We start from the raw sequence: 57671 nt of genomic DNA, 5'->3' as shown, positions 1-57671 counted from the left end.
TAATTTCTATGCGGCCCCAATGGTGGGGGATACTGGGTTTAATTGGCTGGGCCTATTTTGGGAATGCCGTCATCTGTCTTTTCTTTCATCGAAACACAATTGTACTTATTGGTGCATGGATTTTCTTTTTATTTTATAACATCATTTGTTCCGCTGGCTGGTTTATTCCCGGTTTTGCTCCGGTCAGTAATGGTTTATTGATTGGCTATGGAGCTTTTCATGCTTTTGTTGCGGCGGGCGTTGTAGCTTCGCAAATGCTGGAACAAACGGCAATGAATAAACGATTTAGCCGAGTCGCCTTACAATTTGTTTCCATTGGTGTTTTGTTGATCGGGATAGGTATTTTTCTTCGAGGCTTCTTCATCATTTCAAAAATAAAAGCTACCCCACCCTGGATCTTTATTTGCAGCGGAATCGGTTTTCTGCTGTTCGTGCTGATTTATTTTCTGACGGATATAAAGCAAAAATCATCATGGTTTTCATTTATAAAAGCTGCAGGAACAGCAACATTAACCTGCTATCTTTTACCTTATTTGTTTTATGCTGTGGATGGTTTGACAGGCATTTCATTACCTGAATTTGTAAAGACAAGTTGGATCGGTTTGTTGAAATCAATACTTTTTTCCTGGTTGATTATTTATATCACCAGCGGGTTGATCAGGATTGGGATCAGGGTCAGATTGTGATGAAGGAGTTGCTTAAATGTTTTAGCCACCATTTCATATTTTTTGTGTTATAAGCAGCGAAAACTGGTACAAACGGGTCTCAACAAAAAGGCCCCGGATTTGAACGATTTGGTAATTTTTACACATTCAGCGATTAGTTATCAAATTTTTGCAGTGGAATTAATTGTTTCAAAAGTTTTTTTCAAAAAAATTAATCAAAAATTAAAACGTTAAATTTATTCACCTATTTTTAACATCTTAAAAACCAGAAAATAGTTCCCCTTTAACTATTAACCAACTCTTAACTGTGTTGTCGTATGAAACAAAAACTCCTCCATGGGGTTGGGAAGGCATTCCCAATACTCCTATTGGCCCTGCTATTCTCTGCAGGAGCTTATGCGCAGAAAACGGTTACAGGTAAAGTCACAGGTGGTGCAGCAGCAACTCCTGTTGTCGGTGCGACTGTATCGGTAAAAGGCACCCAGGTAGCAACTACCACAGACAATGATGGAAATTTTTCGATCAACGTACCGGCAGGACGAAGTATCCTGGCTATTTCCTTTGTTGGTTTTACCACACAGGAAGTAAATGTTGCTAACCTTACAACTGTCACCGTAGGGCTGGTAGAAGCAGCCGGCAGTCTTGGTGAAGTTGTGGTGACAGGTTATACCAGTCAAAAGAAAAAGGACATCGTTGGTGCCGTAGCTGTCGTAAATGTGGCAGATATGAAAACAACGCCGTCTGCTAACATTGGCGCACAGCTTCAGGGTCGTGCAACCGGTGTTACTGTGAGTGGAAACGGTGCTCCGGGTTCTCCGGCCATCGTAAGGATTCGCGGTTTCCAATCTGGTGGTAACAATGAACCCCTCTACGTAATTGACGGGGTTCCGACTCAGGATGCATCCAACATCAATCCTGACGATGTATCTTCTCTTCAGGTACTGAAAGACGGTACAGCCTCTGCGATTTATGGAACACGTGCTGCAAATGGTGTAGTAATCATTACTACCAAACAGGGTAAAGCTGGTCGCGCCGAAGTAACCTATAATGGTTATGTCGGTTGGCAGAAAGTGACCGACAATATGATTCCTGATATGCTCGACAACCAGGAATACATCCAATACCTGAACAGGAGCGGAGCCGGCAGCCATCCGGTTTTTGGAGCTCCCGGCAGTTTTAAGGTGCCAGATTATATTATCAACAGTGGCGCCTTTAAGGGCGGCGTTGCCGCAGGCGATCCAAGAGCTAATCCGGATTTATATTCGCTCAGTCCATTATACCAGATTATGCAGGCTTCTCCCCAGGGAACTGACTGGTTTAAGTCAATCCTGCAGACCGGATTTATGCAGAATCACCAGCTCACAGCGTCAGGCGGGACTGATAAGGCGACCTATGCTATGGGCTTGAACTATTTCGATCAGGATGGTACAGTCATCAAGACGAATTACAAACGTTTTCTCGCCCGCTTTAACTCTTCATTCAAACCTACTAACTGGTTAAGAATAGGGGAAAATATGCAGGCGAGCCAGACCAATACATTGGGTGGTCAGCAAAGAGGTGAAGGCGGTGCCTGGTCATGGGCTTACCGTATGGTACCATATATTCCTGTATATGATATTGCAGGTGGTTTTGGTGGTAACGGTGTCGGACAATCCGGTAACGGTTCCAACCCTGTTGCGAACCTGACCCGCGATTCAGACGATAAGAACCTTACCACGCGAATTTTCGGAAACGTGTTTGCTGAAATTTTACCTGTAAAATGGGCAACTCTCCGCACTTCGTTTGGTGTGGATCTTTCTGACAACTTTGTAAAAGATATCTCCCGCAAAACTTATGAGCGTTCTGAAAACCAGGGTACAACTCAGTTGACTGAATGGACCAACAGGGCTCTTGACTGGACCTGGACCAATACGCTGACTATGCAGCAGACTTTTGCCCGGGACCATGATGTAAAATTGTTGCTGGGTACAGAAGCCATCAGACGTTACTTTAAACAGACCAATGCTTTTGGTCAGAATTTTGACCTCGACAATGCAGATTTTATTTCGTTGAGTAATGCCGGTACTGCATCCGGTGACCGAAATGTATCTTCACCAGTCGAAAGCATCATCACTATCTTCTCATTATTTGGTCGTGTAGATTACGCTTTCAAAAACAAATACCTGCTTAACGCCACATTGCGTCGTGACGAGGCATCTGTTTTCGGTCCAGCAAATCGCGTAGGTTATTTCCCTTCCTTTGGTTTGGGATGGAGGATATCTGAGGAGAACTTCATGAAAAATATCAGCTGGATCAACGACCTGAAACTTAGAGGTGGTTATGGAGAAGTGGGTAGTATTTCCAACAACGGGGCGTTTAACCCATACTCCACATTCAGGACCGGTCCTGGCTTCGGTAACTATGATCTGAGCGGTTCAAATACATCAGCAATGCTTGGCTATCGCCAGGGTACTTTGGGTAACGATTCAACCAAATGGGAAACAACAGCTTCCATGAACCTCGGATTTGATCTTACCATCTTCAGTGGTAAATGGACATTCGATTTCAACGTTTATCAGAACGATACCCGTGACTTGTTGATTCCGCGCAACAGGATCAATACAGAGCCTACCGTTAACCAGCCAAACGAGAATATCGGTACCATGAGAAACAAGGGTATCGAGTTGGGAATAACCAACAGGGGTACCATTACCCGTGACCTCACATACGAGGTTACTGTTAACTTCTCACATTATAAAAATGAGATGGTCAAACTGAACGCAGCAGGAAACGCTGTGTATTATGGACTTGATCGTTTCTCCAATGCGATTAAAATCGATCAGGGTTTACCACTTTCAACCTATTGGGGTTATCAGGTTACCGGATTTTATAATAATGCTGATGACGTAAATAAAGGCGCCAAACTTTCCGGTCAGCCAGGAGTAATTGGTTCATGGACATATCTGGACAGAAATAATGATGGTAACATCAATTCGCTGGACGCAGGTGTAATTGGAAGTCCCCATCCTGATTTCCAGATGGGTTTCAATATCAGCTTAAACTGGAAACAGTTTGATTTCATGACCTTCCTGTTCTGGAACCAGGGTAATGACATCTATAACTATACCAAATGGTATACTGATATGAGAGGTTTCGTGGGTGGTGTAAGTGACCGCGTATTATATGATTCATGGACTCCGGACAATAACAATGCAAAACTTCCGCTGCTGCAGGCCGGATTTAATGTTCCTGGTCAGTTTGTAACCGGCGAATCCAACTCTTATTATGTAGAAGATGGTTCCTACTTCCGTTGTAAAACAATTCAGTTAGGTTATTCACTTCCCAGCAGTCTGATGAGCAAAGTCAAAATGACCAATGCCCGGTTTTATGTTCAGGCGCAGAACCTGTTTACGTTCACAAAGTATACTGGAGCAGATCCTGACCTGAACGTTCAGCGTGCTCAACGTAACGCCGGTACAGCGGGTGATTATATCCTGGGTATCGATCAAAGTGGATTCCCCAACCCCAAAGTATTCCTGTTTGGATTAAACCTAACCTTCTGATTTTTAAATAACGAAAACTATGAAGTTTCAAAAAATAATCAGCATATCTGCCATTGTATTGATGGTGGTTGCTCTCGCAGCATGTAAAAAATTCCTTGATCCCCCGCTGAAAGGTGTTTATGACCTCAATCAGCTAAAAAACAAGAAAGGGATCAGTGGCCTGCTAGTAACGGCCTATTCTACCCTAGATGGTCGCGAAGGCTCTATTTCAGAAGGAGCCAGTAACTGGGAATGGGGAAGCATGGCCGGTGGTGATGCTTATAAAGGCACGGAGTTTACTGATCGTGTTGACGACAACCCGATCATGCGTTTTGAACTGACTCCGGCCAATCCGCTGGTCAACGCTAAATGGGACGCTACTTTTGACGGCATAGGCCAGGCAAACAATGTTCTGAAGCTCCTTCCGGACGTAACTGATATGACGGAAACGGAAAAGAAAGTGGCAGAAGCCCAGGCTCGCCTGATTCGATCACATCATCATTTCGAAGGTGTGAAGATGTGGGGTAAAATTCCCTTCATCGATGAGACAACTACTGACTATAAAGGCGGTACCAACTCAGCACCTATCTGGCCAAACATCGAAGCGGATTTCCAGTTTGCTTACGATAATCTACCTGAAATTACTCAATACAAAGGTCAGGCAAATAAATGGGCCGCTGCCGCTTATCTGGCAAAAGCTTATATGTTCCAGAAGAAATTCGCTGAAGCTAAAGCGCTATTAACGACCATTATAGCAAACGGTAAAAACTCACAGGGAGTTAAGTATGCATTGACAGACAATTACCAGGACAACTTTATTGTAACCAAGGAAAACAATTCCGAAACTGTTTTCGCCATTCAGTTTTCTTACGGTGATGGTTCCACTTCAAATGGGAATTCTGACAACCTGTTGAATTTCCCGCACGGTGGTGGAAGCAAACCCGGTGGTTGCTGTGGATTCTTCCAGCCCTCACAGGCATTGGTTAATGCTTACAAAACAGAGGGTGGGTTACCGTTGCTGGATACCTGGAATGATGTTAGTGTCCCTTCTGACGAAGCGGTTTTGTCTAACCAGCCATTTACTCCTTATGCAGGACCTCTGGATCCCAGACTTGACTGGACAATAGGAAGACGTGCCGTCCCTTACCATGACTGGGGTACACACCCGGGTCGTGACTGGATTCGCGATGTTACCTATGGTGGTCCATACAGTCCAAAAAAGAATACCTATTTCAAAGGAGATTTAGGTGCCACTGCGGGTGTGGTAGGCTGGGGTTTCGGCTCAACTGCACTGAATTATACCATCATTCGCTATGCGGACATATTACTTTTAGCCGCTGAAGCTGAAGTGGAAGTTGGCAGTCTTGCTACTGCAACTGAATATGTAAATCTGGTTAGAGCGCGTGCAGCAAAATATGCTCCGTCTAATACAGCACCATATTATCAGCCTGCTTCTGCAGCAACTTATGCCAATTACAATGTTGGCCTGTATCCAACATTCGCCAGCCAGGATTTCGGACGTAAAGCGGTTCGTTTTGAGAGGAAAATCGAGTTGGGCATGGAAGGGCATCGTTTCTTTGACCTCGTACGTTGGGGAATCGCTGCTGCTGACATGAATGCATACCTGGCTAAGGAAGGGGTGAGAAGACCAACCACCCTTCAAGGTACCAACTTCACTGCCGGTAAACACGAGGTATATCCTATTCCACAGTCTGTAGTAACCAATATTCCTGGCATTGTCCAGAATCCTGGCTACTAAGCTGCTCGGAACAAGTGATACTGTTATTGATAAAATGCAAAGAACCATCACCAGATGGTTCTTTGCATTTTAATCAAGTCGTTATATTTGAAATTGCCGATTTCAATGGGACATGAAAATGAAATTTATTATACTGATTGCATTCGTTGGTTTGCTAACCTCCTGCAGCGACAATACACTTTTTAAGAAAATCGATTCGTCTCACTCCGGAATCGACTTTACCAATACGGTGCTTGACAATGACACGCTGAATATCCTGGATGTAGAAAATATATATAATGGGGCAGGAGTAGGTGTCGGCGATTTCAATGGCGACGGATGGCAGGATTTGTTTTTCGCCGCCAATACGACTCCGTGTAAGATGTATCTGAATAAAAGAGATTTCAAATTTGAAGATATCACCGGCGTCGCAAAAGTGGATGGTCAGGGTAAATGGATCAGGGGAGTTACAGTCGTTGACATAAATGCTGATGGTCGCCAGGATATTTACCTCTGCGCAACCATTTGGGATGAAGCATTAAGAAGAAAAAATATTCTCTACATCAATAAAGGAAACAATGAATCGGGTATCCCGGTTTTTGAGGACCAGGCCGAGGCCTATGGTCTCGCAGATGATAGTCATTCAACGATGGCCGCTTTTTTTGACTATGACAGGGATGGTGACCTGGACATGTACCTGGTGGTTAATGAAATTCTGAAGAACCGTTATCCAAATACCTTCCGCGCTGAGATCAACGACGGAACACACCCTGCCACCGATCGGCTGTACCAGGCTGACTGGAATGACAGTCTTGGTCATCCCGTATACGTCAATGTGTCCACGGAGGCAGGTATTCTCCATGAAGGCTACGGCCATGGAGTGAACATTACGGATATCAACCAGGATGGCTGGCCTGATGTATTTGTAACGAACGATTTCCTTTCTAACAATTCGCTTTATATCAATCAGCAAAATGGAAAGTTTAGTAATGAAATCAGGTCTTATTTCAAGCACACGGCTGAGAATGCCATGGGCCAGGACGTGACGGATATCAATAATGACGGGCTGGATGATGTTATAGAACTGGACATGAATCCAGAAGACAATTTCAGGAAAAAAATGATGCTCAACCCACTGACCTATGCGCGTTACATCAACAACGACCAATATCAATACCAGTACCAGTATGTCCGCAATATGCTGCACCTGAATCAGGGTATGCGTATCCGTGAGGATTCGACAGTAGTTCCGGTTTTCAGTGAAATTGGCTTTTTGTCCGGAATTGCGGAAACCGACTGGAGCTGGGCGCCGGTGGTAACCGATTTTGACCATGACGGGTATCGTGACCTGGTGGTAACAAACGGGTTCCCCAAAGATGTTACGGATCATGATTTTATCGCATACAGGCAAAAAGCGAGCGGGCTGATGTCTAAAAGAGATTTGCTTGACATCATGCCTGTTGTAAAAATTTCCAATTACGGCTACAGGAACAATGGTGACCTCACATTCACAAATAAAACCAGCGAATGGGGACTTGATCAGCCGACCTTTTCATCTGGTGCCGCTTATGCGGACCTGGACAATGACGGCGATATGGACCTGGTGATCAGCAATATCAATGACCCTGCTCTGCTGTATCAAAACAAACTTTCTGCAGATAAGAATGCATCACACTATCTGAACATTCATCTGGAAGGAGATGCTAAAAATCCTGCGGCCCTCGGTGCGGAAATACGGCTATACTATTCCGGTAGTACGCAGCATTATACAAATTCACCCTACAGGGGCTATTTATCAACATACCAATCCATCGCTCATTTCGGTTTGGGACCTGTTGCGCAGGTTGATTCAGTGACTATAACCTGGCCGGATGGAACATTGCAGGTTTTGAAGAATGTTGGTGCTGACCAGTTGCTTTCAATAAAAAAAGCAGTCGATAAAAAAGATCTGTTCAGCCACGCAAATGTATATAATGAGCAAAGTATTTTTCGTGATATAACTTCTTCTTCAGGTATTCGATACCGTCATCGGGAGCTGGACTTTGTTGACTTTAATATTCAGCGTTTATTGCCGCATAAACTTTCAGAATATGGTCCGGCTCTTGCAGCGGGAGATATCAATGGTGACGGCCTGGACGACCTGGTAACAGGCGGAGCATTTTCCTATATGGCGCAGGTGTTCCTGCAGCAAAAAGACGGACGCTTTATTCAGCAATCGCTGGTAGGAAAAACGGACAGCGTAGCAGAAAAGAAAACAGAGGATCATGGTTTACTGCTTTTCGACTCGGATGGCGACGGTGACCTTGATCTGTACATTGCAAGCGGCGGATTTGAGGGCAAGTCAGGTACAAGTGATTACCAGGATAAACTTTATCTTAATGATGGAATTGGAAAATTCAGCCTGGATACCGCCGCACTTCCATACCTTCCTGTGAGCAAATCATGCGTAAGGTCTGCCGACATTGATCGGGATGGGGATCTCGATTTATTTGTTTCAGGACGGGTTGATCCATGGAAATATCCCAACCCGGTACAGAGTTTTATTCTTAGAAATGACCTGGTTAATGGTAAGCCGAAATTCACTGACATCACGAAAGCTGCCGTTCAGGACTGGGTACCTGCTGGAATGATTTGTGATGCCTTATTTACTGACTTTAACAACGATGGCTGGCCCGACCTGGTGTTAGCCGGGGAATGGATGCCGCTGATATTTCTGGAAAACAAGCAGGCGAAATTCAGCCGCCTTAAATTAAGTACCGAACTGGAAACAGCTACCGGTTGGTGGAACTCCATTGCCCCCGGTGATTTTGATAATGATGGTGACATTGACTTTATTGCCGGAAATCTCGGACTGAACAGTTTTTACAGGGCGTCCCAAAAATATCCTGTGTACATCACCGGAAAGGATTTTGATAAGAATGGTCGCTATGAAACCATCCCCTCTGTTTTTCTGCCAGTGTCTGCAGAGGATACTACAAGAAAAGAATTTCCCGCTCACCTGAGAGACGAGATGGTGGAGGGACTACCCGGCACACGTAAGAGATTTCCTGACTACAAATCTTTTGCACTGTCTACATTCCAGGATTTGCTGCCGGAAGAACAACATAAGGATGCGATACGACTCAATGCAAAGTATATGCAGTCAGCATTTATTCAAAATGAAGGGAACGGACAGTTTTCCCTGCATCCATTACCCATCCAGGCGCAGATCTCTGTAGTTTATGGAATGGTTGTGGAAGATTTTGATAACGACGGCCGCCTGGATGTATTGATTAATGGAAATGACTTCGGTACTGATGTGGCTAATGGACGTTACGATGCAATGAATGGTTTGCTTTTGAATGGAAGGGGCGATGGAAGTTTTAAACCGATGAATATCGCCACCTCCGGCATTTATATTCCGGGAAATGGTAAGGCATTGGCAATGTTTAAAGCCCCTGACGGACAGTTACGAATTGCAGCAACAGAGAACAGGGGGCCGCTACGGATATTTCAACTGGGAAACACCAATCGTACATTAATACCCGGACCTGATGAAACTGAAGCAATGGTCACTTTTAAGAATGGCAGAAAACAAAAAAGAGAATTCTACCTGGGAAGTTCCTTTTTTTCACAATCATCACAGGTTATGCTCATGTCGGATTCCCTGGCACAGGTTGAATTTAAAAACAATAAAGGGCAGATCAGATTGATAAAACCTTAAACATCACCGGCAATATTCAACACCAGGTGTCAGGCAGTTACTACTCTTATTTGTAAAAAAAGCTATATCGCCACAAGTCGATCCCGAATGCTAATTACTGGCCATTGACCCTGACTATTTCCAACAATGGTGGCAGGTAGTCTTCAGTCAACTACAGTATATAAATACAAGCACCAATTATTCCACATGTTCACGAGAAAGGATTTCTTTAAAGAATAGAACTATTGTCAGAGAAATCGACTTTTGAATTTATCATCAAATCTATGGTAGTGGTTTGTCGATGATTTTTCTTTTGAAATTCTGGGCCATTGAAACAGTGAAAATCAAAATTTACTTTGCTGTAAAGCACGGCTCTATTTGCTCATTTACATTATATTTAAGCCAGGAATACCTGTTTTTATTCATCGCATTTTTTTGTGCCGATGCATATGAAAAATTCAGGTTCATCGCAATAAGTTCTGCCGCGCATATTCGTATACTATTTTTAATCCCACATACTCATCACGCACAAAACGGAAACATGAAAAAATTAACGATTAGCTGCTTTATGATGTTCGCCATTTGTTGCTCGGCTTTAGCCCAGCTGCAAACAGGTGCGGACGTTGCTGTTACTAATACCGACGCAGGTAAAGTAAGAGGTTATATTCACAATGGCATTTATACCTATAAAGGAATCCCATATGCTACAGCCAAACGATTTGAGGCGCCTCAAAAGCCAAAACCATGGTCGGGGATACGCAGCTCTTTAACTTACGGACCAGTGGCGCCGTTGGAAACGCCAACCACCTCTGTGCAGGACGAAAGTGAGTTTGTGTTCCATCACGACTGGGGGTACACCAGCGAAGATTGTATGCGTATCAATGTCTGGACCCCGGGTATAAACGACGGCAAAAAAAGACCAGTACTCTTCTGGATACATGGTGGAGGTTTTACAGCAGGCTCTTCGCAGGAATTACCTTCCTACGATGGAGAGAATCTCGCAAAAAAGGGGGATATAGTAGTTGTTTCCATCAATCATCGCTTAAACATACTTGGCTACCTTGATCTTTCAGCTTATGGCGATAAATATAAAAACTCCGCCAATCTCAGCATTCTTGATATGCGGATAGCTCTTGAATGGGTAAGAGACAACATTGCCAGCTTCGGCGGCGACCCCGGAAATGTTACGATTGCCGGACAATCCGGCGGTGGCGCAAAGGTGAATACATTAATGAGTATGCCATCAGCGAAAGGTCTTTTCCATAAAGCGATCAATCAGAGTGGTGCTTTCCGAACAAACATGCTTGAGAAATCAACTACACAGGCTATTGGCGCTGAAGTATTGAAAGCGCTCAATATTGATGCTGCAGACGTAGATAAATTGCAAACCGTTCCTTATGCAGAACTGGTTAGCGCAGGAAGAAAAGCAATAAGAATCATTGCAGATAAATTGAAAGCCGAAGGTAAACCTGTAACCGGTTTTGGTTTGGGATGGGGGCCAAGTGTTGATGGAGATCTGCTTCCTTACCAGTTATCTTCAAATGAAGCGTATGACCTCTCGAAAAATGTGCCGCTGATGATCGGTACGGTCAAGAATGAATTTATGGCTTCATTATTTACGAACAATTCAAATGCTTCTCTCGATACAGTAATGGCAATCATCAAAAGACAAAGAGGTGATAAAGCAGACGCTTACATAGCCGCTGTAAAAAAAGCGTATCCAAACGATACCAAACCTACTGACCTTATAGATGTGGACGCGATGTTCCGCCCGGGTGCGGTTGCACAGGCAAATCAAAAATCTGCCATCAGTGGCGGAGCCCCTGTCTATATGTATCTTTTTACTTATCAGTCTCCGGTGCTGGATGGGAAGTACAAAGCAATTCATTGTATAGAAATTCCCTTCGCATTCAACAATATCGCACGCTGCGAAGAAATGACCGGAGGAACAAAAGAAGCTTATGCATTGGCCGAAAAAGTAAGCGGCGCCTGGATCAATTTTGTGCGCAATGGCAACCCCAACCATAAAGGTTTACCGAATTGGGATGCTTACACTGCTGCCAATACTGCTACTATGCATTTTGATAATAAATGTGAATTAAAGCCTCAGTTGGATAAGGAATTGTTTGAAATTGTTGCTGCTACGGCCAGGTAGGTGCTGATCAGTCATGTTCGATAATTAAGGGCAAAGAAATTTGTATAAATAGGCTGTTTCAGTAAGAGCAGCCTATTTTGCTTGAGTTCATGAGTCGTAACTTACATTTGAACTTCAATGTTTCGGAGCAGAGATTCAGCATATGAAAATTGTTACCGTCTTTACCTTCCTTTTTCTTTTGTACAGTTGTTCGGAGAAGAAACTGTTGGAGAAAATCAGTATAGAGCATTCAGGTGTAATATTCAGTAACGACATTATCGATAACGATTCACTCAATGTTCTGGATGAAGAGAACATTTACAACGGCGGTGGCGTTGGCATTGGTGATTTCAATAATGACGGTTTGCAGGATCTGTACTTTACAGGAAGTATGGTCAGCAATAAATTGTACCTGAACAAGGGCAATTTCAAATTCGAAGACGTCACAAAGGCTGCAGGCGTCGATGGTGGGGGCAGGTGGTCCAGGGGTGTTTCAGTGGTGGATATAAACAATGATGGACTTGATGACATTTACATAAGCACAACCATTTTACGTCCTGGCAATCTTCGCCAGAACCTGTTTTATATCAATCAAGGTAACAATGAACATGGAGTTCCGGTATTCAGGGATATGGCTGCTGAATATGGATTAAATGATACCTCTCATTCAACAATGGCAGCTTTTTTTGATTACGACAACGATGGCGATCTTGACATGTATATGCTCATCAATGAAATCATTAAAAAAGATTATCCCAATAAATTCCGTCCCATATTATCTAATGGCGAGCATCCGAATACAGATAAGCTTTTTCGCAATGATTTCAATTCTTCGCTCGGGCACCCGGTTTTTACTGACGTTTCCAAAGAAGCAGGAATTACTATTGAAGGGTATGGTCATGGAGTAAATATTGTCGATATTAATCAGGATGGATGGAAGGATATCTATGCAACAAATGATTTTATTCCTGATAATCACCTCTACATCAATAATGGCAACGGCAGTTTCACAGATAAAGCGAAAAGCTATTTCAAGCATACAGCTGCCAATGCTATGGGAACGGACATCGCCGATGTAAATAATGACGGATTGCCGGATATAGTGGAAGCGGATATGAATCCAGAGGATAATTTCCGTAAGAAGATGATGATGAATGCTAACAGTTATCAAAGCCTTCAGAATATTGATTATTTCGGTTACCAGTACCAGTATGTAAGAAATACTTTGCAACTGAATCTCGGTCCACGCCCGGGAATGAATGATTCCATCGGTGACCCCGTTTTTGCAGAAGTCGCATACTACGCCGGCATTTCAGAGACAGATTGGAGCTGGACGACTTTACTTGCTGATATTGATAATGATGGTCACCGTGATCTTTTTATCACCAACGGTTTTCCAAAAGATGTAACAGATCATGATTTTATCGCCTACCGCAATAAGGCGGTGAACATCACAGGGAAAAAAGATCTGCTGGATGAAATACCAGTGGTAAAGATTCCCAATTATGTATATCGTAATACTGGCGATTTAAGATTTCAGGATAAGTCCGCTGACTGGGGGCTGGAAACACCATCATTCTCAAATGGGGCGGTTTATGCAGATCTCGATAATGATGGCGACCTGGATTGGGTTATCAACAATATTAATGATCCTGCTTCTATCCTGAAAAATAATTCCCGGGATTTGAAAGAGAATGCCAGTCATTTTGTCCAGGTGAAACTCAAAGGCGATTCATTGAATAAAAAGGGCATCGGAGCATTGGTAGAATTGTACCTGAGCGGAAATAAAAAACAGGTTTATGAATTTACGCCATACCGCGGGTATCTTTCTTCTGTTCAGGCTTTGGCACATTTCGGGTTGGGCACAGACGCAAAAATTGATTCTATCCGGATCATCTGGCCGGATAAAAAACTGCAGGTATTGAAAGACGTTAGTGCCGATAAACTTATAATTGCTGATAAAAAAGATGCCGGGAATGTGTATGACTTTCAATCGCGTAAATCATTGTCACCGGCTTTGTTTGCAGATATTACCTCAGCAAAGGGAAATATCTATACTCATTCCGAACGTGATTATATCGACTTCAATGTACAACGTTTGTTACCTCACAAACTTTCCGAGTACGGACCTGCACTTGCTGTTGGTGACGTAGATGGAAACGGGACCGATGATATTATTACCGCGGGTGCGTTCCAATACGATGCACAAGTGCTTCTCCAGGGTGTGGATGGAAAATTCCAGCGAAGGAATTTGTCAGCTGCGGAAGAGTATCAGAAGACAAAAACATGGGAGGACATGGGCGTTCTTCTTTTCGATGCGGATAATGATGGTGATCCAGATGTATATATTTCCAGTGGAGGTAATGAAAATAAACCGGGAAATGAAAGCTACCAGGATCATTTTTATATTAATGATGGCAAAGGAAATTTCCTGGCAGATACATCAGCAATTCCGAAAAACCTGGTAAGTAAATCCTGTGTGCGCGCAGCAGATATTGATCGCGATGGTGATCTTGATTTGTTTATTGCGGGCAGAAATGAGCCCGAGTATTATCCCCGCAAAGTGAGTTCTATCCTTCTTCGGAATGACTCAAAACCAGGAACGGTAAAATTCACCGATATAACAAAAGAATCCGCTCCCGGACTGATTGATGTTGGGCTAACCTGCGATATGCTTTTCACAGACTATAACAATGATGGATGGCCGGATATGATACTTGCGGGCGAATGGTCGCCTGTCGTTTTCCTTAAAAACATCAATGGAAAATTTACAAACGAAACAACACAATCGGGAATAAGTAATAAGACAGGCTGGTGGAACAGTATCGCACCCGGAGATTTTGATGAAGACGGAGACATTGATTATATCGTGGGAAATACCGGTAAGAATACTTTTTATCGTGCAACAACGGAAATGCCGGTAGGAGTTCTTGCGAAAGATTTTGACGATAACGGAAGTTATGATGCAATTCCGTTTCTGTATTTGCCAGAGTCGGCGTCAAATAAAACACGAAAGCCTTTTCCTGCGCACACACGTGATGACCTTATCAAACAGATCGTCAGTATGCGTATGAAATTTCCGAATTATAAAACATATGCCGCTGCAACCATCGATCAGCTGTTCACACCTGAACAAATGAAAGGCGCCCAGGAACTTTTTGCCAATACAAACGCATCCGTTTTGATCACAAACAACGGAAACGGAAATTTCACGATGACGGAACTTCCAATGTTTGCACAATTCTCTATGATCAACGGAATGGTAACAGATGATTTTAATGGCGATGGACATGTCGATGTTTTTATCAATACAAACGATTACGGAACGGAAACTTCTGTAGGACGATATGATGCTCTCAATGGACTTGTTTTATTGGGTAATGGAAAAGGAACTTTTACAGTGGCGGGTATGCAAGAAAGTGGTGTGTTTATTCCAGGCAATGGTAAGGCATCAGTAAAATTCAGAGATCCTGCAGGTGCCTATTGCATAGCTGCCAGCCAGAACCGCGGACAGTTGAAAATGTACAACCTGCATAGTCAACTAAGGTCGGTCCCTCTAAACAGGAATGATGTTGCCGTGCAAATTGTGTATAGCAATGGAAAACAAAGAAGAGAAGAATGCTATTTCGGAAATTCCTTTCTGTCTCAATCAGGCAGATTTATTTCTGTGGGAACGGGTGTTAAAGAAATAGACGTTATTTCTTCAGATGGTACAAGGCGAAAAATCAACTTATAAATCTTGATATAAAACAGGCGGTAGCCAATTGATAACTGTGACGAATAAACGATTTCCTGTTGAAATGCTTCTGGTAGTATTCCTAGTGGTTGCTGGCTGTAACAATAACTCATCGGGGCCCGAAACTCCCCGAACACCAGCTGATGCAAAGGGCAAAGAGGTTGTTGCTGCTTATTGTCAATCATGTCATCTGCTTCCGGACCCGGCAATGATTGATAAACAACATTGGCAAACAGGGGTACTTCCGCAAATGGGTCCAAGACTCGGACTATTCAGTTTCCAGGATCACGAGTATCCTTCCTATAACGGCGATCTTTACCTCGAAGATCCAATATATCCAGACAGAGCATTAATTGATTCGACCGGCTGGCAAAAAATACTCGATTATTTTCAGGAAGTTGCTCCAGACAGCCTTAGTCCGCAAAAAAAAGATCAGCTGATTGGCAGGCAACTTGCCAATTTCAGTGTGGCCGTTCCAGAAAGTAATAATTATTCACCGGCTACAATTTGCATCAAGCTTGATACTTCCGAAAACAGATCAAGGGTTTTCCGGTCGGATGCCTTGCAACGTATACTTTACATGTTTGATGAAAAACTTCGTGTAATTGATTCCTTACCATTGCCTGCAGGGATTACCGATATAAGTATCACAGGCAGGAACGAAATTGTCGCCTGTTTTGTCGGACAACTTATGCCCAACATTGGTCGCTCCGGTTTTGTAAAAAAAATATTCATTGATTCTACGACAGGAAAAATGCGACTCGACACCACTGTAATGTTTGAAAGGCTCGCAAGACCTGTCAGGATTGTTGCAACAGATTTGAACAACGATCAGTTGAATGATTACCTGGTTTGCGAATTTGGACACCTGTTCGGATCACTGAGTCTTTTCACTGCAAATCAAAAGGGTGGTTTTGATAAACAGGTGTTACAAAATTCACCAGGTGTAATCGATGTGCGATTGGATGATTTTAATAAAGATGGATTGTTGGATATATGGGCGTTGTTTACCCAAGGGGATGAAAGGATTATACTCTTTACAAACAAGGGTAATGCAAACTTTCAACAGACTACAGTTCTTCGCTTTCAGCCAGCCACTGGATCTTCGGGCTTTGAACTTACAGATATTAACCAGGATGGTTTGAAAGATATCATCCATACTTCCGGAGATAATGGTGATTTTTCACAGGTACTGAAACCATATCATGGTATATATATCTATGTGAATAAAGGGGACAACAAATTTGAGCAGCAGTTCTTCTATCCGATAAATGGTTGTTTTAAATCTGTCACTAGAGACTTTGACCATGACGGAGATATGGATATAGCGTCTATTGCCTATTTTGCGGATTATGCAAAAGCGCCAGAGGAAGGATTTGTTTTTTTTGAAAACCTCGGCCATCTGAAATTCAAAATAAACTCAATTCCAGCTGCAGAGAAAGGTCGATGGCTTTGTATGGATGCAGGTGATCTGGATCGTGATGGAAAGGAAGATCTTCTGTTGGGGAATATGTCGTTGGGGCCGACGGTGGTTCCTTCTGCAACTGATTGGCGCATAGGACCTTCCTTTATGGTGTTGATGAACAAACATTTGAAAACCAAATAGATTTTCATTCCGTTGTATGAATCCGGATGAAAAGACCAAACCAACTGGTAATGAATACGCTTATGAAGTTCCTGGCAATGTTCATCATGTCAGGATTTATTTTTTCCTGCAGCAATGAGTTAACTAAAAAACCTGTTGCTGCGGACCCGCTTGATCCTGAATATCTTCATCGCGCTACCAGGCGTCTGAACGATGTTGTTATTTATGAAATATTTTCACCTCCTGTTTCGAGCAGGATTTATAGTTATGCATCCCTGGCAGCGTATGAATCGATCCGATGGACGGATACTTCCTACCCATCCATCACGGCAAAACTGAATGGATTCCCCTCAATGCCTGTGCCGGAAAAGGGAAAACAATACCAGTTTACAGTTGCAGCAGTAAAGGCTTTATTTGATATCACATTACGTCTCACTTTCACAAAGGATTCGTCCAGGATTACCCAGGACGAAATTCTCGCGGATCTTAAGTCAAGCGGGATAGATAATGAAACTTTTGAAAATTCACTTGTTTTTGGTGAAGCAGTAGCAAATGCGATCTGGAAACGTGCCGCTGCGGATCATTACAAAGAAACCAGGGGAATGCCGCGTTATACACTCAGTGCGGATTCCGGAAAATGGAAAAATACTACACCCGATTATCTCGATGCTGTAGAACCATTCTGGACAAAAATGATTCCATTGGCAATGGATTCGTCTTCTCAGTTTAAACCGGTGCCACCACCGCCTTACGATATGCATAAGGGCAGTCAGTTTCTGACAGAAGTAATGGAGGTTTATGATACCACCAGTCATCTCACTGAAGAGCAGATAAACATCGCACGTTTCTGGGACGATAACGCAGCTGCGGTTGTGCATGTGGGTCATATGATGTACGCAAATAAAAAACCAAGCCCTGGCGGTCACTGGATGAACATTACCGCCATTGCAAATAAAAAAACCAATGCATCAATAGTAGCTTCAGCGCAGTCATATGCCTTGACCGCAATCGCGATGTATGATGGATTTATATCCTGCTGGGATGAAAAATTCAGAAGTGAATATGTACGGCCAGTGACCATCATTAATGATAGAATTGATAAAGCCTGGCAACCACTGTTGCAAACACCTCCGTTCCCGGAATATACCAGCGGGCATAGTGTGGTTTCTTCCGCAATCGCGTCGGTATTAACCGCGCAGTTTGGCGATGGCTTTGCTTTTACTGATGATTACGAACTCCCATATATCGGCATAAAGAGAAGTTTTCCTTCGTTTTACAAAGCTTCAGAAGAGGCATGCATCAGTAGAATGTACGGAGGAATACATTTCAGGTCGTCCATATTTAACGGGAAAAAACAGGGACGTGAAATAGGCGCATTCATTAACCAAAAACTAACGCCGAAGTCAATCAAAGCAAAATCCTGACAAATCAGAAATAAGCCTGCTAAGGTTTTGGCTTTCTGCAAAGCCTGTAATTATACCAGTGCGCTGTGATGATCAATATAACTGCGGGAATTAATAGTGCAAGTTCTCCTGTAATGAATATCTGTTTGCTCATCAGGAGCAGAATCCCTGCCATAAAGATAAGAGATGGCCATGGCTGACGGTGGTGCTTACGGTAGCCATGCCAGAGTGAGATCATTCCCACTACGGCGGCCAGTCCGATCATAAGATATTCAAACCCGGTATGGTCCATAAACTTCGCTCCAAAAACCGGAAGGACCGTAACCATCAGTGGTAAAATGGCGCAATGTATAGCACAGGCTATGCTTATCCCGATTCCCAGCGCGTCGAAATTTATTCTCGTCATGTATCAGTTAATGGGGCAACGAAATTATGGGAAATGCAACAAAGTTGCAAATATTTTCTGCTTTTTGGGATTAGAACGAAAGCGTTTGTAATTTTGTGCCTTAAGCCTGTTATGAAGCGTAAACCGGTATTCTATCTTGTTTTTTTTGCTGTTTTGCTGGCGGGATTTTACCTGGCACTGATGGCAACATCTGATTTCGGGAAAGTTAAACTGCCGGTGCTCAGTACGGTGCATCCCTTCAGTTTTCTGCGCCAGGACAGTATGGTTATCAATGAACATTCAGTAGAAGGGAAAGTGTACCTCGCTGAATATTTTTTCACGACCTGCAAAGGCATCTGTCCCAAAATGAACAGGAATATGGAGGCGATTCACAAGGAGTTCAGCAAGGAGAAAGATTTCCTGATCCTTTCGCATACTGTTGATCCGGAAACAGATTCGCTGGCTGTATTGAGGAAGTATGCGGATAGTATCGGAGCAGATCCATCGGGATGGTGGTTCCTTACAGGTTCAAAAGAAGATCTTTACCGCGCCGCGCGCGAAAGTTATTTGCTGGATGATCCTGAGAATAATACCAAGAACATTAAAGAGCAGTTTTTGCATACGCAATTTTTTGCATTGGTTGACAGGAAGGGAAGAGTGAGAGGAGTGTATGATGGCCTTAAGAAAGACGAGCTGGTGCAATTAAATGCAGATATCGGAAAATTATTAAAGGAGCAATAAAGTGGCAGAAGAACGTGTAACATCGATACTAAAGAAAAGTCAACTGAGCGTGACTGACAGCCGTCGGGTGATACTTGATATATTTCTGCAATCGGGTAATGCACTTGCACATCATGATATTGAAGCACGCACCGGTGAAAAATATGATCGTGTTACTGTCTATCGCACGCTCCAGTCTTTCATGGAAAAAGGCATCATTCACACGATCCCCACCACTGACAACTCAGTAAAGTATGCGCTCTGCCGTGATGAGTGTGAAGAAGGCCATCATCATGATAATCATATTCATTTTATCTGTGAAAGCTGCGGCACCACTACATGTATGGAAGAAATCATCGTGCCATTGATCCAGCTTCCAAAAGGGTACAGGGCATCCCAGATTAATATGGTAGTAAACGGAATGTGCAACAAGTGCAAGTAAGGCTTGAATCCGGCATGTGATACCACCCCATGCGAATAAAAACAAACGCATTGCAAACCGCGGGCAGCAGTTGTGTACTGTTAAATTTACTTCCTCTTAGCGGATAAATACTTCTTAAGGAAATCTGACGGCTTTGTTTCTCAGTGTTAAATCAGGACAAACCGGGATCAGTATATTAGTCACATAATATTTGCGACATGAAAAAGTTCTGGTATTTATTCTCGATGGGTATAATCATCTGTTCTAGTGCAGCAGGTCAGCAAATCCCTGGAGGTGTTCGTATCCAGCCGAGAATTCGCGTGATATCCGACAATGATTTCAGTGGTGACCCCGATGGTTTATTCCAGCTTGCACATCTGCTGCTTTCCCCTTCTGTAGATATCCGTGGTATCATAGGCACACACCTGAGAAAGGGAGACCCATTTGATCCGTCAGAAACCCAGGCAACCAATGCTGCAAAAAAAGCAAAGGAATTAATGGATGTAATGGGGATGCAACAGAACATCCCTGTACTCACAGGATCTAATGTGGCGATGCCAAACGATAGTACACCGGCCAGAAGTGACGGCATCGATTTTATTATACGCGAAGCAAGGCGCACCGACACCAAACAGCCGTTATATGTACTCTGTGGGGCAGGTCTTACAGAAATTGCGTCGGCGCTTCTGAAGGCGCCGGATATTGCGGGAAGGCTGACATTGATTTGGATTGGCGGACAGGAGTATACCGATCTTGCACCGCCTCCACCGAATTATTCAAGTCCGGAATACAATCTGAACATAGACATCGCAGCTGCCCAGGCCGTCTTCAACCGGACACAGGTACCGATATGGCAGGTCCCGCGCAACATGTACAGGCAGGCGATCCTGCCCTACTCACAACTTGTACTGAATGTAAAACCTCATGGTAAAACGGGCGAATATCTTACTAACGTCTTCGAACAACTGATGACACGTATTCAGGGGATTCTGAATATTGGTGAAACCTATATTATGGGGGATAGTCCGTTGGTATTACTCACGGCTTTACAATCGTCATTTGAAGCCGATCCTTCGTCAAGCTTTTATATAGTGCGGCAATCCCCGGCTATAAACGATCGGGGAGACTATATTTACAACCATCGCGGGCGACCGATTCGCGTTTATACAGATCTTGACATCCATTTGATGTTCAATGATTTTTTTGCGAAGCTGGCTTTGCATTACCGCTAGCTGATGATCATCGGTACAATCTTGTTAATATGTATCTGCAAGCGGTCAGTATATGATCCGTACATCACTGATCTGCAGAGTAAATCTTTTTCTGAATCTTGCATTCCCGGAGTTTAATGATTACAATTGTGAGGAAGCGAATAATATCTGAACAACACAATGCCGTGGAAGTTTTTTCGGATAGAGACAAATAAATGTAAAACACCAAAAAATGGATTCTGCTCACAATTTGCAAAACATCATTTTTCCCATAACCGGAAACAAAGTTTCATCCCTGTTTATAGACGAAAACTCAATGAAATTTTCAAGCCAGAAATTTGATGATACATTGACATTCCATGATGCATGGAAAAAGAAACTATCATTGGCAACCAAACTGGAAATTAAATATGATGATATAAGATCAGTCAGAAAGAATGATAATGAAAGCGACATTGTAATCTGGTACAAATCATGGAGCGGCTTAAATATCAGTTGCGTTTTTTCTTTCCTGGATGTGAATGACTACGAAATTTTTTTCACTTATCTGGAAAAGAAACTGTACTACAAAAAAGACCAGATTACACTGACACCGCTGAAAGCTGTTTCCAGTTATCTCATCGGTTTAGTGATGACGATTGCGTTCACTTTATTTGCTTACTACGAGGCGCTGGAAATTGCCAATGGTACAGCTGAGGAGCCGCGCAATGGCAAAGAAATTTTTTTCAATTATGTGATAGGTTTGCTTGGTGATAAAGGTGTGATTGCCGTTGGATTAGTTATTTCCGCGATTATCGTTTATAAAATGCGTCCTCTTTTTTTAAAGCCTCCACAGCAACAGAAATATCAGCCACCTCATGTATAAGGACAGGTTCATTATGACCGATCTGGTATAGCCGATTCCGCCAAACTCGTTTATATTCACCTTTGGAGAATATTAAAAAGTTCTTACAGGAGAGGAGGAGATAATTTTATTTTCTTCGTTCTCCGCCCCGGAGTTCGTTTGTGACTGCCGACCTTGTTACTATTTGCGACAAGTGCCTTAAATTCAGCGACGAGTCAGGTGAACGGGGCCATCGAGATTTTTTAATTTACGATATCTTGTCCTTTCAAAATCTAAAACGACTGCCATGATGAAAAAAATCGGTTTGTATCTAATCGCATTAATAACCTGTAACCTGATGATGGCTCAGGAGATCGGCCAGCAGCGCGGTCCCCAGTTCAGCTCTCCAGAAGTTGCAGCCGATAATAAAGTAACGTTTAAGGTTCATTCACCCAATGCACAGTCAGTAACTATCAATGGAAGCTGGATGGGCTTTGGACAATCTGTTCCATTAAACAAAGGTGCTGATAATGTATGGACAGTTACTATTGACTCACTCCGGCCCAGTATGTATCACTATAATTTTTTCATAGATGGCGTAAGTGCCATCGATCCAAAGAATGCGCTTGCGCTCCGTGATGGTGTGCGCTATGCGAGCATGCTTATCGTGCCAGGAGAAGGTTCAAAACTATTCGAGGTAAATGATGTTGCACATGGTTCCTTGTCGCTTGTCTGGTACAATTCACCGACGCTCAAACTCAACCGCCGGATGTATGTTTACACGCCACCGGGATATGATAACAGTAAAGATAAATACCCTGTACTTTACCTGTTACATGGCGGCGGAGGTGATGAAGACGCCTGGACTTCACTCGGACGGGCAAACTATATACTGGATAACCTTATTGCTCAGGGAAAAGCAAAGCCCATGATAGTAGTGATGACTAATGGAAATTTATTCCAGACATCCTCTTTGCGTACAGCTCCCAACTCACCTGAAATTAACCGCGAAAATTTTATGAAGTACGCCGGCATGTTTGAGAGCAGCCTGGTAAAAGATGTGATTCCCTATATTGAAAAAAACTACCGGGTAAAAGCCGGTAAAGAAAGTCGCGCTATCGCGGGTTTATCCATGGGCGGTATGCAGACAATCAACGCATCAAACGCATATCCGGATGTGTTTGGTTATATAGGTGTATTCAGCAGCGGTATATTTCAACCGGCGCCGGATGATGAAGCAAAATTTATGGCACTGAAAAAAGCAGGTGTTACAAAATACTGGGTTGCCTGCGGCAAAGACGATTTTGTTATGCAATCCAACAAGCGCCTTTTGGAGCTTCTGAACAAAACGGGAATAAAACACGAATATTTTGAAAATGCCGGAGGCCATACGTGGGCGAACTGGCGCACCTACCTCAGCATGTTCGCGCCTATGTTGTTCTGATGATCACTTGTAATAAGGTTTGAGATCAGCATACAAAAGGTCTTACTTTTTGAAATGCGGTTGGTCTTTACCGTTATAATACAAAAGCGATGAAAAAATTCCTTCTGGTTTTATTTCTTGTTGCAGATCTCGGTTTGTATGCTCAGCAATCAGGCAAAGTAGTCAGCTTTATAATCAATGCAAAAACGCTGCAGAATAGTGGTGGAGAAAATCCAAACCGTAAAGTATCAGTGTATTTGCCACCGGGTTACGATCAACCCGGAAAACGTTTCCCGGTAATTTATTACCTGCACGGGTTTATGGGTACCGACAGTATATATCCTCAGATGAAATCCGTTCTGGATCTTGCCATCAACCGGAAAAAGATCCGATCATTCATACTGGTACAACCAAACCAGTACACAGAATTCGAAGGTAGTTTTTACAGCAACTCATCTCTTACTGGCAACTGGGCGGATTTTACAGCAAAGGAACTGGTGGAGTACATAGACAAAAATTTCAGAACAATTGCAAACCGGGATAGTCGTGGAATCAGTGGTCATTCCATGGGCGGTTATGGGGCTATCAAAATCGGGATGCTTTTTCCCGATGTGTTCAGCAGTGTATATGCACTAAGTCCTGGGCTATTGGCATTCGTAAAGGAATTTGGTCCGAATAGCGAATCATTTAAGGAGGTCAGTAAGGTTAAAACAGTTGAAGATCTGAAGAAGACATACTATCCGAAAGTATTGGTTGCGGTTGCGCGCGCATGGTCTCCGAATCCAAATAAACCCCCGTTTTATTGCGATATGCCCTTTAAGTACATCGGTGATAGTATGGTTGTTGATAATGCTGTTCTTCAGAAATGGAATGACAATATGCCGGTATACATGGTGGATAAATATGCAGACAACCTGCGTAGGCTCAAAGCATTGAAAATGGATTGGGGAAGAAATGATTCACAACGGTTTCCTGTGCAAATCGGCATGTTAAGTCAGCGCTTGGAAAACCTCGGTATTGAGCATTATACGGAAGAGTACATCGGTACTCACGGTAATAAAATCTGGACTACCGATGGCCGCGTGCTGAATGATTTGTTGCCTTTTTTCAACGACTATCTGACATTCGATTCCAACTGATCAACAATGCTGGCCCTGCTTGGTTTTGCAACTATCGCGATTTTCCTTACGCTAATCATCACAAAACGGTTATCCGTTCTAACCGCGCTGGTGCTGGTGCCAATTGTTTTTGGGTTGTTAGCAGGCATATCAGTGAAAGACCTTGCCGATATGATGCTGGCAGGGATTAAGCAAGTGGCCCCGACCGGTATACTGCTGATGTTTGCAGTTCTCTATTTCGCCGTAATGCTGGATGCAGGTCTGTTTGATCCCGTAATAGTATTTATTGTGAAACAGGTAAAGGGTGATCCGCTAAAAGTGGTGATCGGTACCGCTTTTCTTACGATGATCGTTCACCTGGATGGAGATGGAACAGCTACATTCATGATTGTGATTTCAGCGTTTCTACCCATCTACAAAATTTTAAAAATGAACCGCCTTGTGCTGGCAGGAATTGTTGCACTGGGCGTTGGTCCATTACACCTGGTACCCTGGTCTGGTACGTCTGCACGAGCGATATCAACGTTGGGCAGTTCAGCGGAACAAATGTTTAATCCGAATGTGCCAGCCATCCTGGGTGGTGTAGTTTGGGTGCTGATTGTTGCGTATATATTCGGAAAAAGAGAGAGAAAAAGACTTGGCATTACGCAATTAAATTATGTGCACCATGATTCGCTGACGGCTGATCAGAAATCATTGCGCAGGCCCCGGCTGATAGTGTTGAATGCTATACTCACGATCAGCCTTATTATTATTCTGACGAATGGATGGATACCCGCAGCTGTATTGTTTGTGATTGCCAGTGCAGTCGCCCTGTTAATTAATTATCCAAAGCTGACCGATCAGCAAAAGATATTGAAAAGTCACGGTGCCAATATCTTTATGGTATCGAGTATGATTTTCGCGGCGGGAATTTTTTCCGGTATACTGCTGGGATCAAAAATGATAGACGCAATGGCTGTTTCGCTGATCAGTTTCATTCCTGAAAATCATGCAGGATTACTACCGGTGCTCACTGCTGTTACAAGTATGCCATCCAGTTTATTATTTACGCCGGATGCCTATTATTTTGGTGTGGTGCCGGTGCTCGCAGAAACAGCACAGCATTTTGGAATTGATAAACTTGAGATCGGACGCGCTGCGTTACTGGGTCAAATGACTGTCGGTTTCCCGCTGAGTCCGTTAACTGCATCGACTTTTCTCCTGGTTGGATTATGCGACGTTGATCTTGGCGATCACCAGAAATTTATTTTTAAGTGGGCGATGGGAACAACATTGGTGATGACTATAATTGCATTGATAACTGGGTCTATTCATCTATGAAAGAAACAATAAGGATCGGATGCGGAGCTGGATTTTCGGGTGACCGGATTGAACCTGCCTTGGTTTTAGTCGAAAAAGGATCTATTGATTTCCTGGTTCTGGAATGCCTGGCTGAGCGAACGATAGCCCTTGCACAAAAACGCAAACTTCAGGATCCCGCAACAGGTTATGATCCTTTGCTGGAACGTCGTATCGAATTACTGATCGAACCCTTAAAAAAGAACAAGGTAAGACTGATCACCAACATGGGTGCTGCGAACCCGCTGATGGCTATGGAAAAAATTCTTGCAATAGCGAAGCGTAAAAATATCTCTATAAAAGTTGCAGCCGTTACAGGAGATGATGTACTGGACAGAATAAATCAGGATGATAACAGCTTGGAGACTGGTGAGGCTATACGCAAAGCAGGCATTGTCGTTTCTGCCAACGCCTACCTGGGCATAGAAGGAATACTGGAAGCATTGAGTTCAGATGCTGACGTTATCATTACTGGTCGTGTGGCAGATCCCTCACTGTTTCTTGCGCCGATGATTGATTCTTTTCAATGGCCAACCGATAATTATGATCTTCTTGGCAAAGCTACCGTGTTGGGTCACCTGATGGAATGTGCAGGACAGGTCACTGGTGGTTATTATGCGGATCCCGGTAAGAAAGAGGTCAGGAATATGGCAAACTTAGGTCATCCGATTCTTGAAGTATCCAGCGATGGAAGCGGGATTATTACTAAGGTTGATGGAACCGGTGGCGAAGTAACTTTAGGTACTGCGAAAGAGCAGCTGTTGTATGAGGTGGTTAATCCATTTGAGTATTACACACCGGATGTAATTGCAGATTTCACTACCGTTTTTTTGACTAAGGCTGGCGACAACAAAGTGCTGGTTACCGGTGGTGGTGGCAAGGAAAAGCCAGGAACGTTAAAAGTCAGTATTGGCTACCAGGCTGGTTATTTAGGCGAAGGCGAAATTACTTATGCTGGCAGCAATGCTGTAGAGCGTGCAAAACTGGCTGGTGAGATTGTTTATGAACGACTCAGGGATAGATTTGAGGAACTGCGTGTCGATCTGATCGGTCTTAACTCCGTTCATGGCTCCGCATTTCACCACACCGATCCTTATGAAGTACGGTTGCGCATTGCTGGAAAAGCTGCTGATTATTCACTGGCCGCCCAGGTAGGTGAAGAAATTGAAGCTCTTTATACTAATGGTCCGGGCGGTGGAGGCGGCGCCCGTAAATATGTACACGAGATGATTGGAATTGTTTCAACACTTATAGATAGAAAAAGAGTTAAGCCACTGGTAACTGTGAAATCAATATGAAACTCTACGAAATTGCTCATAGCCGGGCGGGTGACAAGGGTAATACACTTACACTGTCATTGATTCCTTATAATGAAGAGGCTTACCAACGGTTATGTGAAAAAGTTTCTGCCGAGAAGGTTAAAAAGCATTTGTCTGAATTTGTAAAAGGCGATGTTATAAGATATGAGCTTCCAAATATTTCATCCTTACTTTTTGTTTGTGAACAGGCTTTAAGTACAGGCGTTACAACTTCGTGGGTGATGGATGCCCATGGAAAAACACTTAGTTATGCGCTTCTGGAGTTGGAGATCTGAACACAGGTACATAAACAAACTTCGCAGCCTTCTATTCTGCATTTGTACAAACACATCGGTTCAACGAACAACGCTGCCAGCTCTCACTTAATCAGCAGACCCTAACTAGTTTTTCAATCGCTCCACTTTCGAGACAGAATAAAACGCATTTAAAAAGGTATTTTTCACCTTGACATTTTCATTAAGAAGCTGAAGTTTGAGAAAATAATCTCATGCAGAATTTAAAGCTTCGCACAAAAAATTTTGCACTTGCAGTAATTAAGTTGATGCAAAAAATTCCTGATAACCTAATCACAAAAATTATAAATCGACAACTGTCGCGGTCTGCAACATCTGTGGGAAGCAATTACAGATCTGCTTTGCGAGGTAGAAGCCGAGCCGACTTTATTTCCAAACTGAGTATAGCTTTGGAAGAAGCAGATGAAACTTGTTATTGGCTTGAACTACTACTGTCCGTTTATTCAAACGCCAGGGAAGAAATACAAATTCTACTTTTAGAAGCTAATGAACTTACTGCGATTTTAACTACCAGTTTAAAGCATGCGAAAGAAAATAAAGAGATAAAATAATACAACCGATTGCGAAGAAAACTTTTTAAATTTTTATCAGAACTTCTCACTTCTCACCTCTTCCCATTTACTTAAAAAGAAAGCCCCGATGTGGAAACATCGGGACTTTGGTTAAGGCTCTGATTAGTAGCTATTTTATATCGGAGATATTATTTTTGATTTGATAGAGCAAATATATTGGGATCATTTTATTCCTTCAAGAATTTGATATACCCTAATCGTGGTATTTTCAATATTTGTTTAATTCATTTCTTACAAATGTGATTAAATCATTAATTCTTTCCGGTGAGAAATCAAAAGACAGGCCAGCAGCTGCATACAACTCAGGTAACGTTTTAGTACCACCGAGGTTTAATGCGTGCGTATAATTACTTAGGGCTTTAGCTTTATCTTCTCTGAACTGCTTCCACATTCCAATTGCACCCAATTGCGCGATGCCATATTCGATATAATAAAAAGGAACTTCAAATAAATGCAATTGTCTTTGCCAGCTGATCTGCCTGAACTTGTCGAGCCCTGTAAAATCAACCATTTCAGAGGAAAATTCATTTTGTATTCTTACCCAGTTCGCTGTTCTTTCTTCAATAGTATGTCCGGGATTTTCATACAACCAATGTTGAAATTTATCTACGATTGCTATCCACGGAAATATGGTAATTACTCTTTCCAGCTGATGACGTTTTGCACGACGAAGCTCTTCTTCATTATCAAAAAACACGTCCCAGTAGTCCATGCTGAATAATTCCATTGCCATACTTGCCACTTCTGCCATCTCGGTCGGATATTCTTTGAAAGAAGTTAACTCCAGGTGATGCGCAAGAAAGGAATGAACAGCATGACCACCCTCATGAACCATTGTTGTAACATCGGACATTTGTCCGGATGCATTCATGAAAATAAATGGTGCGCCGCTTTCTGATAACGGCATATTATAACCGCCCGGTGCTTTTCCTTTCCTGCTCGTGAGATCCAGGTGTTTTAACTGGTTCATTTTTTTCAGACATCCGGCAAAAAAAGGATCAAGCTTCTCAAAACATGCAATTGTTTTTTCAAGCAACTCTTCACCGGAAACAAAAGGCTTCAACGGCTGAATTCCTTCCGGTTCCGCATCAAGATCCCATGGTCGCAAATCATCAATTGATAATTTCTTTTTCTTGTATGCATAGATCTCATTCACCAATGGCAATACTTCCTTTCTTACCGATTCATGAAACAGGTAACAATCTGCAGGTGTATAGTCAAAGCGCCCCATCTCCACAAATTTGTAATCACGGTAATTTGAAAAACCAGCGTTTACCGCTACCTGTTGACGCAGTGACAGCAGCCTGGTGAACAAATCGTTTAACTGATCTTTATCCTGCAACCTGCGTTCTGCAATTTTATAGTATACTTTTTCTCTGACCGATCTGTCGGGTTGCTCCAGGAAACGTGTTGCCTGTTGCATCGTGTATTCACGACCATCAATTTCCACAGTCATTTTTCCGGAAATAGCGCCATACTGTTGCTGCAGTACGCTTAATTCAGATTGCAGCGGAATATTAGCGTCCCTGAATAATTCAATATTCTTTTTCACTGAACGCAGGTATGTAAAATATTTTTTCTGATCGAGCTGGCCGGTAAAAGGAGAGTCGATCAGTTTTCGATTCAGCAAATCTGCAAACGGCTGAATCTTTGGTTGTATCTGCGTATAGAAGAAATTGAAAGCGGATTCGAACTCTTTATTCTCTGTATCGCAGGTCATTCTTATCTGCCTCCAGCAGGCATCCTCACTGATCACCGCTTCCACTTCACTTATATCTTTCAACCATTGTTCCAGGTCTGCTTTCGAATTGATCTTCCGATCAGACAGATCTTTAAAGTAAGGTTCAAGTGTTTCCCAATCGGTGACAGCAAAGTTCTCGGGAAGAAAATGGCGCTTGATCTTTTTTATGTCGGCTGAATATTTCATGGCAGGTATTTAATGTAAAACCGATCAGCCGCAGGAAAATGCACACTGACCGGTTTCAAATATGAGAAAAGATTAATCTTCTTTTTTCTTTTTCGCAGTGGCAGCTTTTGTTTTTTTCGGAGCTGCTTCTTCTTTAGGTTCCGCTTTCTTTGAAGCTGATTTTTTTGCAGGCGCCTCCTCTTTTTCCTTTTCCTCTTTATCAGCGGGCGCTGCCTTTTTTGACGCCTTCGGTTTCGCGGCAGCTTTGGGCTCCTCAGCTACTTCCTCGACAACTACTACTTCTTCTTCTTCAACTTCTTCTTGTTCCACCGGAACTTTTATTTCTACACCACTTGCATCAAGCAGACTATACCAACGAATCATTTTCTTCATGTCGTTGTTATATACTCTTGAAAAATCTATCGTGGGAAAAATTTTTTCAAAATATTTTTTTACTGCGTTCGCGTCCTTTTCATCAGGCAGTTTATCACCTGAATTTTTCATTGCTTCAAAAACCTCTGCCAGGTTTACATTATCACCGGTCGTATATACCTCAATACTTTCCAGGTGAGAGAAATTGTGTATCCTGCTGGATACAAATTTTGTGCTCTTATCGTCAAGTGAACGAACGATTGCTCCATCGTTTTTGCTGCTTATCAGCTCATACAAACCCGGCAAACCGGTTACAGAAATGATCTTATTGTATTCCATGGTTAAATTTAAACAGGCTGCAATTTAGGCAATTTTTGTTAGTAAGGAGGCAGGAGTGGGCAGGCAGGAGATTTAGTGAAAAGTTTACAGGATCAGGCATTTATTGGATGGGAGCCTGAATTTTTAGAAAATCACCAGTACTTGAATTCATTCATTATAAAGCCTCCATCATTTTCGGGGGCTTGTTACTATCATCTATATTCTAAGCCTCCTGCCGGCTCACTCCTCACTCCTGCCTCATCTATCCATCCACTCCTTGAACGCCATTACATTTTCCTGGCTGATGATAATTTCTTCTTCAATCGGAGGATCGATTTCCAGCAGTAATTTACTTTTCGGATATGTTCTTATTCTTTTGATAGCATTCATATTTACAAGATACTTTCGGTTGACCCGGTAGAACAATGCTGGATCCACTTGCTTTTCAATTTCGGATAGGGATTGATCGAGTATGAATTTTCTTCCTTCCTTATCAACCAGGCAAATCAGTTTATGGGTGGCGTAGAAATAGGCGATGTCGGAAATTATTACGCTGACATAATCGGAGCCTTTTTTTACCAGCATTCTTTTTTTTAATACGGGCTCTTGTGTATCGCCCCGATATTTCATCAACTGCTGGAAATTGTCGTTGAAATGTCTTTTCAGCTTATCATACTTCTGTAGCGCCGCTTCGAGCTTTTCCTGCTTTAATGGTTTCAACAGGTAGTCGATACTGTTATATTCAAATGCCGTCTGCCAGTAATCATCATATGCTGTAATAAAGATGATCGGACAGGTGATATTTACTTTTTCGAATATTGAAAATGAGTGCCCGTCAGTGAGTTCAATATCCATGAAGATCAGGTCGGGAGCCGGATTTTCAGAGAACCATTGAACTGCCGCATGTACGCTTTGGAGTATGGCAATAACTTCAGGTGCTTTATCAGTTTTCTGAATTGCTTTTTGAAGCTTGTCAGCTGCCGGTGTTTCGTCTTCAATGATCACCACTTTCATTCCGGAAAATTAGGGCTGTTCAGGCGATTTTCAGTATGGGCAGATTGACAGTAAAATTTCTTTCTGCTTCCAGTACAGTAATCGATTTGCTTGTCGTCAGTTTATATCGTTCGTCAAGATTTTGTAATCCGATACGTGATGAAGTTTTTCGCAATAATTTTTTGCTCATATTATTGTTTACAATAAGTTCATTATTCTCCAACCGGACTTCCAGGTGAAGTGGTTGTTTCTCATTGAAGTCGTTGTGTTTGATGGCATTTTCTGCCAGTATCTGCAACGAGATCGGTGGTATCAGGAACTGGTCCATTTCCGATTCAGGAACGAGGAGTGAAAGATGCACTGCGTTTTCAAACCTGATCTGCAACAATGAAAAATAATCGCGAAGAAAGCCAATCTCTTCACTTACCAATACAAGGTCCCTTGTTTTATTATGCAGGATATAACGATAAACATCAGCCAGGTGGTCATTGAACTTACGGGCTTTTGCAGGATCATCTTCAATCAGATGTGAAAGGGTATTGAGTGAATTGAAAATAAAGTGGGGGTCAATCTGTGTTTTTAATGCCGCCAGTTCTGCTTCCGCTTTTGCTTTTTCCGTTCTCGCGCGCAAAACCTTTTCTGATTCAGCTTCTTTTACAAGGAATACGGTTTCATACACATGAACAATAAACAATACTGCAATCATAATGATGAGCGTAGTTGTCCAGACCTGATTCCAGTCGGTATTTCCTTTTTTAAACAGCGCATACCAACCCACCAGCATCAGCACACTGATCGGAATGGTATAGAAGTGTACAGCAATGAGCAGCGCACAGATTTTACGGATAGGCTTATTAAACCAGTCGAAATAACTTCGAAGGGTGAAAAGAAGAAACCGGTTTCCATGCCAAACAACAAATGCAATACCGATCGTGTACAGATAACTCAGTTTAATCTGCCACAAAGTGAAAGATTCGTGATTGACAAGCTTTGTGATTAGCGGAATGATGATTCCGAAAAAAGGGATGAGGATCACACGAAACCCGATGTCATTTAATTTGACTGAACCGTTATTCCATCCTGTCGGATCGGATGTTTGTTTCGTCGCCCCTAATTTCAACTTGATCCGGGTTTGTTTTGACATCCAAAAATTACCAAATAGATTCGGTTTTACATCATTTTTAACCCTCAAACTTAGTGTATGGAAATGGGCTCTATCAATTGGCTGGCCGTTCTCGTAGCCGGTATTTCAGCTTTTGTCGTTGGTGGCGTATGGTATTCGCCTGCTCTTTTTGGCAAAGCCTGGATGAAGGAAAACAACCTCACCGTGGAAGATGTCAAAAAAGGAAACGCTGCGAAAATCTACGGCTGGGCGTTTATTCTCACGCTGATCGCTGCAGCGAATCTCGCCATGTTCCTGGTGGATTCACCGGAAAAGAAAACGGATGTCTCCTGGGGCGCCATTGCCGGATTCCTGGCCTCTGTCTGGGTCTTTTGTTTTGTCGCAGTACACGGATTATTCGAACATAAAACCTGGCGCCTGATCTTTATTAACGGCGGATACAGTATCGTTGCTCTTACGCTCATGGGCGCCATCATTGGGCTATGGAGATGATAGACAGAGGATGTACTTTTCAGAGGAATTGTTTACCTTATTTATAATATTTAAATCAAAAGAACATGGCACCTGACAATGCAATCAGCTGGTTTGAAATACCTACAAAAGACTTAGCCCGGGCTCAGAAATTTTATGAAACGATATTCGGATTTGAACTCCAGGCAATGGATTTTCCAAATATGAAGATGCGCTCATTTCCTATCAGGAATATGATGACAGGAATTGGAGGTGCATTGGTTTATACAGATGGTTTTCATGTGCCATCTGCAACGGACGGACCGTTGATCTATCTGAATGGAAATCCTGATGTTGCTGCAATTCTTGATAAAGTAGAGGGCGCTGGCGGAAAAGTAACTGTCCCCAAAACGCAGATATCACCTGAGATCGGATATATGGGAGTGTTTATTGATACCGAAGGAAATCGAATCGGTCTGCACAGTATTCCACAGTAGGAATTAGGTAGTAAGTATTAAGTTGTAAGAAGGGAACAGCCATATTTTGTTCTGGTTCAGAACCAGTGGCTGTCAACGAACAACGATGAACGAAGAACGATGAACGAAGAACGATGAACGAACAACGCCGAACTCATTTAACTTACAATTATGAATATCGATTGGAGCCAATTCAAAATCCGCATCGACATTAATAAAGATCCGGAAACATTATACAATGCCTGGGCAACCCGTAACGGTATTGAGTATTGGTTCTTAAGAAAATCTGAATACAAGGATCCTTCAGGCCGGATAAGAGGCGGTGACGAGCAGGTATCCGTTGGTGATAGTTACACCTGGTTGTGGCATGGATGGCCGGATGAAACCGTAGAGCACGGTGAAATTCTTGAGGCTAATGGTCGTGACAAATTTTCTTTCCGGTTTGGAAATGCGGGCAGCTGTCATGTCAATATCTATAAAGAAAATGGACTACAGATAGTACAACTAATCCAGGATAATATTCCTTTAACAGAAGAGGGGAAGTTTAATTTTCATGTTGGTTGTAAAGAGGGATGGACATTTCATCTGACGAATATGAAATCGATTTATGAGAATGGGGTTGATCTGAAGAACAAGGACTTAAGTTTTAAAGGTTTAGTAAATCGATAAATATCATTTCTTCTATAAATTATTAGAACAACGGTATTAAAATTCTCTAATCTTATCCAACAATATACCTCTGCCGTGCTGATTGGATCAGAATTCCCACAAAGAATCGGTACTTTCGCGCGATGCGCAAATTCATAGTAGTTTCCTGTTTAGCCATGCTGGTCGCGTTTTCAGTGACCGCAGAAGCCGCGCCGGTACTGCATTTCAGCGCATCGGAAAAATTCGTTCAATCACAGTCTGTTTCCATCGGCTCGGTTTCCATTCGAAACACCGATCAGGGCGATCAACAGGTTGCGTTTCAGTTGAATGGTATTACCGGTAAAGTAAATGCACACCGGCATTTTAATCCGATTGTAAACGCTTCTTCTTCTGCTGAAGTTAAAGCTGGTCACTATCTTAAGAAGATGACTTTGCAACATAGCCAGGCGTGCTATGAATTTATCCAGCAGATTCTTTTCCCGAATCATCATTTCTGGTAGACAGAATTTCATCAGTGTATCTATACAATGCACCCAGTGCGATGAAATTTTATTGTCTAATCAAACCAGAAAGTAATGCAATTTTCATTTGTCATTTTACTCATGGTCGTTGCAGTGATTGTAGTGGCCATATTTATGATCCGTTCACAACGAAACAAGAACAAACAGGCTCTTCGTCAGCATGAAGCTGCCATTCAGCATATTTTACAGGAGAATAACGTATCAGGAGAAACAAGAAATCAACTGATATACCAGAACGTGTTTATCGATCAAAGCTCAGGACAGTTGCTGGTAGTTGACCATCGCCAGGCCAGGTACCATTTTAGCTTGATCAAACTGGACGAAATAAATTCCTGCAAGCTCAAACAAATTGCGGATACTGTATCTGTGGAAGGCGCGAAAGGCAGGACAGAAACGATTACCAGGCAGATCGGTGTCGAAGTCGTTCCGCGGCAGAAACATATCGACTTGCCGGTGCTGGTGTTTTATGATGTGAACCGCCATAACATTTATGTGAAAACAGATATGGAAAACCAGGCCCGTGAGTTTATTTCAAATATCATGTCGCTGAAGAAAACAGCCCTTTCAACTTAAAACAGGTACACAGTGGCACATCTACCGGATCTTATTCGCGACCTGGCGCTGATACTGGCGGCAGCTGCAATCATAACATTATTGTTCAGGAAACTGAAGCAGCCGCTGGTATTGGGCTATATCATTGCAGGGTTTCTGGTCGGTCCATATTTCAAATGGTTACCGACTATTCGCGAGGTTGAAAATATCAGGATATGGGCAGAAATCGGTGTTATATTCCTCCTGTTCAGCCTTGGTCTTGAATTCAGCTTCAAGAAATTACTGCGGGTAGGAGGTTCTGCATCAATCACGGCCATCATCGAAGTAATTGTGATGGTTGCTGTAGGGTATGGAGTTGGACAGATCCTGGACTGGTCCGCGATGGACAGTCTTTTTCTTGGAGGTATTCTTTCTATTTCGTCGACAACTATTATCATTCGTGCATTTGATGAACTCGGTCTGAAAACAAAACATTTCGCATCGCTTGTTTTCGGCGTGTTGATCATTGAAGACCTGGTAGCTATCGTGCTGATGGTATTGCTTTCCACCGTTGCCGTGAGTCGACAATTCGAGGGGGTGGCGATGATATTGTCGATTCTGAAACTGGTTTTCTTTATAGTGATATGGTTTTTGCTCGGCATTTTTTTCATTCCGACTTTTTTGAAAAAAATAAAACAATTGGTGAGCAACGAAATGTTGCTCATCATTTCCATTGCGCTTTGTATGCTGATGGTGTTGTTTGCTGATGCGGTTGGATTTTCCCCGGCATTAGGTGCGTTTGTAATGGGTTCTATCCTTGCGGAAACAACGAAGGCTGAAAAGATCGAACATATACTCACTCCGGTAAAAGATCTCTTTGGCGCGATCTTCTTTGTTTCTGTGGGTATGCTTATCGATCCGGCGATACTTGCACATTACGCGTGGCCGATAGTGATTCTTTGTTTGGCAACGATTTTTGGCAAGATTTTCAGTACATCACTAGGTGCATTGGTATCCGGTCAGACCCTGCAGAATTCTGTTCAGGCAGGTTTTAGTCTTGCACAGATCGGTGAATTTTCATTTATCATCGCTACTCTGGGTCTTACGTTAAAAGTGACCAGTGATTTTCTGTATCCCATTGCCGTTGCTGTTTCGGCAGTTACTACACTGACCACGCCATACCTGATCAGTTCTTCTGGATCCTTCTCACACTGGCTTTCCAGAGTATTGCCGAAAGGATTCACAAAGCGGATTGAGCGGTATAGTTCGGATGCAAAAAAAGCATCCAAAACAGTTCAATGGAAACAGTTTGTTCGTTCAACGGCATTAAATATTTTGTTGTTTTCTGTTCTCGTGGTTGCAATCATCGTTCTTTCATCAGTATATGTTTTACCATGGGTAACATCCAACGGTAATTCAGTCGGACTAAGAATACTGGCAGCTTTGCTCACGCTTGTAGTGTTGTCTCCATTTCTATGGGCATTGTCTTTACGTACGCCAGGAGGTGTGTACGTAAGCATGCGGGCAGGCAATCAATACAGGGGATTAATTTTTCTGACTCGTGTGATCAGATTATCACTAACAGCGCTTTTTGTAGGGATGTTGTTGCATCGTTTTTTTAATCCGTATGCCGGTACCGCATTTTCTGCGCTGACCATTATTCTTCTGTTGTTATTCTCAAAAATAATTCAAATTTTTTACAGCGGGCTTGAAGACAGGTTTTTGAAAAATCTCCACCAGAGAGAAATTGAACAGGATAAAACGAATCGCTCGGAGCTGGCACCATGGAATGCACATATCGCACCAATCGCTGTTCCCGGTGACTCAGTTGCGGTAGGAAAGAAACTGATTGATCTGAAATTGAGAGAGTCTACGGGAGTAAATATCGTCATGATTAAAAGAGGCGACATACATATTCCTGCGCCGGATAAGGACCAGATGATTTTTCCTCATGATGAATTGCTGGTACTGGGTACTGATATTCAGATTCAGAAACTAAAGGTAATTATACGTCCAGCGGCCTCGGAGCATTCTGAAGAAATGGATGATGTTGAGTTGTACGAGTATACTATTCCATCTGAGTCGATCCTGATCGGAGAGAATATCAGAAATAGCGGTATTCGTCAGCAGGCCAATGGATTGGTTGTTGGTATCGAGCGAAACAATGAGCGATTGCTAAATCCGGAATCGGATCTGATTTTATTACCTGAAGATCGGTTGTTTATTGTGGGAAACAGGAAAAAACTGATCAGAATGCTGAGATCTGCGGAACGTGCGAAGCAGGTAAGCACATAAAAGGAATACAAATGATTATTCGAACCCTGATGCAAAACGAGTTTGTCTTTGGGTAAAAGAAAAGCACCGGTTACGGTGCTTTTTCTGTTTTCTGAATGACATTGCATATGGGGAATGAGTCGTTATGCATATATCGGATTTAATGGATATGTCGCCGGTTTCTACGTTTATTAAGATGAATGTAATTATTGGAATACAAATAATTATTGAACTAAAAAGACGTTTATTATTTTTGAAAGATCCTGGAAATTATTATCTGTGCGACCTTACCTGTAAGGTTATTTTTTTGACTAACCGATGAACCACAAACTGCTTCTGTTATTTTTATCCGTGTTTTATGTACTGGTTGTTAAAGCCCAGGTCAATCCCGGTTTTACTGCTGACAGACTGGACGGCTGTGCTCCACTCATTGTCAATTTAAAAAATACCACCACAGGAATATCCGGGCCGGTCGAATTTGAATGGGATTTTGGTAACCTCAACAGATCTTCCCTCTCTGATGCAGCAGCCGTTTATACTGAACCTGGAAATTATCTAATAACACTCCATGTTAAAACAGGAAACAAACAATATCAGACCACACAAACAATAACGGTTTATAAGAAACCTGAAGTAAATTTTGCGGCTTCGAAAATCAAAGGATGTTCGCCGCTGGAGGTAAATTTTATCAGCAGCTCAAAACCCGGCGATGGAGATATTGTTTCGCTTCTGTGGGGTTTTGGTGACGGAAGTGTTGAGACAGGCTATGACAACCAGATGACCCATATTTATACACTGGCTTCGAAGATGGGTGTAAGTCTTACCGTTAGTAATTCATTCGGATGTCAGTCAACCTTGCTTCAAAAAAATATGGTTGAAGTGTTACCAACCCTGATTACCGATTTCCAGGTTAAAGACAGCTTCCTCTGCAGCATAAATGATGCGGCAGAATTTACAAACCTTACAAAAGGCCCGGGTACTCTTTCTTATGAATGGGATTTTGGAGACGGCGAAAGGTCAACCGATTTTTCACCAAAACATTTTTATAAGAAAGCAGGCAGTTATATCGCAACACTAAAAGCAAGCAGTACTGATGGATGTATCCTGAATACCATTAAACAGGTAACAATTAACGTCCAGAATTTTAAAACTGATTTTTCCTATAGTGATACACTTTGTGCCAATGATTACATTTATTTCCGCAATGCATCATTCCCGATACCAACCGCAAGTCGCTGGGAATTTGACAACAGTTATGCAGGTGAAGATATTGAAGGGATTTCCAATTATTATTCCAGTCCTCAGCAAATAAAACTGAAGCTGATCAACCAGTTTGGCGGATGCCAGCAATCAATTACAAAAACAATAGCGATCAAAGGAATTCCGGAAGTCAAATTAGCAGAACCCATTGTTGAGAATATATGCGGAGCTCCGACAATCGTTCGTTTCAGTGATACCACACCTGGTGCTATGGGTTGGCTATGGTCTTTGAGCAATGGGAATAATGATACCTCGACATTGAGAAACCCTGTGTATACATATCACCAGAACCAGACCTACGGTATTGCAATAACGGTTTTTGACAGATACGGTTGTAAAACATACGGTTCGAAGTTTTTCAAGGTTGAAGCACCTGTGGTAACAATTCATTCCGAGATTCCGGTTGTATCGTCTACCATAAGACTTTGTAATAATACTCCTGCGGGATTTTATGCAGAGAGCAAAATAAAAATAACTTCCTACCTGTGGGATTTTGGTGATGGTACTACTTCGACGCAGCCAAACCCCAAACATATTTACAAGCCCGGAACATATAATGTGAGCCTTAAATATAAACTGGAAAATGGCTGCGAAGGTGAATCGGAGCTATGGGGTAACATCGTTGCGGCAATTAACGCCAGGCCTGATTTTAAGGCGGATTCCGTAAATGTTTGCGGCAATACACCCGTAACTTTCACCAATCTTACTCCCAATGATACGTGGACAGCATATGAATGGCATTATGGCGACGGTGAGGTAGACTATCTTGTTTATAATAATTGGCAAAGGCAACATAAATATGAGAAAGATGGCGCATTTGATGTGATGTTAATCGCCTACACTGACGCATGTATTGATACGATAATAAAGAAAGCGTATATAAAAGTTTCTCCTCCCTTTCCTAAAATTGACGGACCGGCTTATACCTGCGAAGGGACGAGAGGAGAAGTGAAAATTTCGCAGAGTTCACGGCAGGCCCAAAGCTGGCATTGGGATTTTGGTGACAGTACAAGTGTATTGCTTACAAAAGATCAGCCTTCGGTTACTCACACTTATCTGTACAGCGGAAGCAAAAAAATTGTGCTGACAACTACCAATGGCGCATGCAGCGTGGCCGACTCCATGGACATACCGGTGCTTATTAAAAAGAAGCCGTTTTTATCCGTAACTGACAGTATCATTTGTACTTCTTCCCTTCCAGGGTCTTTTGAAATTCAAGTCACGGGGCTGGATCGCAATCCACAGTATTATAGAAACGAATACGAAACCATAGAGGCGATATATAAAAAGAATGGAATTCCGTATTCATTAAATTTTAATATAGGGCTGGCGGCTGAGAACGATTATACCTCACCTATCTGGTTCATGCCTGAAGAATTTGCAGGCGCAGACGGATTTCAATTGGTAACGAAGTCCGATTACTTCCATTGCCTGGATACCACCAACTATGTACCTCTTCAATTTGTCGGACCTGTACCGGGATATACAATTCTGCCGAATCCCGATTGTACAAAAGACAAACTGGTTATTTTCAAAGACACGTCAAAATCATACTTCAATGCAAAAATAAAAGAATGGATGTGGGATTTCGGCGAAGGAAGAGAAGAGATTTTTTATACTAACGATCCGGTTTATTATACTTATAAGAACGAAGGAACATATCATCCGAGAGTCACCGTAACTGATCAATATGGTTGCCAGTATGTTTCTCAACAAGAAGTAGTTGTGAAAAACGGAGAAATCAAGGTGGCATTTTCCAATTCATCTACTGCCATTTCACCTGGTACAACTATTCAATTTACAAATCAATCGTCCACCAGTAACCCTGCTCGCACGGAATATATATGGAATTTCGGCGACGGAAAAGCATACAATGGTTTAAACGCATCACATATATATTCGGAGCCCGGAGTTTATAAAGTAACATTGATAGGAAAGAATCTGGATAAAAACTGTTTCGATACGGCAGTAGTGCAAATTGTTGTCAAATTTGTAAATGCTGCTTTTTCGTACACGGAAACTTATGTCGGTGCCGGTACCTGTCCACCCGTCATGGTAAGATTTTCGAACAGCTCGCAAAACATCACCCGCGCTTCGTGGAATTTTGGTGACGGTACCATTCTGGATGGCGTGTTGAATCCGACGCATATTTTTACCCAGCCGGGGAAATATTACATCATATTATCAACCTGGAGCGATAATGGTACGGTTTACACGACCAAAGATTCTATTGTTATCAGGGGATCAAGCGCAACATTCAAAACAGACAAACTGCACAGCTGTACCTCGCAAGAAATTACTCTGACTGCCGGTGTTGAGAATGTGAGTCAGTTCTATTGGGATTTCGGTGATGGCATTGTGGTAAATGCAAGAGATACATTTGCACATCATCAATACACAACTCCGGGAGTATACCATCCGCAACTGGTATATGCTGACCTGGAAGGATGTTTGTCGTCAGTTAAAACACAGGACAAGATCGTCATTGACTCGCTTTATGTCAGCCTCGAAACTTTGCCTGCCGGAGTGTGCAGTCCGAAGGAACTCCTACTTCAACCCAATATACAAAGTATCGCAGGAGATTTGACCCCACAGAATCTTATGTATCACTGGACTTTTGGTACGACAAATCCGGCAGATACTTCCAATACCCGGAACCCGGTATACACATTGGATAAAGCCGGTGAGTTTCAGGTTAAGCTTGTCGTAAAATCAGCCTATGGCTGTGTACAGACGAAATTCAAAACCATTACAGTCCGTGAAGGACTTGGAGGATACATTACGGGACCAACTGACCTGTGTGCAGGATCGAGCGCATCTTTTACGGCTGGAACTTTATTGCCAGGTGACGCAAAATGGAAATGGATTTTACCTGACGGCAGTACTTCTAATCAGCAAAGCCTCTCCGCACTGTCCTTTAATATGGCCGGGAATTTTAACATCAGACTAATAGTTGAAAATAGCGGATGTGCAGATACTGTGCAACATGGGATAGTCGTTCATGCGGTTCCGTTAGTAACGCTGCCACAAAAAAATGAAATTGTATGTAAAGGGTCGACTTTAACATTAACTGCTACAGGTGCATTAACTTATAGCTGGGTCGCTCCCGTATCAAATCAAATCTTCACCGGAGAACAGATCCGGATTATACCAGAGAACGACGGATATTATGTTGTGACTGGAAAAAATCATGCGGGATGCACAGCCAAAGATTCCGTGAAAGTGAGTATTGTACATCCAATGACAGTGCAACTGGATGGAGAAGCAGAAGTCTGTGAAATGAAAACAATCCAGCTGAACGCCGCAGGTGCACACAGCTATCAATGGATCAATGAAGTTTCCACATTAAGCAGTACGAACTCGGCAAGCCCGTTTGCAACACCTGCACGTTCAACAGTATATACCGTTGTGGGAACAGATCAATACAAATGCTTCACCGATACAGCTCATATTACCGTTAATGTAGCACCATTACCTACTGTGAATGCCGGGAGGGACACAATTGTTCTTGTAGGGAACTCTATTCCATTACAACCCATTTATGGAAACAACGTACAAACTTATCAATGGGCGCCCGCGCAATACCTGAATTGCAGCAATTGCGTCAATCCGATAGCCTCCCCTGACGAACCAATCACATACACCATTTCGGTTACGTCAGACAAGGGTTGTGTCGCTTCAGACAATGTATTTATTGATATCCTTTGCGGCGAAAGTAAAATCCATATCCCCAATATGTTTACTCCCAATAATGATGGCACAAACGACGTGTTTGCGATCAGGGGTCAGGGAATAAAAGAGATCAGGTATCTGCGTATTTATAATCGCTTTGGTCAAATCATTTTTGAACAAAAGAGTTTTACAATTAATGATCCCAAAGGCTCCTGGGATGGAATGTTTAAAGGTAAAAGGGTTGACCCGGGCACCTATATTTATATGGCCGAAATGAGCTGTAACGACAAATCTTTTGTAAGGAAAGGAACGGTTACATTAACATATTAAACTAAAGAATGGGAACAGTCATCATTTGGAAGATGAAATGATCCCATTTTGAAACACTTCAATTTTTTGATAAAACATTAATCAGGAAAGCCTGTTTTATCGATGTTGGGAATAATCCTGAGCGCATTTTTATAGTACACTTTTTTCAGAATTTCATCGGAAAGACCCATGCCGTACATACGCCAGAATGCGTGGTATTTTTTGTGATAAGGAAAGTATTCATCGCTTGTCTCCAGCACGCGGAAATAAGTAGCGTATTCTTCAGGTACCCAGGAATCTTTTCCAAACAGAATCCGATCCTGGTATTTTGTAAAAAATGCATTGGCCATTTTGGGCTGACGTCCGAGTTCTGCAATCACAGCACCAAATTCAACAACTACATTCGGCATGGCATCCAGCAGTTCACTAAGTTTTGCCAGGTTGTTGGGATACCATCCAAAATGGGCAGCGATAAAAGTGGTGTTCTTGTGTTTTGTAAAAAGCCGGTGTTGTTCTTCGATTAATTTTTCCCATGGTTCAGGGTTATCATCACCGCGTTTACGATTGGGATGAGTTGCGAGCTCCAGCCAGCGTTCGTTATGTTCATCCATCGGATCCCAGAATGATTTCGGATCAGCCGTGTGGATGATAACAGGAATTTTTAGTTCACCTGCTTTTTTCCAGATAGGATCGAGACGCGGGTCATCGACCGCTACTAATTTTCCATCGATGTCTTTTACAGAGAAACCAAGGCTCTTATAAATCTTCAATCCATTTGCACCATTCTTCACATCCTCTTCCAGTTTTTTTGCAGCTGCTTCTCCCCATCCACTTTCACCGACACCCTTGAAATCAATATTTGCAAAAACAATAAAACGTCCCGGATAATTTTTCCTGATATTGGATATGCTTGATTTGATTTTTTCACCGCTTTCGCCACTGAGGTTCACCATTACCTTCATATTTAGTTTATCCATTTCCCTGATGAGTACTCCCAGGTCCATCGTCGGCATGTTGAACTGATGATTGTGCACATCAATAAATGGATAACGGGATCGGGTGATCGGATTCTCAGGGACTACAAGCGTCGATACAGGTTCATATTTTTCAAAATCCATACTGGCTTTTTGCTGCTGAGCGATTGAGCTCAGCTGGAAAAGAAGTCCGGACAAAATCAGAATGCAATTTTTTCTCATGCAATGTATTTAAGCTGCTAAAGTATAAGTGTATGAATGTACCGGATTACCGGCCATCTTATCTTAACATTTTTTTCAGGAACTTACGTCCGCTTCTCTTTCCTTTAAAACTTTGTCGATAGTAGTTTTCAGACTTTCGTATTCGGTAAAGCCGCGTGACAAAAGATAGAATTTTGTTTCACTTACCTGCATAAATACTGCCGGAAAACCAGTTACCTGCAGCTGTTTCACCATGGAAAATTCCATATAGGCTGCATGCTTGCTTTCTTCGCTGTGTAACTTCCTGTAAAAATCCGCTGCCGGAATATTGTATTTTGCCAGCAGGTGCCGGTAGGCTTCATCGTCTGTAAGGTCGCGGCCTTCAACATGTAGAGCCGTTTGCAGATCCTTTGCAAACTCAACAGATTTTTCAGGATAGTATTCCTTGAATACAACCATGGCAATTGCTGGCTTTTCAGAACTGGGAACCCAGTCGCTCAGATCCGGATTGCGGATATGCCAGAGATAATCCTCGCCGAACCTTATGCCGGTTCTTTCTTCCACGACCTTGTAAGCCTGGTTAATGTATCCGGCCATTTTTCCGATGGGCTGCGCGTATTCGTTCGGAATCATATTTCCTGAAAGCGTTTCAAAAAACAGCCTGTCTTTGTATTCTTCATATATACGAAAGATGACCGTACTAAAGCCAAAACACCATCCGCAGTAAGCATCGTAACAGTAATAGATTGTGGGAGTCATGTTGTGAAACGTGATACGTTGAACGTTCAACGTAAGCCTATGAAGGTAAAGAAAGTACCATATTTAACAAGCCTTGATTCGTTTACGTTCAACGTTACACGTTCAACGTCTTTTGACTTCCTCAAACTTCTGATCATAATCTTTCCTGATCGTTCCCATCAGACGGTCCCAGAATAAAAAGTACAAACCATAGTTACCTTTGAAATGCTGATGGTGCTGGTTATGATTTACAGAAGTGTTGATCCATTTACCGATAAAGCTTTTGCTGAAGCCTTTTGGGTAGAGCTCCCAGCCAAGATGGCCATACACATTGTATATAATGGAAAGGAAAAAGAAAATATAAAAATGAGAAGTATGCATGGGAATCGTAAACAGGAAAATAATGAATATACCTGCTTCAACTACAGCTTCCAACGGATGAAATGCATACGCCGCCCAGGGAGACGGATTGGTTGACTGATGATGCACCAAATGGAAATAAGGAAATATATTCTTATGATGCATGAGTCGGTGAACCCAATAAAAATAAGTGTCGTGCATAACAAACATCAATGGATAGGCGAAGATGTAGTATACCATTCCATAATCAGCAATATTGCGATACATCGTTGTATGCGGAGAAATCACCGGGTTGATCACAAAAATTACCGGTATCAATGAAAAAATACTGATGGTCATTACGGAGTAACCGATTTCTCTTGCGTAATCTTTTATCGCCGGGTATTTGTGCTGAATTTTTTTATTGCGCGCAATTACCCGGAGCAAAATATAAAAAACGATAAATGCGATCCCAGCAACCATAAAATAGCGGCCACCTATATTTTCCCAGTACCTCAGGTATGCGTTCCAGTATTTCATTTTTTCGCAGAAAACGCCCAGATGTCCGACACTTGCAAGTGTCGGACATCTGGCGGCTTTCACAAAGTTTGAAGTTAAAAGGAGAAAAAACAAGTGTTTCTTCCCCTTTTACGAAGTATTTTTCTGTTAAAATTCAGTCAATGCGGATCGCTTCCGGGTTGAAGAGTGCAGGGTGTTTGGCCGTAATATCCTTATAAAATTCGTATATGATTTTCATGTCCTTATCCTTATCTCCGCTGAGATGTATTGGAGGACCAAATCCCGCTAGTTTATTCTTATAGTCGAGAAAGCCAGGCATAACCGGTACGCCTGCCTTAAGTGCTGCGTAATAAAATCCGCTTTTCCAATTGGTTACTGCTTTTCGTGTACCCTCGGCCGGTATCATCATGTACAACTGTTCGGATTCGTTGATGCGTTCCGCCATCTGGTCCACCAGCTTCTGACTGCGATCTCTTTTAACGGGAATGCCGCCGGTGGATTCTAAAATCCATTTGATAGGAAAACGAAAGAGTTCCTGCTTTGCCAGGTAACTGACTTTCAGACCCAGTATCTTAAAAGCTGCAAGCGAATAAACAAAGTCCCATTGGGAAGTATGAGGTGCAGCGATCACTACAGCTTTTCGTATTTCACCCGGAATGGTGCCGTGTACTTTCCAGCCTTTGAGTTTAAACCACCAGACAAATAAAGAAGTAATCATCCGAAAAACCGTGAATAAGTAATTAATGTGCTTCCAGCCAGTTGTGTCCGGTACCAGCTTCTGCAATCACAGGCACTCCATTGGGCAATGGCATAGCAGTTTGCATATTCTCAATTACGAGAGATTTTATTTCATTGATTTCATTTTTGTGTACATCGAATACAAGCTCATCATGTACCTGCAGGATCATCCTGCTTTTGAACCTTTGTTTTTTCATTTCCTGCTGCACTTTTACCATCGCCATCTTGATCATATCCGCAGCAGTGCCCTGTATGGGAGAATTGATCGCATTTCGTTCTGCAAAACCACGCACCGTGAAATTCGATGAATTGATATCCCGTAGCCAGCGTTTTCTGCCCATCAGAGTTTGTACATATCCTCTTTCCCTGGCAAAATTGATAGTATCTTCCATATACGAAGTGATTCCAGCAAACTCTTTCTTGTAATTGTCAATGATCGCTTTTGCTTCCGTACGGCTGATCCCGAGGTTGTCTGCAAGGCCAAATGCGCCCTGGCCATAGATGATGCCGAAATTGACGCTCTTCGCTTTATATCTCATCTCTTTGGTCACTTCATTTTCCGGAACACCATAAACGCGTGCAGCAGTGGCAGTATGAATATCTTTTCCGGAACGGAAAGCTTCACACATGTTCGGATCTGCACTGATGGCAGCAACAATCCTTAATTCTATCTGTGAATAGTCTGCAGAGAGAAGAACATGATCATTGTCTCTGGCAATAAACGCTTTTCGGATCTCCTTCCCTCTGTCTGTTCTTACTGGAATATTCTGAAGATTTGGATTATTACTGGCCAATCTGCCGGTAACAGCTACTGCCTGACCGTAAGTGGTATGTACTCGTCCTGTCTTAGGATTGATCAGTAGGGGAAGTGAGTCAACATAAGTGGACTTAAGTTTTGTCAGCTCGCGATAAGCCAGTATATCTTCAACTATCGGATTCTGATGCGCCAGTTTCTGCAATACATCTTCACCAGTTGCATATTGTCCCGTCTTTGTTTTTTTTGCTTTGGGATCCAGCTGAAGCTTTTCAAAAAGAACCTCACCTAATTGCCTGGGTGAAGAAAGATTGAAACGTACTCCTGCAAGCTGGTACACTTTTTCTTCGGAGTTTTTTGCTTCTCTTTCCAGTTCCTTTGAATAATCTTTCAGAAAGCCTTCATCAATGCGGATACCTTCAAACTCCATATCCGTCAGCACTTTCACCAATGGATTTTCTACCTCATAAAATACTTTCTCCACATCTTTCTCTTTCAACATTGGCAGCAGCACCTTTTGCAGTTGCAAAGTGATGTCTGCATCTTCTACCGCATACTCTTTTATTTTCTCCAGCTCAACATCGCGCATGGTACCCTGGCCCTTTCCCTTCTTGCCAATTAACTCTTCAATATGAATAGGTTCATAACGGAGGAGCTGTTCGCTTAACTGGTCCATCGATCTTTTTCCTTCCGGATCAACTACATAATGTGCGAGCATGGTATCGAAAACTTTTCCCGCCAGGAAACGATCATACCATCGCAGGATCAGCATATCGTATTTGATGTTGTGACCGATCCAGGTTTTTGATGCGTCATTGAAAAGAGGATCAAAAATGGTAAGTATGTTATTGGTTTCTGCTTTATTGGCCGGACAAGGAATATACCATCCTTCTCCGGGCGTCACTGAAAAACTCAATCCAACCAGTTCTGCATTGTTTGCATCGATGCCGGTGGTTTCCGTATCAAAACAGATTTCGGTATGTGATTGCAGGTTTTTCACCAGCGCAGCCATTTCATTCTGATCTGTAACGCTGATATAGTTGTGCGGCGTATTGTTGATATTCCTGTCCGAGGTAAAAGATGCGACTGCGACTTCCAGAACCTCAACGGACACCTCTGCGGCAGGCACAACGTTACCAAAAAGATCCTGCTGAACACCTTGCGGGATGACGGGAGAAGTTGTTTCGACAGGAGCAATATCTTCTCCAAGAATTCTTTTTCCGATTGTTTTGAATTCAAGATCGGCAAACACTTCTCTCAGCAATGGTTTGTTCATCTCTTTCACACAATAATCATCTTCATGAAACTGTACAGGAGCATTGGTAATAATGGTTGCAAGTTTTTTACTCAGCACCGCCATCTCTTTCCCTTTGCGCACCTTTTCACCCAGTGCACCTTTGATATTGTCGGCGTTATGTAGAATGTTTTCGAGCGTTTCATATTCTGCAAGCAATTTTGCAGCGGTCTTTTCACCAACACCGGCAATCCCGGGGATGTTATCAACAGCATCGCCCATCAGACCCAGTACATCAATCACCTGGCTCACTGATCTGATGTTCCATTTTTCACAAACTTCTTTCGGTCCCATGATCTCCACATCGCCGCCCTGGTACGCGGGCTTATAAATTTTTATATGCTCAGTTACAAGCTGACCATAATCTTTATCGGGCGTCACCATATACACCGTGTATCCTTCTTTCTCCGCCTGTTTGGCAAGTGTTCCTATCACATCATCCGCTTCATATCCATCGCTTTCAATTACCGGAACATTAAAACCCTGGATAATTTTTTTGATATCAGGAACAGCAGCAGAAAGGTCTTCAGGTGTTTCCTGCCGGTTCGCTTTGTACTGATCAAAATCTGTGTGACGTTCTGTGGGTGCTGCGGTGTCAAAACAAACGGCCATATGTGTGGGCTTCTGTTTTGTCAGCAACTCGATCAACGTATTTGTGAATCCAAACTGAGCATTCGTATTCCTTCCTTTACTGGTGATGCGCGGCGCACGTATCAGGGCATAATACGCACGAAAGATGAGCGCGTAGGCATCCAGCAGAAACAGCTTTTTTTCCATCGTTCGAAGTTAACGTAAAACGTATAACGTATAACGTTTAACGTCGGAACCCGTTCTTTGGAAATCTTGTTGAATTGGAACCAAATTCATATGCGAGGTTTTACGTTTTACGTTCAACCTCCACTACACATCCTTTGATCTTTCTTCAAAACCTATGTTCCAGAAAGTATGGCAACATGGCTCTCCAGGTATTCCAGTCGTGCGGCCATTCATCGCCCCAGATAGAAAGTTCGTGCGGAATGCTTTTGCTGTGCAGTACGCCAGAAAATCTTCTGTTCGCTTCCGGATCTTCATGAGCACCACTTCCGGTAGTGATGATGATTTTTCCACGACGAATCTCTTCGAGTATATCGTGATTGGATAGATTGGGGATATAATGTATCGGGGAATTGAAATACACCTGGTCGTCCCAGAAACCTTTGGTGTACTCCGTAAGATCGTACACGCCGCTCATTGATAGGGCACCGTTGATGATATCAGGACGTTTCATGTATAAATTCATCGAATGCAACGCACCAAAACTTGCTCCGCAGGTGATGATAGGTGTGTCCCGGGATGATGTATTCCTGATGTGCGGGACAACCTCGTTAAAAACATATTCATTGAACTGGTTTTGCCGGATAGCTTTGTGTTCACCCAGCATATCATTATGCATCCAGCTTTCTGTATTGATACTATTGATAGAATACACTTTTACTTTTCCGCTGTCAATAAATGGAGCGAGATGATCGATCAGTTGAAATCTTTCATATTCCAGATAATCAGCTGCAGCAGTTGGTATCATCAGCAAAGCAAAACCATAATGACCATAAGTTACTATCGGCATTTCTCTTCCAAGAGCCGGACTGTACCAGCCAAATAATTCGCGATGCATATCAAGATGTTTTATGTAAGATAAGAAGAAAGGTTTAACGTAAACCGCAAAACGTTTAACGTTTAACGTTGTACGTTTTGCATCACAGTCCTTCGCGGATTTCATCCCAGAGATCACTGTAGCATCTGGCAGCATAACTGTTTGGCGCAAACGCTTCCACCGGCGAGAGATGAACGCCCATTTTTTCTACGTCAGAAAGGTAGGGAATGTAATTGCTGAAAAATCTCTTGTCTTTAAACAACTGATCCATGATTTCGTGATGCATATTTTTCCGGAGATCGACCATCGTAAAAAAGCACATCAGCTTAGAGAGGTCAAGATCCCTATCCTTAAAAAAATCTTTTACCATCTGGTATGTTCTCAATGATAAGGTTGTAGGTATCATCGGCATCAACACAATATCTGATGCAAAAAAGATATTTTCTGCAAGCGCAGAAAGTCCGGGAGGACAGTCGATAATGACAATCTGGTACTTCTTACTGAAACGGCTAAGCGCATTTTTCAAACGCTTTTTTCCGGTTTGCATTTCTTCCAGCAGCAGGTCCAGTCCTTTTGCCGATTGATCCGCTGTAATGATATCCAGGTTTTCAAAATCGGTTGCTGTAATCAGGTCTTCAGGGTCAGTATCAGGAGAAAGAATTTTTTTGATACCGCCTTTCACTTTGTGTTTTACCTGGAAATAAAATGATGATGATCCCTGCGGGTCGATATCCCATAACAAAGTTTTCATTCCTTCCTTAGCGGAGAGATATGCCATGTTCACGCTGGAAGCGGTTTTTCCAACACCACCTTTGAGATTGTACAGGGCAATGGTTGTCATTGGGGTTTTTTTTGAAGATAGGAAAAATAGTGAGCAGGCAGGAGAGGGGAGGCAGGAGATTTAGGGTGTAGAAGACAGAAGCAGGCTTGATTAAATTCGAAAATGCCCGGGTTTCCGGTAGCAAATAACGACCATAAAAACGTTGTCTTTTGGGAAATGAGAAATAAAAAAACCTCCTGAATGGAGGTTTTTTCAAAAAAACTATTTGAGTTTAATTTATGAGTCTGTTTTGACTACTTTCTGTGATTTACGTTTTTGCCATTTACTATTGCTTATCCCTATGACCTGTCTACTACCTCTCCTGCCTCCCCTCTCCTGCGTCCCTACTTCACTATAATCACTCCTCTCATCACCGACGCATGCCCGGGATAGCTGCAGATAAACGGATAAGTTCCCGGTTTATCAGGTGCTATGAAATAGATCGACTCCGTACTGTTTGGCTGCAATAAAGCGGTATGGAACAGCACTTTGGAAATCTGGGGAACATAGTTCAATTCTGATCCTTTCAGTCCGAGTTTCAACGCGGCATTTCCAACATCATCAGCAGCACCTGGTGCGGTGATCACAACGTTGTGTTGCATGTCGTCATTGTTATTGAATACCAGCCTGATTTTCGAACCTGGTTTTACTTCAAACTGAGCGCGATCAAATTTCAATCCGGGTCTTGTTCCTAGCCGCAGCACCTGGTCGGGCTGGCCCCAGTCAGCAGGCATACGTGTTACGCGTTTTGCTGTATTGGCTTTTGGCTTCGCTGCTGTTGCAGCGCCTGCAGCCATCGCATGCGTATGTTTGGTCACTACCTCATCTGATTTCAATACTGCTTTATCGCCAGCAGGTATGTTGTTCATGGTGTAGTATGCAAAATTGTGAAGCAGATTTCTGCCGTCTGAAGCTTTGATCCCACCTAATTTGATTTCGTGAATATATCCTTCTTTCAGACTGTCCAAAACGATCCTTACCTTCTTACCATTTTCAGAAACGATGATTCCTTTGAGAATTCTTGCAGCAGTATTGATGATCGGACTGCCATAAAAGTGATGGTATTTGTAAGTGAAACTGTTCAGCTCGTAATTCATCGCGTCCTTCAAAGATTTTACATCCGCAGGTACAGTAAACTCGATCTCAAAACCATCAGGACGGGCGCTGATGTTTTTCATTTCGAATGGGGTTTTTCCTGACCATACCAAGCGTTGTAAACCAAAATCACCGCGACCTGTACTTGCCCAGCCGCGACTGGTCATGCCCACAAACATGGAATTATCGACGCCCCAGCGCATCCTCAGGATGCCGGAAGAAAAGCCTTCGCGGAAAGGATAACATGCACCCTGGTATTTGCCATTGACTTTTTCCAATGTCATGCGCATGACTTTGGAGTGACCCTGGTCACCAACAAAGTATTGCCCGGTGAATGGTCCGAATGCTCCGCCGGTCTGATCTTCTATAATATCAGAAGTAGAGATGCCCATCAGCGTGTGCGGGAACCATACCATCGGGAGTTTCATTTCTTTTATCACTTTTGCCGCTTCGTGCATGGGTCTGCCATCATCTACTTTTGCCACATCGGCTTTGGTGAGGGTGATGGGAGAACCTGGTTCTTTACTCCAGTTAAGACCAGCGGCATTACCTGCGAAATCTCCTCTTTCAAGATGTGTTACGCGACCGCTTCCCACCCAGTCGCCTTGATTTTCGCCATAAAATATATCATCATTACTGTTGACCATTATCCCTGCAGGTGAACGCAAACCAGTAGCTACCGGCTCCATGGAACCATCGGGTTTTACTTTCATCAGCCAGCCATGCCATTTGGAAAGACTTTCTCCATAATCAATCCAGGCTACGTTCAAAGTCACAAACATTTCGCCTTTCGAATTGAAGATCGGACCGTATGCATATTCATGGTAGTTGCCGCTGAGTTCAAAAATTGTGAGTGGTTCATAACGATCAGCCAGGCCATCACCATCGGTATCTGATACTTTAGTGAGTTCACCGCGCTGTGCACAGATGAAAGCGCCATCGCGATAAGCAAGACCCAACACCTCATGCATTCCTGAAGCAAAGCGCGTGTAGATAGGAGAAGAATTGTTTTCGCCATAGGCATTTTCAATCATCCAGATCTCTCCGTGACGTGTTGCCACTGCCACTCTTCCGTCAGGAATTACAGCAATACCTCCTACTTCAAGCGGGATATTTTCCGGAACGATGACTGTTTTCAGGATATAATAGTCACTCTCCACCTGCGGACCGGCACCCTGTGCTAACGTATCAGTATAAACGAAGAACTGCACGACAGCAAATAAAACAGCCGTAATGATAGTACTGCTTTTAATCCTCACCTTTTCTATATTAATTTGAAACTTTTTCATAATTGAAGGAAAGTAAAATTGAATAAAATCTTACCAGATAATGGCGTATTTCAAAGCATTGTTTGCAGCAGGTATGGTCATTACCTGTTTCCCATTGCTGTTCAGCATCGTTGGCTGGGTTGATGGTGCTGAAATCAGTTTTACATAATAACTCTGATCGTCAGCGGCATATAATCCGTTACCGAGCGAAACTAGATTTTTTCCTTCGGCAATTCTGAAACTGAGTTTAGGGGCTGATGCTGTATTTGTAATACTGATGCTGCGTTCGATTCCTCTGTTGTTTTCAAAAGGTTGAATCGCATCTTCGATTTTAAGAGCATCTTTCTCATACATATACACCGGATACCCCTGCGTGTTGATCTTATAGCCTTTGTATGACAGGCCTGCGATTGAATCTACCAATGTTGCAGGATCGGTCAGAACAGGGTTGATTCCTGAAAGCACCACAGGCGCACCCATCGGCATGGAGATCTGCGGTTCACCGCGCTGATACCACATCTCGGTTACATTCAGAAAATCACCTTTCCAAACCTGGAGCAATCCGCCCTGCAAAAGATTGTAGGAATAGTTTACTTCAGAAGGACTACCAACTGACATTACATGCGTGAGTTTTTTATCACCACGGAACTGAAACGAACGGACCATCTCCGGACCTTTCAATGACTCCACTGCAATCAAGGGGGAGTTACGTCTTTCCGGCATCGATGATGTAGTATGCAATGCAACTGCTTTGGAGTTGGGCTTCTGAATAAACAGACTCAATCCAGGGGGTTGCCAGTTCACCTGCTTATTGTACCATAATTTCAGATTATGAGTGCCAGCACTCAGTTCAGCGCTTCCGGTGAGTGGTTCTGCAAAAATCCAGGTAGATTTTTTATTGATAACAGGTTTGCCATCGATTTCGAGTGTGCCTTCGCCGCTGTACAGCAGGGTGAAGAAGTAGTTGTCGTTCTCAGGCACTTCGAGTTTTCCATCGAAGGCGAGCGCATATCCATTGCGTGCATCAGCCAGGCGTGAATCGAGAAGATCTGTTTTGCCTTCGCGCGTAGGTTTTGTAGCGAACGCTTTTTGATCGTTTTCAAAAGTGCCTTCGTAATATTTATAGTTGACATCTTTCAGTGCCACTTTCAATTCATTCTGCGGCGCATACTTTACATTTCTGATGGCCACCTGCCCATGATCGCCCTGGATCATAATCGGACCAGTAGCTGCTTCATCTTTAAACATCGCTGCTCGCGTCGGTCCATGCACGATAATATTTTCATGGATCGTAATGCCATTCAGTTTTACAAAAAGAAAACGGGCATCACTGATCTTTTTTCCTGCTGCGTCAAACCTCGGTGCCTGGAAAAATGCTTCGAGATGCTGCCAGAGGCCGGGAGCAAAGGATGCATTCACCAATGCAGGATGTCCTTCATATCCTTTTTGACCCTCGGGCTTGCTTTCATCCCACCTTTCATAGATGCTTCCATTATCGTATACTTTTGGTCGCTGCACGCCCCAGCTGTCATAGATCTGAATTTCATACCTGCCCTGGAAATAAATTCCGGAATTGGAGCCTTTCGGCACGTTGTAATCCAGCTCAATGTACATGTCACCATGAGTGAGTTTCGTTACCAGGTTTTTGCCGGTATGATCTCCTGGCTTAACATTGTTCACTAAAACTCCTTTGCCCTGGGTGATGGAAAAAACGGTGTCGGTGTAAGCGGCTTTGATTCCGCTTCCGATCGTCCAGTTGGCTCCGGGCGATGAAAACTGAGAGAGGTCATCCAGCGCCAGACTGGTGAGGCGGTAACTTTTTTCCTGGGCAAAAAGTGATAGACTGGCGATGGAGAAAACGAGCAGAGAAGAAAGGGTTCTTTTCATTTTACACATGGATCCTGATATCGTTTCAAATACTGTTAATACCGGCATCACAGCCGGAAAAATTGTTTCGCAAACTAAGCGATTTTTAGAAAGTTTAAAGTGAAAAGTTGAAGGTGGAAAGCGGAACAGCCCACCTGCTGAGACCGGCTGTGTATGTGCAACTTCGTTTAACTTTCAACTTTCAACATTAAACTAAGCACCGATTAAGCGAGCTCAGTTCTGCATTCCTTCGAGTTGTTTCTGAAGCCTGAACATTTCATCGCGAAGACGGGCAGCTTCCATAAAATCCAGGTCACGGGCAGCCTTTTCCATCGTCTTTTTGGTTTGCTTGATGGCCTTTTCCACCTGGGGAATGGTCTGGTAAACAGCCTGATCCTCGGCAACAGCTGGTACCAGTTCGGCATCCGGCCCCAATGCATTTGGATCTCTGAGATCATACCCCTTGATGTCGAGCACTGATGTCTGGGCGAACACCTGCTCCTTACTTTTTCTGACCGTTTGCGGTTCGATATTATGTTCGAGGTTAAACGCAATTTGTTTATCCCGGCGACGATTGGTTTCGTCAATCGTCTTTTGCATACTGCCGGTCATGATATCAGCATAAAAAATAACACGTCCCTCAGCATTTCGCGCGGCACGACCAGCGGTCTGTGTTAAAGATTTTTCATTCCTGAGATATCCTTCTTTATCTGCATCAAGAATAGCCACGAGTGAAACTTCCGGGAGATCAAGACCTTCACGCAACAGGTTCACACCCACGAGTACATCGATCTCGCCTAACCGAAGCTGACGAAGAATTTCAACACGATCGAGGGTGTGTACTTCGCTGTGAATGTATTTTGATTTTATATTAATGCGGTGAAGATATTTATCCATCTCTTCAGCCATCCTTTTAGTTAGGGTAGTTACCAGAACACGATCACCTTTTTTGATGGTCTTGTCAATTTCATCCAGAAGATCATCAATCTGATTTACACTGGGCCTGATTTCGATCGGCGGATCCAGAAGTCCTGTGGGTCGCACAACCTGTTCCACAACAACGCCGCCGGTTTTCTCCAGTTCATATTCACCTGGCGTTGCAGAAACATAAATGGTTTGATTAACGAGGGATTCGAATTCGTGAAAATTGAGAGGACGGTTATCCAGCGCAGAAGGCAAACGGAAACCATAATCAACCAAAATCATTTTTCTGCTTCTGTCACCGCCATACATGCCACTTACCTGCGGGATGGTCTGGTGACTCTCATCCACCACGCAGAGAAAATCATTTGGGAAATAATCGAGCAGGCAGAAAGGTCTTGTACCTGGAGGTCGGCGGTCGAAGAAACGCGAGTAGTTTTCGACGCCATTGCAATAGCCGAGTTCGCGAATCATTTCAACGTCGAAGTTTACGCGTTCGCTCAAACGCTGTGCTTCAATATATTTCCCGGATGCTTTAAAATATTCCACCTGTTTTGCCATCTCATCCTGGATCTCGGCAAGTATCTGTTGCAGCTGATCTTTTGGAGCGAGATATAGATTGGCGGGGAAGATGGCAGCATTCTCCATCACACCTATTCTCTTGCCGCTGTTTATTTCAATGCTTTCAATCTCTTCGATTTCATCTCCAAAGAATGTAATGCGGTAACCATAATCAACATAAGGAAGATTGATATCCACCGTATCTCCTTTTACACGAAATGTCGCGCGGTTGAATTCGAGTTGTGAGCGATTGTATAATGAATTCACCAGTGAATGCAAAAATCCCTGGCGACTGATCACCTGTCCCTTTTGTATCCTGATAATACCGTTTTCAAATTCCGTCGGATTACCGATACCATATATACAACTCACGGAAGCAACAACGATGATATCTCTTCTTCCGGACAATAACTGTGCAGTTGCCTGCAGCCTGAGTTTGTCGAGTTCTTCATTGATCGAAAGATCTTTTTCAATGTACACATCGCTTACAGGCAGGTAGGCTTCCGGCTGGAAGTAATCATAGTAGGAAACAAAATAACCAACTGCATTATCAGGAAAAAACTGTTTGAATTCGCCATACAATTGCGCCACCAGAGTTTTGTTGTGTGTGAGCACCAGCGTAGGCTTTTGTACCTGCTGTATCACGTTCGCAATAGTGAATGTTTTTCCTGAACCTGTAACACCTAATAATGTCTGGTATTGCTCTCCGGATTGGATTCCCTGCACCAGTTGCTTTATCGCTTCAGGCTGATCACCTGCAGGGGCATATGTTGATTGTAGCTGAAAAGGCACTTTTTTAAGTTAAAGGTTTGAAGTAAGAAGTTATAGGTACGATCTGCGAAGTTAAGTTATGAGTACAAAGTGGAAAGTATAAAGTTAGTGTTGAGGCAGGAGAGAGGAGCCTGCCTGCCGGCAGCTAAGCCTTACCCAAATTTATTGAGTCATTATTTCATAAACACTTGCTGCATGGGTTAACTGTTGATAACCTTGCCAAACAGTTTTTAATCCTG

At 42.9% G+C, this 57671-nt stretch carries 40 protein-coding genes (1 of these 40 running past the window's edge); 25 read left to right on the top strand and 15 right to left on the bottom strand.

The window, feature by feature from the left end:
* From P2W82_RS04910 to P2W82_RS04875, 8 genes are all read left to right on the top strand, one after another.
* Positions 1 to 686, top strand: partial view of a DUF5009 domain-containing protein gene (locus P2W82_RS04910; protein ID WP_336514733.1) — the 3' portion only. The gene continues 511 nt to the left of window position 1, outside the view; the window shows 686 of its 1197 coding nt (coding positions 512-1197); its start codon lies beyond the left edge, outside the window; it ends in the stop codon at positions 684 to 686.
* A 296-nt stretch (positions 687 to 982) separates the two neighbouring features.
* Positions 983 to 4207 carry a SusC/RagA family TonB-linked outer membrane protein gene (locus P2W82_RS04905; RefSeq protein ID WP_336514732.1) on the top strand — a complete coding sequence of 1075 codons (3225 nt, stop codon included), beginning with the start codon at positions 983 to 985 and terminating at the stop codon, positions 4205 to 4207.
* A 19-nt stretch (positions 4208 to 4226) separates the two neighbouring features.
* A complete protein-coding gene (locus P2W82_RS04900) occupies positions 4227 to 5945 on the top strand; it encodes a RagB/SusD family nutrient uptake outer membrane protein (RefSeq protein ID WP_336514731.1) in 1719 nt (572 codons plus the stop codon).
* A 118-nt stretch (positions 5946 to 6063) separates the two neighbouring features.
* Positions 6064 to 9627 carry a CRTAC1 family protein gene (locus P2W82_RS04895; RefSeq protein ID WP_336514730.1) on the top strand — a complete coding sequence of 1188 codons (3564 nt, stop codon included), beginning with the start codon at positions 6064 to 6066 and terminating at the stop codon, positions 9625 to 9627.
* Between the two features lie 520 nt (positions 9628 to 10147).
* A complete protein-coding gene (locus P2W82_RS04890) occupies positions 10148 to 11761 on the top strand; it encodes a carboxylesterase/lipase family protein (RefSeq protein WP_336514729.1) in 1614 nt (537 codons plus the stop codon).
* A 142-nt stretch (positions 11762 to 11903) separates the two neighbouring features.
* Complete coding sequence (locus P2W82_RS04885) at positions 11904 to 15476, top strand: VCBS repeat-containing protein (protein ID WP_336514728.1); 3573 nt, start codon at positions 11904 to 11906, stop codon at positions 15474 to 15476.
* 37 nt (positions 15477 to 15513) lie between these two features.
* Positions 15514 to 17082 carry an FG-GAP repeat domain-containing protein gene (locus tag P2W82_RS04880; protein ID WP_336514727.1) on the top strand — a complete coding sequence of 523 codons (1569 nt, stop codon included), beginning with the start codon at positions 15514 to 15516 and terminating at the stop codon, positions 17080 to 17082.
* A gap of 50 nt (positions 17083 to 17132) precedes the next feature.
* Complete coding sequence (locus P2W82_RS04875; protein ID WP_336514726.1) at positions 17133 to 18485, top strand: vanadium-dependent haloperoxidase; 1353 nt, start codon at positions 17133 to 17135, stop codon at positions 18483 to 18485.
* A 19-nt stretch (positions 18486 to 18504) separates the two neighbouring features.
* Here the strand turns inward: P2W82_RS04875 and P2W82_RS04870 are convergent, their stop codons facing one another.
* Positions 18505 to 18870, bottom strand: coding sequence for a MerC domain-containing protein (locus P2W82_RS04870; protein ID WP_336514725.1), 366 nt, complete (start codon positions 18868 to 18870; stop codon positions 18505 to 18507).
* Between the two features lie 111 nt (positions 18871 to 18981).
* Here P2W82_RS04870 and P2W82_RS04865 point away from each other — a divergent pair, with 111 nt between their 5' ends.
* The 10 genes from P2W82_RS04865 to P2W82_RS04820 all read left to right on the top strand — a co-directional run bounded on the left by P2W82_RS04865 (position 18982) and on the right by P2W82_RS04820 (position 28069).
* The gene (locus P2W82_RS04865) at positions 18982 to 19590 is read left to right on the top strand and encodes an SCO family protein (RefSeq protein WP_336514724.1); all 609 of its coding nucleotides are present in this window, start codon (positions 18982 to 18984) and stop codon (positions 19588 to 19590) included.
* Position 19591: 1 nt separating this feature from the next.
* Complete coding sequence (locus P2W82_RS04860; RefSeq protein ID WP_336514723.1) at positions 19592 to 20011, top strand: Fur family transcriptional regulator; 420 nt, start codon at positions 19592 to 19594, stop codon at positions 20009 to 20011.
* Between the two features lie 197 nt (positions 20012 to 20208).
* Positions 20209 to 21222, top strand: a complete 1014-nt coding sequence (locus P2W82_RS04855; protein ID WP_336514722.1) for a nucleoside hydrolase — start codon at positions 20209 to 20211, stop codon at positions 21220 to 21222.
* A 295-nt stretch (positions 21223 to 21517) separates the two neighbouring features.
* Entirely contained in the window at positions 21518 to 22066 is a 549-nt protein-coding gene (locus P2W82_RS04850) for a hypothetical protein (protein WP_336514721.1), read from the top strand.
* 265 nt (positions 22067 to 22331) lie between these two features.
* Positions 22332 to 23468 carry an esterase gene (locus P2W82_RS04845; RefSeq protein WP_336514720.1) on the top strand — a complete coding sequence of 379 codons (1137 nt, stop codon included), beginning with the start codon at positions 22332 to 22334 and terminating at the stop codon, positions 23466 to 23468.
* 89 nt (positions 23469 to 23557) lie between these two features.
* Positions 23558 to 24586 carry an alpha/beta hydrolase gene (locus P2W82_RS04840; RefSeq protein WP_336514719.1) on the top strand — a complete coding sequence of 343 codons (1029 nt, stop codon included), beginning with the start codon at positions 23558 to 23560 and terminating at the stop codon, positions 24584 to 24586.
* Between the two features lie 6 nt (positions 24587 to 24592).
* Entirely contained in the window at positions 24593 to 25888 is a 1296-nt protein-coding gene (locus P2W82_RS04835) for a CitMHS family transporter (protein WP_336514718.1), read from the top strand.
* Positions 25885 to 27204, top strand: coding sequence for an acyclic terpene utilization AtuA family protein (locus tag P2W82_RS04830; protein ID WP_336514717.1), 1320 nt, complete (start codon positions 25885 to 25887; stop codon positions 27202 to 27204). Before P2W82_RS04835 ends, P2W82_RS04830 begins: the two co-directional genes overlap by 4 nt.
* Positions 27201 to 27500, top strand: coding sequence for an AtuA-related protein (locus tag P2W82_RS04825; RefSeq protein ID WP_336514716.1), 300 nt, complete (start codon positions 27201 to 27203; stop codon positions 27498 to 27500). Before P2W82_RS04830 ends, P2W82_RS04825 begins: the two co-directional genes overlap by 4 nt.
* A 212-nt stretch (positions 27501 to 27712) precedes the next feature.
* Complete coding sequence (locus P2W82_RS04820) at positions 27713 to 28069, top strand: four helix bundle protein (protein ID WP_336514715.1); 357 nt, start codon at positions 27713 to 27715, stop codon at positions 28067 to 28069.
* 229 nt (positions 28070 to 28298) lie between these two features.
* Here P2W82_RS04820 and P2W82_RS04815 read toward each other — a convergent pair whose 3' ends face one another.
* The 4 genes from P2W82_RS04815 to P2W82_RS04800 all read right to left on the bottom strand — a co-directional run bounded on the left by P2W82_RS04815 (position 28299) and on the right by P2W82_RS04800 (position 32823).
* Positions 28299 to 30017 (bottom strand): M3 family oligoendopeptidase, encoded by a 1719-nt coding sequence (locus P2W82_RS04815; protein ID WP_336514714.1) that lies wholly within the window; start codon positions 30015 to 30017, stop codon positions 28299 to 28301.
* A gap of 72 nt (positions 30018 to 30089) precedes the next feature.
* The gene (locus tag P2W82_RS04810; RefSeq protein ID WP_336514713.1) at positions 30090 to 30707 is read right to left on the bottom strand and encodes a DUF5606 family protein; all 618 of its coding nucleotides are present in this window, start codon (positions 30705 to 30707) and stop codon (positions 30090 to 30092) included.
* Between the two features lie 237 nt (positions 30708 to 30944).
* On the bottom strand, positions 30945 to 31700 hold the full coding sequence (locus P2W82_RS04805) for a LytR/AlgR family response regulator transcription factor (RefSeq protein WP_336514712.1): 756 nt from the start codon (positions 31698 to 31700) through the stop codon (positions 30945 to 30947).
* Between the two features lie 19 nt (positions 31701 to 31719).
* A complete protein-coding gene (locus P2W82_RS04800; protein WP_336514711.1) occupies positions 31720 to 32823 on the bottom strand; it encodes a sensor histidine kinase in 1104 nt (367 codons plus the stop codon).
* Positions 32824 to 32880: 57 nt separating this feature from the next.
* Between P2W82_RS04800 and P2W82_RS04795 the strand changes: the two genes are divergently transcribed.
* The 7 genes from P2W82_RS04795 (at position 32881) to P2W82_RS04765 (ending at position 42964) form a co-directional block, all read left to right on the top strand.
* A complete protein-coding gene (locus tag P2W82_RS04795) occupies positions 32881 to 33294 on the top strand; it encodes a DUF1761 domain-containing protein (RefSeq protein WP_336514710.1) in 414 nt (137 codons plus the stop codon).
* 65 nt (positions 33295 to 33359) lie between these two features.
* The gene (locus P2W82_RS04790; protein ID WP_336514709.1) at positions 33360 to 33749 is read left to right on the top strand and encodes a VOC family protein; all 390 of its coding nucleotides are present in this window, start codon (positions 33360 to 33362) and stop codon (positions 33747 to 33749) included.
* Between the two features lie 150 nt (positions 33750 to 33899).
* Positions 33900 to 34397, top strand: coding sequence for an SRPBCC family protein (locus P2W82_RS04785; RefSeq protein WP_336514708.1), 498 nt, complete (start codon positions 33900 to 33902; stop codon positions 34395 to 34397).
* Between the two features lie 122 nt (positions 34398 to 34519).
* Positions 34520 to 34876 carry a hypothetical protein gene (locus P2W82_RS04780; protein ID WP_336514707.1) on the top strand — a complete coding sequence of 119 codons (357 nt, stop codon included), beginning with the start codon at positions 34520 to 34522 and terminating at the stop codon, positions 34874 to 34876.
* A 75-nt stretch (positions 34877 to 34951) separates the two neighbouring features.
* On the top strand, positions 34952 to 35470 hold the full coding sequence (locus P2W82_RS04775; RefSeq protein WP_336514706.1) for a hypothetical protein: 519 nt from the start codon (positions 34952 to 34954) through the stop codon (positions 35468 to 35470).
* Positions 35471 to 35482: 12 nt separating this feature from the next.
* Positions 35483 to 37723, top strand: coding sequence for a cation:proton antiporter domain-containing protein (locus tag P2W82_RS04770; RefSeq protein WP_336514705.1), 2241 nt, complete (start codon positions 35483 to 35485; stop codon positions 37721 to 37723).
* Between the two features lie 297 nt (positions 37724 to 38020).
* The gene (locus tag P2W82_RS04765; protein WP_336514704.1) at positions 38021 to 42964 is read left to right on the top strand and encodes a PKD domain-containing protein; all 4944 of its coding nucleotides are present in this window, start codon (positions 38021 to 38023) and stop codon (positions 42962 to 42964) included.
* A 77-nt stretch (positions 42965 to 43041) separates the two neighbouring features.
* Here the strand turns inward: P2W82_RS04765 and P2W82_RS04760 are convergent, their stop codons facing one another.
* From P2W82_RS04760 to uvrB, 10 genes are all read right to left on the bottom strand, one after another.
* The gene (locus tag P2W82_RS04760; RefSeq protein WP_336514703.1) at positions 43042 to 44139 is read right to left on the bottom strand and encodes an amidohydrolase family protein; all 1098 of its coding nucleotides are present in this window, start codon (positions 44137 to 44139) and stop codon (positions 43042 to 43044) included.
* Between the two features lie 75 nt (positions 44140 to 44214).
* Positions 44215 to 44877 (bottom strand): DsbA family protein, encoded by a 663-nt coding sequence (locus P2W82_RS04755; RefSeq protein WP_336514702.1) that lies wholly within the window; start codon positions 44875 to 44877, stop codon positions 44215 to 44217.
* A 102-nt stretch (positions 44878 to 44979) separates the two neighbouring features.
* The gene (locus P2W82_RS04750) at positions 44980 to 45798 is read right to left on the bottom strand and encodes a sterol desaturase family protein (protein ID WP_336514701.1); all 819 of its coding nucleotides are present in this window, start codon (positions 45796 to 45798) and stop codon (positions 44980 to 44982) included.
* 70 nt (positions 45799 to 45868) lie between these two features.
* A complete protein-coding gene (locus tag P2W82_RS04745) occupies positions 45869 to 46432 on the bottom strand; it encodes a 1-acyl-sn-glycerol-3-phosphate acyltransferase (RefSeq protein WP_336514700.1) in 564 nt (187 codons plus the stop codon).
* 22 nt (positions 46433 to 46454) lie between these two features.
* A complete protein-coding gene (polA, locus tag P2W82_RS04740) occupies positions 46455 to 49277 on the bottom strand; it encodes a DNA polymerase I (protein ID WP_336514699.1) in 2823 nt (940 codons plus the stop codon).
* A 145-nt stretch (positions 49278 to 49422) separates the two neighbouring features.
* Entirely contained in the window at positions 49423 to 50151 is a 729-nt protein-coding gene (locus P2W82_RS04735; protein ID WP_336514698.1) for an esterase family protein, read from the bottom strand.
* An 82-nt stretch (positions 50152 to 50233) separates the two neighbouring features.
* Positions 50234 to 50971 (bottom strand): ParA family protein, encoded by a 738-nt coding sequence (locus P2W82_RS04730; protein ID WP_336514697.1) that lies wholly within the window; start codon positions 50969 to 50971, stop codon positions 50234 to 50236.
* A gap of 323 nt (positions 50972 to 51294) precedes the next feature.
* Positions 51295 to 53334, bottom strand: a complete 2040-nt coding sequence (locus tag P2W82_RS04725; protein WP_336514696.1) for a plastocyanin/azurin family copper-binding protein — start codon at positions 53332 to 53334, stop codon at positions 51295 to 51297.
* 30 nt (positions 53335 to 53364) lie between these two features.
* On the bottom strand, positions 53365 to 55200 hold the full coding sequence (locus P2W82_RS04720; RefSeq protein ID WP_336514695.1) for a 3-keto-alpha-glucoside-1,2-lyase-like domain-containing protein: 1836 nt from the start codon (positions 55198 to 55200) through the stop codon (positions 53365 to 53367).
* 213 nt (positions 55201 to 55413) lie between these two features.
* Entirely contained in the window at positions 55414 to 57453 is a 2040-nt protein-coding gene (gene uvrB, locus P2W82_RS04715; RefSeq protein WP_336514694.1) for an excinuclease ABC subunit UvrB, read from the bottom strand.
* Positions 57454 to 57671 lie beyond the last annotated feature (218 nt).

The sequence above is a fragment of the Pollutibacter soli genome (genome assembly GCA_029269725.1).
Classification (GTDB): Bacteria; Bacteroidota; Bacteroidia; order Chitinophagales; family Chitinophagaceae; genus Pollutibacter; species Pollutibacter soli.
This window is presented reverse-complemented; position numbering and strand designations above follow the sequence as displayed.

Coding starts and splice junctions, on each gene's coding strand:
- P2W82_RS04905 (WP_336514732.1), top strand. CDS start 983: ATGAAACAAAAACTCCTCCATGGGGTTGGGAAGGCATTCCCAATACTC.
- P2W82_RS04900 (WP_336514731.1), top strand. CDS start 4,227: ATGAAGTTTCAAAAAATAATCAGCATATCTGCCATTGTATTGATGGTG.
- P2W82_RS04895 (WP_336514730.1), top strand. CDS start 6,064: ATGAAATTTATTATACTGATTGCATTCGTTGGTTTGCTAACCTCCTGC.
- P2W82_RS04890 (WP_336514729.1), top strand. CDS start 10,148: ATGAAAAAATTAACGATTAGCTGCTTTATGATGTTCGCCATTTGTTGC.
- P2W82_RS04885 (WP_336514728.1), top strand. CDS start 11,904: ATGAAAATTGTTACCGTCTTTACCTTCCTTTTTCTTTTGTACAGTTGT.
- P2W82_RS04875 (WP_336514726.1), top strand. CDS start 17,133: ATGAATACGCTTATGAAGTTCCTGGCAATGTTCATCATGTCAGGATTT.
- P2W82_RS04870 (WP_336514725.1), bottom strand. CDS start 18,870: ATGACGAGAATAAATTTCGACGCGCTGGGAATCGGGATAAGCATAGCC.
- P2W82_RS04865 (WP_336514724.1), top strand. CDS start 18,982: ATGAAGCGTAAACCGGTATTCTATCTTGTTTTTTTTGCTGTTTTGCTG.
- P2W82_RS04855 (WP_336514722.1), top strand. CDS start 20,209: ATGAAAAAGTTCTGGTATTTATTCTCGATGGGTATAATCATCTGTTCT.
- P2W82_RS04850 (WP_336514721.1), top strand. CDS start 21,518: ATGAAATTTTCAAGCCAGAAATTTGATGATACATTGACATTCCATGAT.
- P2W82_RS04845 (WP_336514720.1), top strand. CDS start 22,332: ATGATGAAAAAAATCGGTTTGTATCTAATCGCATTAATAACCTGTAAC.
- P2W82_RS04840 (WP_336514719.1), top strand. CDS start 23,558: ATGAAAAAATTCCTTCTGGTTTTATTTCTTGTTGCAGATCTCGGTTTG.
- P2W82_RS04835 (WP_336514718.1), top strand. CDS start 24,593: ATGCTGGCCCTGCTTGGTTTTGCAACTATCGCGATTTTCCTTACGCTA.
- P2W82_RS04830 (WP_336514717.1), top strand. CDS start 25,885: ATGAAAGAAACAATAAGGATCGGATGCGGAGCTGGATTTTCGGGTGAC.
- P2W82_RS04825 (WP_336514716.1), top strand. CDS start 27,201: ATGAAACTCTACGAAATTGCTCATAGCCGGGCGGGTGACAAGGGTAAT.
- P2W82_RS04820 (WP_336514715.1), top strand. CDS start 27,713: ATGCAGAATTTAAAGCTTCGCACAAAAAATTTTGCACTTGCAGTAATT.
- P2W82_RS04815 (WP_336514714.1), bottom strand. CDS start 30,017: ATGAAATATTCAGCCGACATAAAAAAGATCAAGCGCCATTTTCTTCCC.
- P2W82_RS04810 (WP_336514713.1), bottom strand. CDS start 30,707: ATGGAATACAATAAGATCATTTCTGTAACCGGTTTGCCGGGTTTGTAT.
- P2W82_RS04805 (WP_336514712.1), bottom strand. CDS start 31,700: ATGAAAGTGGTGATCATTGAAGACGAAACACCGGCAGCTGACAAGCTT.
- P2W82_RS04800 (WP_336514711.1), bottom strand. CDS start 32,823: ATGTCAAAACAAACCCGGATCAAGTTGAAATTAGGGGCGACGAAACAA.
- P2W82_RS04795 (WP_336514710.1), top strand. CDS start 32,881: ATGGAAATGGGCTCTATCAATTGGCTGGCCGTTCTCGTAGCCGGTATT.
- P2W82_RS04790 (WP_336514709.1), top strand. CDS start 33,360: ATGGCACCTGACAATGCAATCAGCTGGTTTGAAATACCTACAAAAGAC.
- P2W82_RS04785 (WP_336514708.1), top strand. CDS start 33,900: ATGAATATCGATTGGAGCCAATTCAAAATCCGCATCGACATTAATAAA.
- P2W82_RS04780 (WP_336514707.1), top strand. CDS start 34,520: ATGCGCAAATTCATAGTAGTTTCCTGTTTAGCCATGCTGGTCGCGTTT.
- P2W82_RS04775 (WP_336514706.1), top strand. CDS start 34,952: ATGCAATTTTCATTTGTCATTTTACTCATGGTCGTTGCAGTGATTGTA.
- P2W82_RS04765 (WP_336514704.1), top strand. CDS start 38,021: ATGAACCACAAACTGCTTCTGTTATTTTTATCCGTGTTTTATGTACTG.
- P2W82_RS04760 (WP_336514703.1), bottom strand. CDS start 44,139: ATGAGAAAAAATTGCATTCTGATTTTGTCCGGACTTCTTTTCCAGCTG.
- P2W82_RS04755 (WP_336514702.1), bottom strand. CDS start 44,877: ATGACTCCCACAATCTATTACTGTTACGATGCTTACTGCGGATGGTGT.
- P2W82_RS04745 (WP_336514700.1), bottom strand. CDS start 46,432: ATGATTACTTCTTTATTTGTCTGGTGGTTTAAACTCAAAGGCTGGAAA.
- polA (WP_336514699.1), bottom strand. CDS start 49,277: ATGGAAAAAAAGCTGTTTCTGCTGGATGCCTACGCGCTCATCTTTCGT.
- P2W82_RS04735 (WP_336514698.1), bottom strand. CDS start 50,151: ATGCATCGCGAATTATTTGGCTGGTACAGTCCGGCTCTTGGAAGAGAA.
- P2W82_RS04730 (WP_336514697.1), bottom strand. CDS start 50,971: ATGACAACCATTGCCCTGTACAATCTCAAAGGTGGTGTTGGAAAAACC.
- P2W82_RS04725 (WP_336514696.1), bottom strand. CDS start 53,334: ATGAAAAAGTTTCAAATTAATATAGAAAAGGTGAGGATTAAAAGCAGT.
- P2W82_RS04720 (WP_336514695.1), bottom strand. CDS start 55,200: ATGAAAAGAACCCTTTCTTCTCTGCTCGTTTTCTCCATCGCCAGTCTA.